52 protein-coding genes, 1 pseudogene and 2 riboswitches are annotated in these 49,768 nt (G+C 66.6%); of the genes and pseudogenes, 42 read left to right on the top strand and 11 right to left on the bottom strand.

Translation table 11 applies throughout. The features are described from left to right. Both KHY18_RS27120 and KHY18_RS15905 read left to right on the top strand, forming a co-directional pair. Positions 1 to 138: pseudogene (locus KHY18_RS27120) on the top strand (enoyl-CoA hydratase/isomerase family protein); the annotation flags it as partial. Between the two features lie 27 nt (positions 139 to 165). Then, positions 166 to 1,725, top strand: a complete 1,560-nt coding sequence (locus tag KHY18_RS15905; RefSeq protein ID WP_213301804.1) for a malonate--CoA ligase — start codon at positions 166 to 168, stop codon at positions 1,723 to 1,725. A 28-nt stretch (positions 1,726 to 1,753) separates the two neighbouring features. On the opposite strand, the gene KHY18_RS15900 is transcribed toward KHY18_RS15905, so the two are convergent. After that, positions 1,754 to 2,197, bottom strand: coding sequence for a universal stress protein (locus KHY18_RS15900; RefSeq protein WP_213301802.1), 444 nt, complete (start codon positions 2,195 to 2,197; stop codon positions 1,754 to 1,756). 108 nt (positions 2,198 to 2,305) lie between these two features. Here KHY18_RS15900 and KHY18_RS15895 point away from each other — a divergent pair, with 108 nt between their 5' ends. The 8 genes from KHY18_RS15895 (at position 2,306) to KHY18_RS15860 (ending at position 8,884) form a co-directional block, all read left to right on the top strand. Then, positions 2,306 to 4,756, top strand: a complete 2,451-nt coding sequence (locus tag KHY18_RS15895; protein WP_213301800.1) for a heavy metal translocating P-type ATPase — start codon at positions 2,306 to 2,308, stop codon at positions 4,754 to 4,756. Beyond that, entirely contained in the window at positions 4,756 to 4,893 is a 138-nt protein-coding gene (gene ccoS / locus KHY18_RS15890; RefSeq protein ID WP_159916696.1) for a cbb3-type cytochrome oxidase assembly protein CcoS, read from the top strand. The genes KHY18_RS15895 and ccoS overlap by 1 nt, the downstream gene beginning before the upstream one ends. A 63-nt stretch (positions 4,894 to 4,956) precedes the next feature. After that, positions 4,957 to 6,396, top strand: a complete 1,440-nt coding sequence (gene ccoN / locus KHY18_RS15885) for a cytochrome-c oxidase, cbb3-type subunit I (protein ID WP_213301798.1) — start codon at positions 4,957 to 4,959, stop codon at positions 6,394 to 6,396. A 16-nt stretch (positions 6,397 to 6,412) separates the two neighbouring features. Then, complete coding sequence (gene ccoO, locus KHY18_RS15880; RefSeq protein WP_213301795.1) at positions 6,413 to 7,042, top strand: cytochrome-c oxidase, cbb3-type subunit II; 630 nt, start codon at positions 6,413 to 6,415, stop codon at positions 7,040 to 7,042. A 12-nt stretch (positions 7,043 to 7,054) separates the two neighbouring features. Beyond that, positions 7,055 to 7,195: a cbb3-type cytochrome oxidase subunit 3 gene (locus KHY18_RS15875; RefSeq protein WP_159916705.1), complete on the top strand. Its 141-nt coding sequence runs from the start codon at positions 7,055 to 7,057 to the stop codon at positions 7,193 to 7,195. Between the two features lie 30 nt (positions 7,196 to 7,225). After that, on the top strand, positions 7,226 to 8,140 hold the full coding sequence (gene ccoP, locus KHY18_RS15870) for a cytochrome-c oxidase, cbb3-type subunit III (RefSeq protein ID WP_213301793.1): 915 nt from the start codon (positions 7,226 to 7,228) through the stop codon (positions 8,138 to 8,140). Positions 8,141 to 8,231: 91 nt separating this feature from the next. Beyond that, positions 8,232 to 8,519 (top strand): FixH family protein, encoded by a 288-nt coding sequence (locus tag KHY18_RS15865; protein WP_213301791.1) that lies wholly within the window; start codon positions 8,232 to 8,234, stop codon positions 8,517 to 8,519. A gap of 80 nt (positions 8,520 to 8,599) precedes the next feature. Then, positions 8,600 to 8,884, top strand: coding sequence for a hypothetical protein (locus KHY18_RS15860; RefSeq protein WP_213301788.1), 285 nt, complete (start codon positions 8,600 to 8,602; stop codon positions 8,882 to 8,884). A gap of 23 nt (positions 8,885 to 8,907) precedes the next feature. Here KHY18_RS15860 and fnr read toward each other — a convergent pair whose 3' ends face one another. After that, positions 8,908 to 9,630: a fumarate/nitrate reduction transcriptional regulator Fnr gene (fnr, locus tag KHY18_RS15855; RefSeq protein WP_213301785.1), complete on the bottom strand. Its 723-nt coding sequence runs from the start codon at positions 9,628 to 9,630 to the stop codon at positions 8,908 to 8,910. A gap of 212 nt (positions 9,631 to 9,842) precedes the next feature. On the opposite strand from fnr, the gene hemN reads away from it, so the two are divergent. From hemN to KHY18_RS15825, 6 genes are all read left to right on the top strand, one after another. Continuing rightward, entirely contained in the window at positions 9,843 to 11,225 is a 1,383-nt protein-coding gene (gene hemN / locus KHY18_RS15850) for an oxygen-independent coproporphyrinogen III oxidase (protein WP_213301782.1), read from the top strand. A 136-nt stretch (positions 11,226 to 11,361) separates the two neighbouring features. After that, entirely contained in the window at positions 11,362 to 12,066 is a 705-nt protein-coding gene (locus KHY18_RS15845; protein ID WP_213301779.1) for a sulfite exporter TauE/SafE family protein, read from the top strand. A 228-nt stretch (positions 12,067 to 12,294) separates the two neighbouring features. Further along, on the top strand, positions 12,295 to 13,572 hold the full coding sequence (locus KHY18_RS15840) for a cyclic di-GMP phosphodiesterase (protein ID WP_213301776.1): 1,278 nt from the start codon (positions 12,295 to 12,297) through the stop codon (positions 13,570 to 13,572). After that, positions 13,569 to 16,058 (top strand): sensor domain-containing protein, encoded by a 2,490-nt coding sequence (locus KHY18_RS15835; protein WP_213301774.1) that lies wholly within the window; start codon positions 13,569 to 13,571, stop codon positions 16,056 to 16,058. The genes KHY18_RS15840 and KHY18_RS15835 overlap by 4 nt, the downstream gene beginning before the upstream one ends. 431 nt (positions 16,059 to 16,489) lie before the next feature. Further along, positions 16,490 to 16,708, top strand: a complete 219-nt coding sequence (locus tag KHY18_RS15830; RefSeq protein ID WP_213301770.1) for a CsbD family protein — start codon at positions 16,490 to 16,492, stop codon at positions 16,706 to 16,708. 100 nt (positions 16,709 to 16,808) lie between these two features. Then, positions 16,809 to 17,384 carry a hypothetical protein gene (locus tag KHY18_RS15825; RefSeq protein WP_213301767.1) on the top strand — a complete coding sequence of 192 codons (576 nt, stop codon included), beginning with the start codon at positions 16,809 to 16,811 and terminating at the stop codon, positions 17,382 to 17,384. A 402-nt stretch (positions 17,385 to 17,786) separates the two neighbouring features. Here the strand turns inward: KHY18_RS15825 and KHY18_RS15820 are convergent, their stop codons facing one another. Together KHY18_RS15820 and KHY18_RS15815 are read right to left on the bottom strand one after the other, a co-directional pair. Beyond that, the gene (locus tag KHY18_RS15820) at positions 17,787 to 18,164 is read right to left on the bottom strand and encodes a cell division protein ZapA (protein ID WP_213301764.1); all 378 of its coding nucleotides are present in this window, start codon (positions 18,162 to 18,164) and stop codon (positions 17,787 to 17,789) included. Continuing rightward, positions 18,161 to 18,376: a DUF904 domain-containing protein gene (locus KHY18_RS15815; RefSeq protein WP_213301761.1), complete on the bottom strand. Its 216-nt coding sequence runs from the start codon at positions 18,374 to 18,376 to the stop codon at positions 18,161 to 18,163. The genes KHY18_RS15820 and KHY18_RS15815 overlap by 4 nt, the downstream gene beginning before the upstream one ends. A 127-nt stretch (positions 18,377 to 18,503) precedes the next feature. Continuing rightward, positions 18,504 to 18,742: riboswitch (cobalamin riboswitch) on the top strand. Between the two features lie 76 nt (positions 18,743 to 18,818). Between KHY18_RS15815 and KHY18_RS15810 the strand changes: the two genes are divergently transcribed. The 14 genes from KHY18_RS15810 to cobT all read left to right on the top strand — a co-directional run bounded on the left by KHY18_RS15810 (position 18,819) and on the right by cobT (position 32,794). Next, the gene (locus KHY18_RS15810; RefSeq protein ID WP_213301758.1) at positions 18,819 to 20,675 is read left to right on the top strand and encodes a TonB-dependent receptor domain-containing protein; all 1,857 of its coding nucleotides are present in this window, start codon (positions 18,819 to 18,821) and stop codon (positions 20,673 to 20,675) included. Continuing rightward, positions 20,657 to 22,063, top strand: coding sequence for a cobyrinic acid a,c-diamide synthase CobB (locus KHY18_RS15805; protein ID WP_213301756.1), 1,407 nt, complete (start codon positions 20,657 to 20,659; stop codon positions 22,061 to 22,063). The genes KHY18_RS15810 and KHY18_RS15805 overlap by 19 nt, the downstream gene beginning before the upstream one ends. After that, positions 22,060 to 22,629, top strand: a complete 570-nt coding sequence (locus KHY18_RS15800; protein ID WP_213301754.1) for a bifunctional adenosylcobinamide kinase/adenosylcobinamide-phosphate guanylyltransferase — start codon at positions 22,060 to 22,062, stop codon at positions 22,627 to 22,629. Before KHY18_RS15805 ends, KHY18_RS15800 begins: the two co-directional genes overlap by 4 nt. Positions 22,630 to 22,655: 26 nt before the next feature. Then, positions 22,656 to 23,546, top strand: a complete 891-nt coding sequence (locus tag KHY18_RS15795; RefSeq protein ID WP_502769023.1) for an ABC transporter substrate-binding protein — start codon at positions 22,656 to 22,658, stop codon at positions 23,544 to 23,546. Beyond that, positions 23,543 to 24,559 carry a FecCD family ABC transporter permease gene (locus KHY18_RS15790; RefSeq protein WP_213301748.1) on the top strand — a complete coding sequence of 339 codons (1,017 nt, stop codon included), beginning with the start codon at positions 23,543 to 23,545 and terminating at the stop codon, positions 24,557 to 24,559. Before KHY18_RS15795 ends, KHY18_RS15790 begins: the two co-directional genes overlap by 4 nt. Then, entirely contained in the window at positions 24,556 to 25,338 is a 783-nt protein-coding gene (locus tag KHY18_RS15785; protein WP_213301745.1) for an ABC transporter ATP-binding protein, read from the top strand. Before KHY18_RS15790 ends, KHY18_RS15785 begins: the two co-directional genes overlap by 4 nt. A 60-nt stretch (positions 25,339 to 25,398) precedes the next feature. After that, positions 25,399 to 25,968 carry a cob(I)yrinic acid a,c-diamide adenosyltransferase gene (gene cobO / locus KHY18_RS15780; protein ID WP_213301742.1) on the top strand — a complete coding sequence of 190 codons (570 nt, stop codon included), beginning with the start codon at positions 25,399 to 25,401 and terminating at the stop codon, positions 25,966 to 25,968. 53 nt (positions 25,969 to 26,021) lie between these two features. Continuing rightward, positions 26,022 to 26,738 carry a 5,6-dimethylbenzimidazole synthase gene (gene bluB, locus KHY18_RS15775; RefSeq protein WP_213301740.1) on the top strand — a complete coding sequence of 239 codons (717 nt, stop codon included), beginning with the start codon at positions 26,022 to 26,024 and terminating at the stop codon, positions 26,736 to 26,738. Further along, entirely contained in the window at positions 26,732 to 27,715 is a 984-nt protein-coding gene (cbiB, locus tag KHY18_RS15770; protein WP_349630306.1) for an adenosylcobinamide-phosphate synthase CbiB, read from the top strand. Before bluB ends, cbiB begins: the two co-directional genes overlap by 7 nt. Then, a complete protein-coding gene (locus tag KHY18_RS15765) occupies positions 27,708 to 28,748 on the top strand; it encodes an aminotransferase class I/II-fold pyridoxal phosphate-dependent enzyme (RefSeq protein ID WP_213301738.1) in 1,041 nt (346 codons plus the stop codon). Before cbiB ends, KHY18_RS15765 begins: the two co-directional genes overlap by 8 nt. Before the next feature lie 62 nt (positions 28,749 to 28,810). Then, positions 28,811 to 30,253 carry a cobyric acid synthase gene (locus tag KHY18_RS15760; RefSeq protein ID WP_213301813.1) on the top strand — a complete coding sequence of 481 codons (1,443 nt, stop codon included), beginning with the start codon at positions 28,811 to 28,813 and terminating at the stop codon, positions 30,251 to 30,253. 155 nt (positions 30,254 to 30,408) lie between these two features. After that, complete coding sequence (locus KHY18_RS15755; protein ID WP_213301736.1) at positions 30,409 to 30,804, top strand: hypothetical protein; 396 nt, start codon at positions 30,409 to 30,411, stop codon at positions 30,802 to 30,804. A 231-nt stretch (positions 30,805 to 31,035) separates the two neighbouring features. Next, positions 31,036 to 31,530: a hypothetical protein gene (locus KHY18_RS15750; RefSeq protein ID WP_213301734.1), complete on the top strand. Its 495-nt coding sequence runs from the start codon at positions 31,036 to 31,038 to the stop codon at positions 31,528 to 31,530. A 190-nt stretch (positions 31,531 to 31,720) separates the two neighbouring features. Beyond that, positions 31,721 to 32,794: a nicotinate-nucleotide--dimethylbenzimidazole phosphoribosyltransferase gene (gene cobT, locus KHY18_RS15745; RefSeq protein WP_213301732.1), complete on the top strand. Its 1,074-nt coding sequence runs from the start codon at positions 31,721 to 31,723 to the stop codon at positions 32,792 to 32,794. 9 nt (positions 32,795 to 32,803) lie between these two features. On the opposite strand, the gene nth is transcribed toward cobT, so the two are convergent. Continuing rightward, complete coding sequence (nth, locus tag KHY18_RS15740) at positions 32,804 to 33,442, bottom strand: endonuclease III (RefSeq protein WP_213301730.1); 639 nt, start codon at positions 33,440 to 33,442, stop codon at positions 32,804 to 32,806. 174 nt (positions 33,443 to 33,616) lie between these two features. On the opposite strand from nth, the gene KHY18_RS15735 reads away from it, so the two are divergent. Continuing rightward, positions 33,617 to 34,813 (top strand): aminotransferase-like domain-containing protein, encoded by a 1,197-nt coding sequence (locus KHY18_RS15735; protein ID WP_213301727.1) that lies wholly within the window; start codon positions 33,617 to 33,619, stop codon positions 34,811 to 34,813. Between the two features lie 3 nt (positions 34,814 to 34,816). After that, entirely contained in the window at positions 34,817 to 35,041 is a 225-nt protein-coding gene (locus tag KHY18_RS15730) for a SlyX family protein (RefSeq protein WP_213301725.1), read from the top strand. Positions 35,042 to 35,072: 31 nt separating this feature from the next. On the opposite strand, the gene KHY18_RS15725 is transcribed toward KHY18_RS15730, so the two are convergent. Beyond that, positions 35,073 to 35,978 carry a LysR family transcriptional regulator gene (locus tag KHY18_RS15725; RefSeq protein ID WP_213301723.1) on the bottom strand — a complete coding sequence of 302 codons (906 nt, stop codon included), beginning with the start codon at positions 35,976 to 35,978 and terminating at the stop codon, positions 35,073 to 35,075. Here KHY18_RS15725 and KHY18_RS15720 point away from each other — a divergent pair. Further along, complete coding sequence (locus KHY18_RS15720; protein WP_349630305.1) at positions 35,962 to 36,588, top strand: GNAT family N-acetyltransferase; 627 nt, start codon at positions 35,962 to 35,964, stop codon at positions 36,586 to 36,588. The genes KHY18_RS15725 and KHY18_RS15720 overlap by 17 nt on opposite strands. Further along, positions 36,585 to 37,829 (top strand): MFS transporter, encoded by a 1,245-nt coding sequence (locus tag KHY18_RS15715; RefSeq protein ID WP_213301721.1) that lies wholly within the window; start codon positions 36,585 to 36,587, stop codon positions 37,827 to 37,829. Before KHY18_RS15720 ends, KHY18_RS15715 begins: the two co-directional genes overlap by 4 nt. Positions 37,830 to 37,847: 18 nt before the next feature. Here the strand turns inward: KHY18_RS15715 and KHY18_RS15710 are convergent, their stop codons facing one another. After that, the gene (locus KHY18_RS15710; protein ID WP_213301719.1) at positions 37,848 to 37,991 is read right to left on the bottom strand and encodes a DUF3149 domain-containing protein; all 144 of its coding nucleotides are present in this window, start codon (positions 37,989 to 37,991) and stop codon (positions 37,848 to 37,850) included. Between the two features lie 300 nt (positions 37,992 to 38,291). Here KHY18_RS15710 and KHY18_RS15705 point away from each other — a divergent pair, with 300 nt between their 5' ends. Beyond that, positions 38,292 to 38,783, top strand: coding sequence for a hypothetical protein (locus tag KHY18_RS15705; RefSeq protein ID WP_213301717.1), 492 nt, complete (start codon positions 38,292 to 38,294; stop codon positions 38,781 to 38,783). An 11-nt stretch (positions 38,784 to 38,794) separates the two neighbouring features. Here KHY18_RS15705 and KHY18_RS15700 read toward each other — a convergent pair whose 3' ends face one another. Then, positions 38,795 to 39,748: an HTH-type transcriptional regulator ArgP gene (locus KHY18_RS15700; protein WP_213301715.1), complete on the bottom strand. Its 954-nt coding sequence runs from the start codon at positions 39,746 to 39,748 to the stop codon at positions 38,795 to 38,797. Between the two features lie 69 nt (positions 39,749 to 39,817). On the opposite strand from KHY18_RS15700, the gene KHY18_RS15695 reads away from it, so the two are divergent. Further along, on the top strand, positions 39,818 to 40,456 hold the full coding sequence (locus KHY18_RS15695; protein ID WP_213301712.1) for a LysE/ArgO family amino acid transporter: 639 nt from the start codon (positions 39,818 to 39,820) through the stop codon (positions 40,454 to 40,456). Positions 40,457 to 40,466: 10 nt separating this feature from the next. Here KHY18_RS15695 and KHY18_RS15690 read toward each other — a convergent pair whose 3' ends face one another. Beyond that, on the bottom strand, positions 40,467 to 40,787 hold the full coding sequence (locus tag KHY18_RS15690; RefSeq protein ID WP_213301709.1) for a hypothetical protein: 321 nt from the start codon (positions 40,785 to 40,787) through the stop codon (positions 40,467 to 40,469). Positions 40,788 to 41,015: 228 nt separating this feature from the next. Next, complete coding sequence (locus KHY18_RS15685; RefSeq protein WP_213301706.1) at positions 41,016 to 41,804, bottom strand: MetQ/NlpA family ABC transporter substrate-binding protein; 789 nt, start codon at positions 41,802 to 41,804, stop codon at positions 41,016 to 41,018. 264 nt (positions 41,805 to 42,068) lie between these two features. Continuing rightward, a riboswitch (cobalamin riboswitch) is annotated at positions 42,069 to 42,309 on the top strand. Positions 42,310 to 42,493: 184 nt separating this feature from the next. Here KHY18_RS15685 and KHY18_RS15680 point away from each other — a divergent pair. The 6 genes from KHY18_RS15680 to KHY18_RS15655 are packed head-to-tail and all read left to right on the top strand — an operon-like array spanning position 42,494 to position 48,607. Continuing rightward, a complete protein-coding gene (locus KHY18_RS15680; protein WP_249729161.1) occupies positions 42,494 to 44,689 on the top strand; it encodes a TonB-dependent receptor in 2,196 nt (731 codons plus the stop codon). Between the two features lie 2 nt (positions 44,690 to 44,691). Continuing rightward, entirely contained in the window at positions 44,692 to 45,600 is a 909-nt protein-coding gene (locus KHY18_RS15675) for an ABC transporter substrate-binding protein (RefSeq protein WP_349630304.1), read from the top strand. Then, the gene (locus KHY18_RS15670) at positions 45,597 to 46,604 is read left to right on the top strand and encodes a FecCD family ABC transporter permease (RefSeq protein WP_213301698.1); all 1,008 of its coding nucleotides are present in this window, start codon (positions 45,597 to 45,599) and stop codon (positions 46,602 to 46,604) included. Before KHY18_RS15675 ends, KHY18_RS15670 begins: the two co-directional genes overlap by 4 nt. Beyond that, positions 46,601 to 47,359, top strand: coding sequence for an ABC transporter ATP-binding protein (locus KHY18_RS15665; RefSeq protein ID WP_213301696.1), 759 nt, complete (start codon positions 46,601 to 46,603; stop codon positions 47,357 to 47,359). The genes KHY18_RS15670 and KHY18_RS15665 overlap by 4 nt, the downstream gene beginning before the upstream one ends. Beyond that, complete coding sequence (locus KHY18_RS15660) at positions 47,356 to 48,378, top strand: LLM class flavin-dependent oxidoreductase (protein ID WP_249729160.1); 1,023 nt, start codon at positions 47,356 to 47,358, stop codon at positions 48,376 to 48,378. The genes KHY18_RS15665 and KHY18_RS15660 overlap by 4 nt, the downstream gene beginning before the upstream one ends. Before the next feature lie 10 nt (positions 48,379 to 48,388). Next, complete coding sequence (locus tag KHY18_RS15655; protein ID WP_213301806.1) at positions 48,389 to 48,607, top strand: DUF3820 family protein; 219 nt, start codon at positions 48,389 to 48,391, stop codon at positions 48,605 to 48,607. On the opposite strand, the gene KHY18_RS15650 is transcribed toward KHY18_RS15655, so the two are convergent. Then, on the bottom strand, positions 48,604 to 49,768 hold a 1,165-nt coding region (locus tag KHY18_RS15650), incomplete at its 5' end, for a PepSY domain-containing protein (protein WP_213301694.1). The two genes, KHY18_RS15655 and KHY18_RS15650, sit on opposite strands and share 4 nt — an antisense overlap.

The raw sequence follows: 49,768 nt of genomic DNA, 5'->3' as shown, positions 1-49,768 counted from the left end.
CCCCTGGCCGCCGCGCAGGCGCTGGCGGGGCAGGGCGTGCAGGGCCAGTCCGGCGATGATGTGTATGCGTATGCCGATGGGGCCGAACACCGCGAAGGCATAGCCGCCTTCCTGGAAAAGCGGACCCCTGCGTTTTGAATATCCACGAACTTTTTCGAGATTTCCATGCTTTCTGACGACAACCTGTTTGGCGCGCTGCGCGCGGCCTTTCCTTCGGACCTCGATGCCACGGCCGTCGAGGCCATAGGCGCCGACGGCCACAGCCTGTTCTACACCTGGCGCGACCTCGACCAGGCGAGCGCGCGCATGGCCAATCTGCTCGAATCGATGCACCTGCCGGCGCGCAGCCGCATTGCCGTGCAGGTCGAGAAATCGGTGGAAGCGCTGATCCTGTACCTCGCGACGCTGCGCGCCGGCCATGTGTTCCTGCCGCTCAACACCGCCTACCAGAGCGCCGAGATCGAATACTTCATCGCCAACGCCGAGCCCGCGGTCGTGGTCTGCTCGCCGGGCAACTTCGGCTGGGTGTCCAAGATCGCGTTCCAGGCCGGCACGCAGTCGGTGTTCACGCTGGGCGACGACCGCAGCGGCAGCCTGCTCGAGCGCGCGGCCCACCACAGCGATCACCATGTGCCGGTGGCCAGCGGCGCTGACGACCTCGCGGCGATTCTGTACACCAGCGGCACCACGGGCCGCAGCAAGGGCGCGATGCTCACGCACGGCAACATGCTGTCGAATGCGCGCGTGCTCAAGGAATACTGGGGCTGGCAGCCCGATGACGTGCTGATCCACGCTCTGCCCATCTTCCACGTGCACGGCCTGTTCGTCGCCATCCATGGCGCGCTGCTCAACGGCAGCAAGATGCTGTGGTTCGCGAAGTTCGACCCGGCGGCCGTGATCGCGCGCATGCGCGACGCGACAGTGTTCATGGGCGTTCCCACGCTCTATGTGCGCATGCTCGCCGACGCGCGCCTCACGCCCGCGGCCACGGCGCACATGCGCCTGTTCGTCTCGGGCTCGGCTCCCATGCTGACCGAAACCCATGCGGCCTGGCAGCAGCGCACGGGCCATACCATTCTCGAGCGCTACGGCATGAGCGAGACCATCATGCTGACCTCCAACCCCTGGAGCGCCGACGCCGCCCAGGGCGGGCAGTCGGAGCGCCGCCCCGGCACCGTGGGCTTTGCGCTGCCGGGCGTGGGCGTGCGCGTGCTGACCGACGCAGGCGAGGCCGCGGCCGTCGACGAGATCGGCAATATCCAGGTGCGCGGGCCCAATGTGTTTCCCGGCTACTGGCGCATGCCCGAGAAGACGGCCGAGGAGTTCACGGCCGACGGCTGGTTCAAGACCGGCGACGTGGGCCGCATCGATGCGCGCGGCTATGTGAGCATCGTCGGGCGCAGCAAGGATCTGATCATTTCGGGCGGCTACAACGTCTACCCCGCCGAAGTCGAAAGCTTCATCAATGATCTGCCGGGCGTGGCCGAAAGCGCGCTGGTGGGCGTGCCGCACCCGGACTTCGGTGAAGTCGGCGTGGCCGTGGTCGTGGCCAAGACGGGCGCCGCGTTGCAGGCCCAGCCGCTGGTCGATGCATTGAAGGGGCAGCTCGCCAACTTCAAGATTCCCAAGCGCTGCTTCGTGGTCGACGAGCTGCCGCGCAACACCATGGGCAAGGTGCAGAAGAATCTGCTGCGTGCCCAATATCAACAGCTGTTCACATCCTGAGCGGCGCCAGGCCGCTCAGGTGGGCGGCTTAGCGCAGTACCAGTACCGGCACGGTGGAGTGCGTCAGCACATGCTGGGTTTCGCTGCCCAGCAGCAGGCGCTTGAGGCCCTTGCGGCCGTGCGAGGCCATGACGATCAGGTCGGCGCCTTGCTCCCTGGCGACGTCGATCAGCGTCTCGGCGACCAAGTCCGACTTGATTACACTGGTTTTCACGGGTACTCCGCGGGCTTCTCCGGTGGCGATTATTCCGTTGAGCAACTGTTGCGCGCTGTGCACCCATTGGTCCTCGATGCGCTTCACGTCGTCGATGCTGGTGTAGTCACCACCTTCGAGATAGCTGCGCGAGTAGAGCGGCACGACTTTGACGACCACGACGCTGGCCTTGCACAGCGCCGCGAGTGAGAGCCCACTTTCAATGGCCTGGTCGGACAGTGGTGAGCCATCGGTGGCGATGAGAATGCGTTGGTACATACGGCCTCCTTGGTTGAAACATGGATGGATCGCAGCCTAAGCTTATCTGGCTTTTCGCAATTGATGAAGATCAATACGCGTATGATTCGCCCCAGTTACGCTTGCGCCATGTCTTACAAGAATCCCGAACCGTCCGCAGCGACGGAGACGGTAGCGCTCGATTTCGGCCCCCTGTCCACCGAGGCAAGCGCTTCGCTGCTGGACGACCCACAGGAGTGGAGTGCATTTGGGAGGCCCGTCGGGCCGACTGCCACCCACGAATCCGAACCCCCACCAGATGCTTCCCTCACATGGGATTCCCATGTGGTTTTGCACGGCATGCATTGTGCCGCCTGCGCGCTGACCATCGAGGATGCGCTGCGCGGCGTCCCGGGTGTGGAACGCGCCGAAGTGAGTGCCGCGACGCAGCGTGCACGCGTGGTCTGGAACCCTTCTCAAGTACTGCCATCCCAGTGGATGGCTGCGGTCGAGCGCGCGGGCTACCAGGCCTTTCCGGCACGCGACGCCTTTGCGCGCGAGATTCGCAAGCGCGAAAGCCGCAGGGAACTGTGGCGCTGGCTCGTGGCCGGTCTGTGCATGATGCAAGTCATGATGTACGCCTGGCCCGCGTATTCTTCCAAACCCGGCGATCTCACGCAAGAGATGGAAACCCTACTACGCTGGGCTTCGTGGGTGCTGTCGCTGCCCGTCGTGCTGTTTGCCTGCGGGCCGTTCTTCTCGAATGCGCTGCGCGACATCCGCGCGCGCCGCGTGAGCATGGACCTGCCCGTGGCCCTGGGCATGCTGATCACTTTTGTCGTGAGTTCCATCGGCACCTTCGATCCTTCGGGCCCGTTCGGCCGCGAAGTGTTCTTCGATTCGCTGACGATGTTCGTCTTCTTCCTGCTGTCGGGGCGGCTGCTGGAGATGCGCCTGCGCGACCGCACGGCCGGCGCGCTCGAAGCCGTGATGAACCGCCTGCCCGACAGCGTGGAACGGCGCACGGCAGGCGGCAGCTGGGAGCGCGTCGCCACGCGCCGTCTGCAGGCCGGCGACACGGTGCGCGTGCTGCCCGGTGAAGCCTTTCCCGCCGACGGTGAAATCGTCGACGGCAGCACCCATGCCGACGAAGCCCTGCTGACGGGCGAATCGACGCCCGTGCTGCGCCATGTGGGCGATGCGGTCGCGGCCGGCAGCTACAACCTCGACGCCGTGGTGCAGGTGCGCGTGCTGGCCGCGGGCGAGGGCACGCAGTTCGCGCAGATCGTCGCGCTGATGGAAAGCGCATCGCTGCAAAAGCCTCGACTGGCGCAGCTTGCCGACCGCATCGCGCGTCCGTTCCTGATCGCCGTGCTCGTGGCCGCAGGCCTGGCCGCGGCCTGGTGGTGGCCCACCGATCCCAGCCACGCGATGATGGTCGCCGTGGCGGTGCTGATCGTGACCTGCCCCTGCGCGCTGTCGCTGGCCACGCCCGTGGCCATGCTCACGGCCGCCGGCACGCTGGCGCGCAGCGGCGTGCTGGTGCGCAATCTGCAAGGCCTCGAAGCGCTGGCCGCGGTCGATACGCTGGTGTTCGACAAGACCGGCACGCTCACGCGCGACGGCATGGCCGTGCGCAGCCTGCAGCCGGGCGCGGGCGTGGCTGCGGATGAAGCCCTGGCGCTGGCCGGCCTGCTCGCGCGCCAGTCTGTTCACCCCGCTTCGCGCGCCGTGGCGCGCGCCGCCGACAACGATGGCGCGGCGCAGGCGCTGGCCGCGCGCTGGCAGATCGTGCAGGTGCAGGAACGCGCGGGCTTCGGCCTGATCGCCGCCGTGCACGACAGCCTGCAGCCCGACCTGCTGCGCCATTTGCGCCTGGGCTCGCTGCGCCACACGGGCGCGGCGGAGCAGGGCGCATCGCCGCTGCAGCAGGTGGTGCTCACCGAAGAAGACAGCCAGGGCCAGGCGCGCGAACTACTGCGTTTCGGCCTGAGCGAAGACCTGCGCGCCGAAGCGCCGGCCGTGGTCGCGCAGCTGCGCGCCGCGGGCATTCGCGTGCTGCTGCTGTCGGGCGACCGCGACGCCGCCGTGCAGCGCATCGCGGCGCAGACGGGCATCGATGTCGCCGTGGGCGACTGCACGCCCCAGGACAAGCTCGCGCGCCTGCAGGCCGAACAGGCCGCCGGCCGTCAGGTGGCCATGGTCGGCGACGGCCTCAACGACGGCCCGGTGCTCGCCGGCGCCCATGTTTCCTTTGCGTTTGGCCGCGCCGTTGCGCTGGCCCGATCGCGCTCCGATTTCGTGGTGCTCGGCGACCGTCTGGAACTGGTCGCCCAGACGCTGCTGCTGGGCCGGCGCACCTTGCGCATCGTGCGCCAGAACCTGTGCTGGGCCGCTGCGTACAACGCCGTTTCGGTGCCGCTGGCCGTCGTCGGCTGGATGCCCGCCTGGCTCGCGGGCCTGGGCATGGCGCTGAGCTCGCTGCTGGTGGTGCTCAATGCCGCGCGCCTGGCGCGCGCGCTGCCGCTGGCCCATGTCGATGGCCTGGCTGCCGGCCCGGTCGCCCAGCCGCCCGCCGCGGCGCTGTCAGGAGCGATTTGATGGAAATTCTTTACTTGCTGATCCCGTTATCAGTAGTCCTGGTTCTGGCCATCGTGGCCGCCCTGTGGTGGGCGGTCTACAGGGGTCAGTTCGAGAGTGTGGAACAAGAGGGGGAGCGGATTCTGAGAAACGATTGACATGTATCAATACACCAGAAGTCCGGTGGATAAACACTTTGCAAGCAATACAAGAGGTGCGCGATGGAAGCTCTAAAAAACAGTGCTGTGCATTACGACGATAAAGTCGTAAGACAGTTTTCAATCATGGCGGTGGTCTGGGGGGTGATCGGCATGGCCGTCGGCGTGCTCGTCGCCGCCCAGCTGGCCTGGCCCGAACTCAACTTTGGCGTGCCATGGTTGAGCTTCGGCCGCCTGCGGCCGCTGCACACCAATGCGGTGATCTTCGCGTTCGGCGGCAGCGCGCTGTTCGCCACCAGCTACTACGTGGTGCAGCGCACCTGCCAGACCGGGCTGTTCATGCCCAAGCTCGCGAGCCTGACCTTCTGGTGCTGGCAGCTGGTCATCGTAGGCGCCGTGATCAGCCTGCCCATGGGCTACACCCAGGGCAAGGAATACGCTGAACTCGAATGGCCCATCGATCTGCTGATCCTGGTCACCTGGGTCAGCTACGCCATCGTGTTCTTCGGCACCATCGGCATCCGCAAGGTCAAGCACATCTATGTGGCGAACTGGTTCTTCGGCGCCTACATCATCGCCATCGCACTGCTGCACATCTTCAACAACATCTCCAGCCCCGCGGGCTGGATGAAGAGCTACTCGGCCTATGCCGGCGTGCAGGACGCGATGATCCAGTGGTGGTACGGCCATAACGCCGTCGGCTTCCTGCTGACCGCGGGCTTCCTGGGCATGATGTATTACTTCATCCCCAAGCAGGCCGGTCGTCCGGTCTACAGCTATCGCCTGTCGATCGTCCACTTCTGGGCGCTGATCTTCACCTATATGTGGGCCGGCCCGCACCACCTGCACTACACGGCGCTGCCCGACTGGACGCAATCCGTGGGCATGGTGTTCTCCATCATCCTGCTGGCGCCGAGCTGGGGCGGCATGATCAACGGCGTGATGACGCTGTCGGGCGCCTGGCACAAGCTGCGTGACGACCCCATCCTGCGCTTCCTGATCGTGGCGCTGTCGTTCTACGGCATGTCGACGTTCGAAGGCCCGATGATGGCCATCAAGACCGTCAACGCGCTGTCGCATTACACCGACTGGACCATTGGTCATGTGCATTCCGGTGCGCTTGGCTGGGTGGGTCTGATCACCATGGGTTCGCTGTACTACCTGATCCCACGTCTGTTCGGTAAGGACAAGATGTACTCGGTGCCCGCGATCGAGCTGCACTTCTGGATGGCGACCATAGGCATCGTGCTGTACATCGCCGCGATGTGGATTGCCGGCGTGATGCAGGGCCTGATGTGGCGTGCGGTCAACCCCGACGGCACGCTGACCTACACCTTCGTCGAAAGCGTCAAGGCGACCTATCCGTTCTACGTGATCCGCGTGGTCGGCGGTCTGCTGTACCTGGGCGGCATGCTGGTCATGGCCTGGAACACCTGGATGACGGCCATCAACGGCCGCTCCGTCAAGGTCGCCATTCCCGCAGTGAACCAGGCCCACGCCTGAGTTCTAGGAGCCTCACATGTCTGATCAAAACAAAAAATCGAGCGGATTCACCCACGAAAAGGTGGAAACCAGCAATTTCTGGCTGATCGTGCTGACGCTGGTGACGATCGCCATCGGCGGCCTGGCCGAAATCGTGCCTCTGTTCTATCAAAAGTCGACCACCGAAGCCGTGCAGGGCGTCAAGCCCTACACCGCGGTGCAACTGGTGGGTCGCGACATCTATCTGCGCGAAGGTTGCTACAACTGCCACTCGCAGATGATCCGCCCCTTCTACGCCGAAACGCTGCGCTATGGCCACTACTCGGTGGCCGGCGAGTTCGTCTACGACCACCCGTTCCAATGGGGTTCCAAGCGCACCGGTCCCGACCTGCACCGCGTGGGCGGCAAGTACAGCGATGAATGGCATCGCATCCACTTGAACAACCCGCGCGACGTGGTGCCCGAGTCGAACATGCCCGCCTATCCATGGCTGTCAAAGACCGCTGCGGACCATGGCTCGGTGGCCGCGCACATGACGGCGCTGCGCCGCGTGGGCGTGCCCTATACGGACGACGAGATCAAGGCGTCTACCGACGAGGTCAAGGGCAAGACGGAAATGGAAGCCGTCATCGCCTACCTGCAGGTTCTTGGCACGGCACTGAAGTAAGAGGAAAGCACCATGGACATCATCACCACCATGCGCATCGTGGTCACGCTGGCGTCTTTTGCCTTCTTTGTGGGCATCTGGTGGTGGGCTTACGCCCGCCGCAACAAGGCCCGCTTCGATGAGGCAGCGCAGTTGCCCTTTGAACAGGACTGAAGTGTCCTGTCTGCATAACGAGAACAACCCATGAGCGATTTCGTAAACAATTTCTGGTCGATCTTCGTGATCGTGCTGACCCTGGGCGGCATTCTTTTCTGCGCGCTGCTGCTGCTTTTCACGGCGCGCAAGAAAGTCGTGTCCTCCGCGGACAACACCACCGGCCATGTCTGGGACGGTGACCTGCGCGAGTTGAACAACCCCTTGCCACGCTGGTGGGTGTGGCTGTTCGTCATCACCGTGATCTTCGGCATCGTCTATCTCGCGGCCTATCCGGGCCTGGGATCGATGTCGGGCAAGCTGGGCTGGTCGCAGGTCGGCGCCTACGAGGCCGAAATGGCCAAGGCCAAGGCGCAGATCGAGCCGCTGTATGCGCGCTTCGCGACGATGACGCCCGAGCAGCGTGCCGAGGATCCGCAGGCCATGGCCATTGGCGAGCGTTTGTTCATGAACAACTGCGCGCAATGCCACGGCTCGGACGCAGGCGGCGGCAAGAGCTTCCCCAACCTGACCGACGGCGACTGGCTGTATGGCGGCGATCCCGAAACGATCAAGACCACCATCACCGAAGGCCGTTTCGGCATCATGCCGCCGATGGCCGCCGCCGTGGGCTCGCCCGAAGACGTGCGCAATCTGGCGCACTATGTGCTGAGCCTGTCGGGCAGCCCCAGCGATTCGCTGCGCGCTTCGCTGGGCAAATCGCATTTCACCGCCTGCGCGGCCTGCCACGGCATGGACGGCAAGGGCAATCAGGCCATGGGCGCGCCCAACCTGACCGACGACGTGTGGTTGCACGGCTGGGGTGAAGCCGCGATCATCGACATCATCAACAACGGCAAGCAGAACCAGATGCCGGCGCAGAAGGACAAGCTGACCGAAGGACAGATCGGCGTGCTGACTTCCTACGTCTGGAGCCTCTCGCACAAGCCTGCCACCGCGCGCTGATAGCGCCGACCAGGGCGGCGCTGCCGCCCTTTTTTTCGTCCGGGCGCCCGCGCAGCGCCGGCGCCCGGACCGCAACCTTGAAAGCCGCACCATGTCGAAAAATCCTGCCAATGCTCCCGCACACGATCCCCGGCCCTGGTGGAAATTCGGTTTTGTCTGGATGGTGATCGGCGGCCCGGCCGTGGTCGTGGTCGCGGGCCTGGTCACGTTCTGGATTGCCGCCACCAATCCAGACCCGGTGATCGACCCCGACTACTACCGCCACGGCATAGAGATCAACCAGACGCTGTCCGAGAAGCCCGACCTGCGCCTGGCGCCCGCGCTGACCGGCCGCAACCACGCGGCCACGCCGGCCGAACACGCGCCCACCGACCGCTGACCGCGGCCCGCGGGTTTTCCGCAGCGCCCGCGCGCGCCTTTGCCTGCAGAATGAATTCCTTGCTGCGAAAGGAGTTCCTGATGTGGGCAAAACGCTTGATGTGGATTCTCTGGCCCGCCTTCCTCGCCGCCTGTGCGATGGAAATGCTGGTCTTCGCGTTCGTCGATCCGAGTGAAATCCAGTGGAACGGCGCGGCGCCGGCCTGGAGCCGCCAGGCGTTCTATACGCTGTCGTTCTTTGTGTTCTGGCTGGTCATCAGCGGCGCGAGCGCCTTGACCTGTCTGCTGGGCATGGGGCCGGCCGAGATCAACGGCTGGGAGAAGGACGCGACTGCGCTGCGCGACCCGGCGCCCGCACTGGACTGAACGCCGCGCGCCTCACTGCGCGCTTACTCGCAGCCGTGCTGGTTGTTGACGATGCGCTTGAGCGCGTCGGTGTCGAGAATGCGGATATGGCGCTGCTTGACTTCGACGATGCCTTCTTCGACAAACTTCGAGAACGTGCGGCTTACCGTCTCCAGCTTCAGACCCAGGTAGCTGCCGATTTCCTCGCGCGTCATGCGCAGCACCAGCTCCGACGCCGAGAAACCGCGCGTGTGCAGCCGCTGCACCAGGTTCAGCACAAAGGCCGCGAGGCGCTCTTCGGCGCGCATGCTGCCCAGCAGCAGCATCACGCCATGCTCGCGCACGATTTCACGGCTCATCACCTTGTGCACATGGTTTTGCAGCACCGTGACTTCGCGCGACAGCTCCTCGAGCTTGTCGAAAGGCATCACGCACACTTCGGCGTCTTCGAGCGCGACCGCATCGCAGGTGTGGTGGTCGTTGACGATGCCGTCGAGGCCTATGATTTCGCCGGCCATCTGGAAGCCCGTCACCTGATCGCGCCCGTCTTCGGTCGCCACGCTGGTCTTGAAGAATCCGGTACGGATCGCGTAGAGCGACGAGAACGCCTCACCGTTGTGGAACAGCAAGGCGCCGCGCTTGACCTTGCGGCGCACGGCGACGATGGTGTCTATGCGTTCCATCTGCTCTTCGTTCAAGCCGATGGGCAGGCACAGTTCCCGCAGATTGCAGGTGGAACAGGAGGCTTTGATCGCTTGTAGATTCATGGAAATGGGACCTCGGGGTGGGCGATGCAAGACAGAAGACCGGGGCGGCCCTCTTTATCGCATGGAACGCCGCAGCCTGCAGCGCATGAAAGTCACGGCTGCTGGCTGACATGCATCAAATTGTCGCAGGCCCTGGCTGCGCAAGACTTGATCGACATCAAGGTCTGGGACATTGCAATGCGGCAAAGTACGTCAAAGCAAGGAAAGATCCCATGACCGCAATCACCCCCGAGCTGTTGCAGCGTTTTGACGTGCCGGGCCCGCGCTACACCTCGTTCCCGACAGCCGATCGTTTTGTCGAAGCTTTCGGCCAGGACGACTACACCCTGGCGCTCGCGCAGCGCCGGCAGGGCGCTCCCGGTCAGGCGCGGCCGCTGTCGCTGTACGTGCACATTCCGTTCTGCGCGGCGCTGTGCTACTACTGCGCCTGCAACAAGATCATCACGCGCCACCCCGAGCGCGCCCAGACCTATCTGGAGTACCTGGCGCGCGAAGTCGCGCTGCACACCGCGCACTGCGGCACGGGCCAGCCCGTGAGCCAACTGCACCTGGGCGGGGGCACGCCGACTTTTCTCAGCGACGAAGGCTTGACCGAGCTGATGGACCTGCTGCGTCGCCACTTCGCGTTCCAGCCCGGCGGCGAGTATTCGATCGAAGTCGACCCGCGCACCGTGACGCCCGAACGGCTGGCGTTCCTCGCGCAACTGGGCTTCAATCGCCTGAGTTTCGGCGTGCAGGATTTCGATCCGCAGGTGCAAAAGGCCGTGCACCGGGAGCAGCCCGCGAGCCAAGTGTTCGCGCTGGTGCAGGCGGCGCGCGAACTGGGCTTCGAATCGATCAACGTCGACCTGATCTACGGCCTGCCTTGCCAGACGCCCGAATCGTTCGAGCGCACGCTGGCCCAGGTGGGCGAGCTGCGGCCCGACCGTATCGCACTCTACGCCTACGCCCATCTGCCCGAGCGCTTCAAGCCGCAGCGGCGCATCGACAGCGCGGCGCTGCCCGGCGCGGGCGCGAAGCTCGCGATGCTCGCGCGCTCGCTCGAAAGCTTTCAGCAGGCCGGCTATGTCTATGTGGGCATGGACCATTTCGCGCTGCCCACCGACGCGCTCGCCGTGGCCAAGCGCCAGGGCCGGCTGCACCGCAATTTCCAGGGCTACAGCACCCAGCCCGACTGCGACCTGATCGCGCTGGGCGTCTCGGCCATAGGCCGGGTCGGCGCCACCTACAGCCAGAATGCCAAGACGCTCGACGAGTATTACGACCTGCTCAACCAGGGCCGGCTGCCCGTGGTGCGCGGCCTGGCGCTGGGCCGGGATGATTTGATACGGCGCGCGGTGATCATGGCGCTGATGTGCCAGGGCGAAGTCCTGTTTGAATCGTTGGACCAGGCCTGGCTCATCGATTCGCGCCGCTACTTCGCGGCGGAACTCGACATGCTGGCCGAGCTGCAGGATCAGGGGATGGTGGAGATCGACGCCGAAAGCCTGCGCGTGACGTCCATGGGCTGGTACTTCGTGCGCGCAGTAGCCATGACGTTCGACCGTTATTTGCAGGCCGACAGGAACCGCGCGCGGTTTTCACGGATCATCTAGGGTTGTCTGCGGCAAGGCTTGCGCGGTTGACGCTGGGCCTTGCTCCCGTGCGCGCTGGGCCTGTCCCCCGTTCGCGCTGAGCCTGTCGAAGCGCACCCTCCCTCCTTTTTTGCCTGCACGACCAGGCGCCGGGCTTATGTTGTTTTCGTTGGTTTGGACGGCTGCCGTGATGGGCCTGATGGGCGGCCCGCATTGCCTGGCGATGTGCGCCGCGCCGTGCGCGGTGGTGACCTCCACGCCGGCGGGCAGCGTGGTCCAGGTCCATGGCCGGCGCAGCCGGCTGTGGCAGCGCAGCGCGCTGTTCCATGCGGGCCGTATCGCGGGCTATGCGAGCCTGGGCGCGCTGGCCGCCATCGCGGTCGAAGGCCTGGCCTGGCTCAACATGCGCACCACGGCCATGGGCCCGGTCTGGACTTTCATGCACCTGGCCATCATGGTATGGGGCGTTCTGATGATGGTCCAGGCGCGCCAGCCGGCCTGGATAGAAGCCGCGGGCCGCGGACTGTGGCGGCGCGTGCAGCCCGTGGTGGCCGCGCCCGGCGGCAGCCTGGCGACGGGCTATGTCTGGGCGCTGATGCCTTGCGGCCTGCTGTATTCGGCGCTGCTGGTCGCGGGCCTGAGCGGCGGGGCGCTGTCGGGCGCGTTGTCGATGGCGGCGTTTGCGATCGGCAGCGGGCTGTGGCTGCTGGCCGCGCCCTGGCTCTGGGGCCGGCTGCGCGGGCGGCTGAACGCGCTGCGCGCCGACTGGGGCAGTCGCGCTGCCGGGCTGATGCTGTTTGGCGTCGCGGCCTGGGCGCTGTGGATGGACCTGGTCTACAAGCCTTCGCTCTGGTGCCGATGAAATCAGGCGCTGCTTGAGTCGGTCCGCGCCTGCTGTTCAAGCTGCATTGCAAGGCGCTCGCGGCGGCAGCCACGTACACCATCCTCAACTGATACCCTGTTAACGGTATCAACCCTGGCAAAAAATCCAGCCCGAGCTGCAGTTGACATGCATGCCCTCAAGAACTGGCGATAATGGCCGAAACAATTGGACAGTTGTGCAACCTTTTGTACTGTACCGCTTTCAACAGTGAATTCCTCTGTCCTGATCAATCCGAACGCCTTGCGTGTAGGCATGTATATCCAGCTCGAAGTCGGCTGGATGCGCCATCCCTTTCCCGTCAACAGCTTTCGCATTGTTTCCGATAGCCAGCTCCAGACCGTAAAGGCGCTGGGGCTGGACGCTATCCGCTATTTTCCCGCGCGCAGCGAAATCGCTTCCTTCGAGACAGAGAGCGTGGACGATACGGATGCGGTCCACGGTACCGCTCGCGCGCCGGCGCGTGAGCAGGTCGCCGCGGACGAGTCGCAGCAGGCGCTCGAGCCCCAGCCCGAACTGCCCTTGCATGGGCTGCCTCCGGTGTGGCAGCGCTGCGACGAGCGCTTTCGCGCCGCGGCGCGCGAATATATGCAGGTTTTCAACTGCGCGGCCACCCAGCCCGAGCAGGCACTCGCGAAGAGCCATGGCATGGTCCAGGGCTACCTTCAGGATGTTCTGCCCACGGGCGATCTGGTGATACGACTGCTGTCCGAAAGTGCGGGCCACCGCCAGGCCGAACACCCCGTCAACGTGACGGTGCTGTGCCTGTTGCTGGGCCGCGCGCTGGGCATGAATGCCGCTGATCTGTACGAGCTGGGCCTGGCGGCCTTGCTGCATGACATAGGCAAGGACTCCAAGCCTGGCGCCACGCCGCTGCCGCGCGCGCAATACGAGAGCCATGTCGGGGATTCGGTGGCGTTGGCGATCAGCATGGGCGTGTCCAGCGATGTGCTCACGGCCATGGCCCAGCACCATGAGTTCGCCGACGGCAGCGGCTTTCCGCTGCACCTGATCGGCGAAGACCTGAGTGTCGCGGGCAAGGTGCTGTGCCTGGTCAACTCCTACGACCGCCTTTGCAACCCGGAATTCGCGCAGGAAGGGCAGACGCCCCATGAAGCGCTATCCGTGCTCTATGCGCAGTACCGCGAGCGCTTCGATCCGATCATTCTGAAGGCCTTCATCCGCATGATGGGCGTCTACCCGCCGGGCTCGGTGGTGCAGCTCGCGGACGGACGTTTCGCGATGGTGGTCTCGGTCAACAGTTCGCGTCCGCTCAAGCCCCAGGTGCTGGTCTACGACGCGCAGGTGCCTTTGGTCCAGGCGCTGCCGCTGGACCTCGAGATGTTCGAGGAAATCGGCATCCGGCGCAGCCTGCGCCCGGACCAGCTGCCGCGCGAGGCGCTGAGCTATCTGTCGCCAAGGCAGCGTATCTGCTACTTCTTCGAGCGCGCCGCGGAACCCAGCGCGCCCAAGGCTGCGATGCCATGACCCAGTCGTTTGAAGCGCTCTGGCACCAGACGCTCGATGCGCTGCTGGAGGCTGTCTGGCTGATCGACGAAGAAACGCTTTGCATCCGCTTTGCCAATCGTGCGGCCGAGAAGCTCACGGCCTACGACCGCGCGACCATGCAGGGCATGCCCGTGCAGGCGCTTGCGGCCACGCCCCAGGATCTGTGCCTGTGGGAAGACGCGAACCAGTGGCGCAGCGGCTCGCAGACGCTGACCCAGGTGCTGTGCCGCGATGGCGTGTTGCGCCCGGTCGAGCAGCGCGTGGAACGCATTGCCTTTCCTTCGGGCGGCTCGGCCGGCTGGCTGATGCTCAGCATGCTCGACCGCAGCGAGCAGGCGCGCAACGAGAATGAACTCGAAGCCTTGCTGTCCGATCTGCGGGCGACGCTCGACTCCACGGCCGACGGCATGCTGGTCTGCAGCCAGGATGGCGGCATACGCGCGTTCAACCACCGATTGGCCGCGATCTGGGGATTGCCCGCGGACATGCTGGTGGAGCGCAATGACGCGAGCATTCTCGATTTCATGGCCGGCAAGGTGCTGGACCGCGAAGGCTATGCGCAGCGCCTGGAGGCACTGCATCGCCAGCCCTTGCTTGAAAGCACCGACGTGCTGGCGCTGGCCGGCGGGCAGATCATCGAGCGGCGCTCCGTGCCCCAGCTCAAGCGCGGCGCGCCCATAGGTCGCATTCATACCTTTCGCGACATCACGCGCGAAGTCGAAGTCCAGGCCGGCCTGCAACTCGCGGCCCGGGTGTTCGACTGCAGCCTCGACGCGATTTTCATTGCCGATGCCGAGCATCGCCTGGTGCGCGCCAATCCCGCGTGCCGACGGTTGATGGGCGAGCGCAACTGCGCGGGGCGCAACGTGCGCGATCTGTTCGGCAACAGCGTGCCGGCGGGCTGGTATGCGGCGGCGGCGCAGGAATGGAGCACGGGCGGTTTCTGGCAGGGCAATCTGTGGCTTGAGCAGGGGTCGGGACAGCGCTGCCCCGTGCGCCTGTCCTGGGTGGCGCTGCGCGATGCGCACAACATCGTCTTCCAGACCATAGGCTTCATGCGCGACCTGACGCAGCAGCAGCAGGCCCAGCAGCGCATCGAGGAGCTGGCCTTCAGCGACGCGCTCACCGGCCTGCCCAATCGCCTGAGTCTGGCCGCGCATGTGGGCGAGGCGATAGAGCGGGCCGCGGACACGCATGAAGTGTTCGCCATCCTCTTCATCGATCTCGACCATTTCAAGATCATCAATGATTCGCTGGGCCATCAGTTCGGCGACCGCGTGCTCAAGCTGGTGGCGGAGCGCCTGCAGGCCTGCCTGCGGTCTGCCGACATGCTCAGCCGCCTGGGCGGTGACGAATTCGTTCTCTATCTTCAAGGCTGCGACGAGGCCCTGGCCGCCAGTGTTTCGCAGCGCATCCTGCGCGAGATGCTGCATCCGTTCCTGCTCGACGGCCTGGGCTTCTCGGTGCAGTGCAGCATCGGCGTGGCGCAGTATCCGAGCCACGGCCATACGCTGGACGAACTCATCATGCAGGCGGACACGGCGATGTACCGCGTCAAGGAGCGCGGCCGCGGCCATTACAGCTTCTATCAGCCGCAGATGAATTCGGGTCTGCTGTCGCGCATGAAGCTCGAGCATGCGATGCGCCAGGCGCTGGAGCATGGCCGCATGGCGGTCTATTTCCAGCCGCAGGTGCATATAGGCAGCAACCGCATCATGGGCGCCGAAGCGCTGCTGCGCTGGACCGATCCCGAGTTCGGCGTGGTGTCGCCCGCGGTCTTCATTCCCATGGCCGAAGAGTCGGGCTATATCGTGACGCTGGGTGCCTGGGTGCTGGAGCAGTCGATACGCGAAGCCGTGCATTGGAGCACGCAGGGCCTGCCGCTGAAAGTCTCGGTCAATGTGTCGGCGCTGGAGTTCCGCCAGACCGATTTCGTCGAGCGGCTGCAGCAACTGCTGCTGCGCCACGGACTGCCGTCGCATCTGCTGGAGCTCGAACTCACGGAAAGCATTCTGCTGCAGGATGCGCAGGAGATGGCCGCGCGCGTGCGCTCTATCGCGGAGCTGGGCGTGGGCCTGGTCATCGATGACTTCGGCACCGGTTATTCGAGCCTGGGCTATCTGAAGAAGCTGCCGATCGCCAAGATCAAGATCGACCAGTCGTTCGTGCGCGGTTTGCCGCACGATCAGGGCGACCGTGCCATCGTGAGCGCGATCATCAGCCTGGGCAAGGCGCTGGGCACGGAAGTGGTCGCCGAAGGCGTGGAAACCAGCGAGCAGCGCGACTGCCTGCGCGACCTGCATTGCCACTTCTTCCAGGGCTTCCTGTGCTCGCCCGGCTTGCCGGCCGAAGCGTTCGGCGCGCGCATGCGCGAGCAGGGCGTGCTGGTCGAGGATGACTGGCCCAACGCCACGGTGCCTGGCCTCGGCCTGGGCATTCAGAGTGGTAGCTCGGGTCGGCAGTAGCACCCGACAGCCTCAATCGGCCGTTTGACGCCGTTTCGGCGCCGCCTGCGCGCCGATCTCTCTTTTTCTCCCCTTTTGTCACCGCAGGCTCGGCAAGCGCGCCTTGGCGGTCTAGGCGCGCGTGCAGCATAAGTTTCCAAATGAAAATGCACCGTCATTAATGAAATATATAGATACACTTTCTTGCGACTATATTAATCGCTGGTGTATATAAAACATTCAATTAATAGAGACTATCAGTATTTAACACTGGTTGATTTTGCAATTGCAGCGAATTTCTGTAGGCCTAAGCCGACTGGCACAAAACTTCCTATCCCACAACGCAGTTCAGGAAGGCGATATACATTAAATACACATTTCGCTTTCAGGTGAATGTGTTCGAAAATCAGCTGGCACTTACCAAGCCCGCTTGGATAAAAAAAGGATTCTTTATGAACGAAGATCGAATTGCAGGAAATTGGAAACAATTCAAGGGCAAGATCCGTGAGCAGTGGGGCAAGCTCACTGACGACGATCTTGACGTCATTGCCGGCAAGCGAGACCAGTTCATCGGCAAGATCCAGGAGCGCCAAGGCATTCTCAAGGACGAAGCCGAGACGCAACTGAAAGATTGGGAAAAGCGCAATCCCGATTTCCGTTTCGACAAATAACGGTCGGTCGCCAAAGACTTTTTCAAATGCAGTCAGGGCGGTGCATTCAACAAGAAGTGCTGCTGCTCTGTCTGTTGGTTATAAATAAAGGGAGATAATCATGAACTTCAAACAAAAACTTACTGCTGTGTGCGCTGTCGCTTGCATGTCTTCGGTATTTGCAGCCACGCCTGCAGAGCACAAGGCCGCCAAGGATCAAATCAGCGCCGATTACAAAGCGGCAAAGACACAATGTAATTCCCTGATGGGAAATGCAAAGGACGTTTGTGAGAAGGAAGCCAAGGGCCGCGAAAAAATCGCCCTGGCCGAACTTGATTACCGCGCCGATGCCAGCGAGCGCCATCGCCACAATCTGGCCAAGACCAAGGCCGACGCTGCGTATGACGTCTCCAAGGAGAAGTGCGACGACCTGAAGGGCAACCCCAAGGACGTCTGCGTCAAGGACGCCAAGGCCGCCCATGTGAAGGCACTGGAAGCCGCCAAGGTGGCCGATGCGCGCGCCGAAACCAATGTCGCGCCCGACAAGAAGGCCGCCGACGTGTCCGAAGCCCGCAAGGACGCCAACCAGAATGTGCGCGAAGCCGAATACAAGGCCGCGCGTGAACGTTGCGACGCTTTGAGCGGTGACGTCAAGGACAAGTGCGTTGCCGATGCCAAGCGCATCCATGGCCAATAAACGCCTCTGACAAGCGCCGCGGGCTGATGGCCCAAGCAGCAAAGCCGCAGTTCCCTTGAGGGGCGCTGCGGCTTTTTTGTTTGCTCGCCGCAAGAGACGAATACGACAGGCAAAAAAAAGTCCGCCGAAGCGGACGATATGAAGACATGGAGTGCAAGCCTGAAGGTTGGCACTGGAATAGGTGTCTGCGAAACACCGGACCGGCATCCTGAACCGGGGTTCAGGGGGGCAAGGGCAGCTTGACGTTGGGTTCATCTAACGCGAGACGATCACGCTCATCAAGCGATGTACCAAGCCCGGGCTCAATGAGCATTGGTTCAAGGAAATATAAAGCCCGGCAGATTCGCAGACGGTTTCATTGTAGTGCGGATGCGCGCATCCTGGCGCAAGCCGCAGAATTTTTTACAGCAATTGTGCGTCGGTCTCGAGCGCCTGGTCGAGGCGCTCGAGCAGGGCGACGATGCGCTGGGCGTCGGCCTGTTGCTGGATCATGGCCTGGGCCCAGGCATCTGCTGCTTCGGGGTCCTCTTCTGCCTCGTCCGGCTGCTCGACAGGCTCTGCGACCGGCGCGGGAGCGCGCTCGGCGGTCACGATGTCGAAAGCCATGTTGAGCGCGGCGAGCACGGCCACGCGTTCACGCGAGCGCACCTTGCCCGCATCGCGGATGCGGGCCATGGTGTCGTTGACGCGGGACACGGCTTCGAGCAAACGCTCTTCGTGGCCTTCGGGGCAGGTCAGCAGATAGCTTTGGTGCAGGATCTGGACGTCGAGCTGCTTCATATGCCGGCCCCTTCATTGCTGGGCAGGCGCTCGATCAGCGCGTCGACACGCGCCCGTGCGGCGCTCAGGCGCGAGCGCAGCGAATCGCGCTCCTGGGTCAGCGCGGCGACCTGCTCTGCGAGCAGGGCGTTGGTGCGCTGAAGCTCCTCGTGGCGCAACAGAAGTCGCTCCACGCGGTCGGAAATAAGGTCGAGGGGTGACTGGGCAGACATAGGCTTGCCGATTGTAGAACTTGTGGGCTCGGGTGTGCGTAAGAAACAGTAGCCAAGCTGCGGCCCAAGGCCTCAAATTCTCCTTAGTCCTACAAAATGGCTGCGTCGGCATGCGGATACCGGCACGGATACAATGGCCGCCGTTGGTGCTCGCACGTTTGGCTCTCAGGCGCGCAGTTCAACGGGAAGCAGGGAGGAATCATCGCGATGTGCGTGTTCCGTGCCTGCGCTGCCCCCGCAACGGTCAGCGGATGAGTGTTTTTTCGATGCTCGGCTCTTCTTTACTTGCCACTGGCGCTGCGCTGGGAAGGCTTGCAAGAGTGTGCTCCGCCCAGCCCGGATACCGGCCAACGAGGTGTGATCTGCCGTCGTCCGCGACAGGGATTGCTTTGACCCATAGCCGACGGGAAGGTCGGCGCCGGGTGCCTTCACGTTGATGTTCATGTTTCACCCTTCTTCTGGCGCGGCAGCGCCCATCGCGGCGCGCCCCTGTGTTCGGGCCCTGGCCCTGGCTCTTTGCGCTGCTGGCGCCCAGGCCCAGCCGTTGGCGGAAAACCAGGCGCCGACGACCGTGGTCACGGCCGCGCGTGCGCCGCAGTCCGCGCAGCAGCTGCTCGCCGACCTGTCGGTCATCGACCGTGCGGCCATAGAGGCCAGCGGTGCGAGCGGCCTGGCCGACGTGCTGGCGCGCGTTCCCGGCATCCAGATGGTGCGCAACGGCGGCATGGGCAACACCACCAATCTGATGCTGCGCGGCGCCGACACCGCCTATACCGCGGTCTATATCGACGGCATACGCTTTTCGTCGCAAAGCGGCAGCGGCGGCGCTACCTGGGAAAGCATTCCGCTGGCGCTGATCGATCGCATCGAAGTGCTGCGCGGCCCGGCCGCGGCCATCTACGGCTCCGACGCGATCGGCGGCGTGGTGCAGATCTTCACGCGCCGCGCGCAGCAGGCGTTCGCGCCCTCGGTGTCCCTGGGCCTGGGCTCGAACAGCACACGCCGGCTGCAGGCCGGCGTCAGCGGCATGGGCGGCGCGGACCAGGCCTGGGACTATGCGCTCGACATCGCCAGCGAGCGCAGCGACGGCTTCGATGTGCGCCCCAGCCGCAACGCCGACCGCGATGGCTACAAGAGCCTGTCGGGCGCGGCCCGGCTGGGCTGGCGCATCAACGACAGCCACCAGCTGCGCGCTTCGCTGCTGGCCAGCGATATCGACGCGGGCTACGACAACAGCACCAAGCCGGGCGTCGATGACCGCAGCAAGCACCGCATGCATGCCGCGGGCCTCGAGTGGAATGCGCAGTGGAGCGAACGCTGGAGCAGCGTGCTGGCGCTCAATGCGTCCGAAGACCGCTACGAAACCACGCCCACGGCCTATCTGAGCACCACGCAGTTGCGCGGGCTGTCGTGGCAGAACCAGTGGCGCCTGGGCGCGCAGACTTTCTCGGCGACGCTGGAGCGGCGTGAAGACGCGCTGCAGAACGCGCCCGTGGACCGCGAACGCGCGCAGAACGCGCTCGCGCTGGGCTACCAGTGGCATGCGGGCAAGCAGCATCTGCAGGCCCAGCTGCGCCACGACAGCGACAGCGAGTTCGGCGGCAAGCAGACCGGCAGCCTGGCCTATGGCTACGACCTCACGCCGCAATGGCGCGCGACGGCTTCGGCCGCCACGGCGTTTCGCGCGCCCACGCTCTACCAGCGCTTCAGCAACTACGGCACGGCCGGCCTGACGCCCGAAAACGGCCGCAACGTCGAACTCGCAGCGCGCTATCGCGCGCAGCACAACGAATTCTCGGCCACTGCCTACCGCAACCGCATCAGCGACCAGGTGTCGTACCAGGTCGGCGCGCGCGGCTGCGCGAGTTCGCTGGGCTGCTATGTGAGCGTTGCCCAGGCTGAATACCAGGGCCTCACGCTGGCCGCGGCGACCCAGGCGCTGGGCGTGCGCTGGCATGGATCGCTCGATTTCAATTCGGCCAAGGACGCATCGACGGGGCTGTACCTCACGCGCCGCGCGCGGCAGTTCGGCACGCTGGGCGCGAGCCGCCAGATTGCGGGCTGGCAATGGGGCGCCGATGTGCAGTGGAGTGCACGCCGTTTCGACGACGCCGCGAACACCAAGGTGCTGGGCGGCTATGCGCTGTGGAATCTTTCGGCGAGCAAATCGCTGGCGCGCGACTGGAAACTGCGCGCGCGCCTGGACAATGCGTTCGACAAACGCTATGAAACCGCCGCCACCTACGCCACCGAAGGCCGGCGCTTCTTTGTGAGCCTGCAATGGACACCCACGCCTTGAAACCCATTCGCTGCCCCGCGCTGCTGATCACCGCGCCCGCCTCGGGCCAGGGCAAGACCACGCTCACGGCCGGGCTCGCGCGCCTGCACACGCGCCAGGGCCGGCGCGTGCAGGTCTTCAAGTGCGGCCCCGACTATCTCGATCCGCACTGGCACCAGCTGGCCAGCGGCGCGCCCGTGCATTCGCTGGACCTGTGGATGACGGGCGAGGCCGATGCGCGCGCGCGCCTGCATGCCGCGGCCCAGACCGCCGATCTGATCCTGATCGAAGGCGTGATGGGCCTGTTCGACGGCAGCCCCAGCGCCGCCGATCTCGCGCGGCTGCTGGACATTCCGGTGCTCGCCGTGATCGACGCTTCGGGCATGTCGGCGACGCTGGGCGCGCTGGCGTTCGGCCTGCAGCATTTCCAGCCCGGCCTGCGCTGGGCCGGCGTGCTCGCCAACCGCGTGGCCAGCGCGCGCCATGCGCAGCTGCTGCAGGCGGGAGTGCACGCAGACAGCCTGTGGCAGGGCGCGGTGCAGCGCATCGCGGCCGATGCCGGCACCCAGATGGCGCTGCTGCCCCAGCGCCATCTGGGCCTGGTCGCGGCGCACGAACTCAAGGACGGCATGCAGCGCCTGGACGCAGCCGCCGATGCCCTCGCAGCGACGCCGCTGGGCCAGCGCAGCTGGCAAGACTGGCAGCAATGGGCAGTGGAATTCGCGCCGCCCGCAGCCGCGGCGGCGGCTGATCAGCCCCAGGCCCTGGGCCCGTGGCTCGCGGGGCGCGTGATTGCCGTGGCACACGATGCCGCGTTCAGCTTTGTCTACCCGGCCAACCTCGACTGCCTGCGCGCGATGGGCGCCGAACTGCGCGTGTTCTCGCCGCTGGCCGGCGAACGCCTGCCCGCGTGCGACGCGCTGTGGCTGCCCGGCGGCTATCCCGAACTGCATGCGGCCCAGCTCGCGGCGCACACCGGTCTGCAAGCCGACATACTGGCCCATTGGCAGGCGGGCAAGGCGATCTGGGCCGAGTGCGGCGGAATGCTCGCGCTGTGCGAAGGCATCACCACCGGCGACGGCAGCTGGGCGCCGCTGTGGGGGCTGATGCCGGGCAGGGCGCAAATGCAAAAGCGCCTGGCCGGCCTGGGAATGCAGCAACTGACCACGCCCTGGGGCACGCTGCGCGGCCATACTTTTCACTACGCGCGGCTCGACAGCGCGGCGACGCCGCTGGGCCGCAGCCACCGGCCCGATGAGGCGCCGGGCGCAGACAATGGCGAGTGGCTGTACCGCCATGGCAGCCTGCACGCGAGTTTTTTCCATGCCTGGTTCGCCTCGCACCCGCGCGCCATCGCCGCGCTGCTGGGCGCGCAAAACGACCAGCAAGACCGGGAGTTGAACGCATGACCACAGCGCGCAGCGAGTTGATTCTGGGCGGGCAGAAAAGCGGCAAGTCGCGCCGCGCCGAAAACCTGGCCCAGGAATGGCTCTCGCAGGCGCCCGCGCACCGCGCCCGGCTGCTGGCCACGGGCCAGGCCTATGACGCCGAAATGGCGGCCCGCATCGCGCGCCATCAGCATGACCGCGCCGCGCGCGTTCCCGGCCTGGCCACCATCGAAGTGCCGCTGGACCTGGCGTCGGCGCTGCGCGAACACAGCGCGCCCGACTGCCTGCTGGTCATCGACTGCCTCACCATGTGGCTCACCAACTGGATGATGCCCATGAACGAACATGCGCCCGGAACGCAGACCTGGACCGAGCAGGCCGACGCCTTCCTCGCCGCGCTGGCCCAGGCCAAGGGCCCGGTGGTGATCGTCGGCAATGAAATCGGCCTGGGCGTGATTCCGCTGGGCCGCGAAGTGCGCGCATTTGTCGACGCGCTGGGCGTTCTCAACCAGCGCGTGGCCGCGACCTGCAGCCATGCGACGCTGATGTGCGCGGGCCTGCCGCTGGCGCTCAAGGGCGGGATATGACGGCTGGAATCAGCTTACATGTCTTGATGAAGACGGCTTTGCTGATGGTGGCGCTACTGGCTGCACCGCTGTTGGCCAGGGCGACCGGCTCGCTGGCAGGGCCCGCAGCCGCCATCACGCTGACCGACGCGCGCGGCAAGACCGTGCAGTTGGCCGGGCCGCCGCAGCGCATCGTGAGCCTGCTGCCGTCGCTGGCCGAGTCGGTCTGCGCGCTGGGCGCCTGTGATCGCATCGTGGGCGTGGACCGCTACACCACCTGGCCGCCCGCGCTGGCCCAGCTGCCGCGCCTGGGCGGCAATCTGGAGCCGAATATCGAGGCCGTGGTGGCCTTGCGGCCCGATGTGGTGCTGATTTCCGTGGCTTCGCGCGCCGTGCAGCGCCTGGAGGCGCTGGGCCTCAAGGTGATCGCGCTCGAGCCGCGCACCCATGCCGAAGTGCACGGCGTGCTGCGCACGCTGGCCGCCATGCTCGCGCGGCCCGAAGGCGCAGAGCCGATCTGGGCGCGCATAGAACGCGGGCTGGAGCAGGCCGCGCGCGCCATGCCGGCCCAGGCACGCGGCCAGCGCGTGTACTTCGAAGCCAGCCGCGGCCCGTTTGCCGCGGGCGAAAATTCCTTCATCGGCGAGACGCTGGCGCGGCTGGGCCTGGTCAATATCGTGCCCGCGGCGCTGGGGCCGTTTCCGCGGCTCAATCCCGAATACGTGGTGCGCGCCGATCCCGATCTGCTGATGGGCGGCGTACGCAGTCTCGGTGAAAGCCGCGAACCCTATCCCGGCTGGTCGCCGCTGCGCGCCATGCAGGCCGGGCGCATCTGCCGCTTCGCGGGCGCCGAAGCCGATCTGGTGATACGCCCCGGCCCGCGCATGGCCGAGGCCGCGATGGCAATGGCGGACTGCGTGCAAAAGGTCTATCCATGAATGCCAACCCGCTGCGCCCGTCCTGGCTCGCGCTGGCGCTGCTGCTGGCCAGCCTGCTGCTGATGCTGCTGGGCGCGGGCATAGGCAGCACGGGTTGGGAAAGCGTCTGGAATCTGCTGGATCCGCAGACCGCCGACCCGCTGGCCTGGCAGATCGTGCGCGACATCCGCCTGCCGCGCACCATGGGCGCCTGGCTCGCGGGCGCGTTGCTGGGGCTCGCGGGCGCCGTCGCCCAGGGCGTGTTCCGCAATCCGCTGGCCGACCCCTATCTGCTGGGCAGTGCTTCGGGCGCCTCGCTGGGCGTGGCGCTGGCCATGGCCGCGCTGGGCGCATCGCCGTTCGCGCTGCAAGGCCTGCTGCGCCTGGGAATCACGGGCGCGGCGTTTGCCGGCGCCGTGGGCGCGGTGCTGCTGACGCTGCTGCTCGCCAAGGGCGCGCACAACACCTTGCGCCTGCTGCTCGCGGGCGTGGTGGTGGGCGTGGTGCTGGGCGCGGCGTCGTCCATGGTGTTGATGCTGTCGCCCGAAATCATGCAGGCCATGCAATCGTTCATGCTGGGCAGCACCTCGTTTGTCGGCTGGGGTGCATGCGCGCTGATGGCCGCGGTGCTGGCGCTGGTGGTGCTCGTCGCCTGGTCGCTGAGCCGCGTGCTCGACGGCCTGGCGCTGGGCGAGGCCACGGCGCTGAGCCTGGGCATGCCGCTGGCGCCGCTGCGCATGCTGCTGATCGTCGTGATGGCGCTGGCGACGGGCACGGCCGTGGCCCAGACCGGGCTGATCGCTTTCGTCGGTCTGGCCGCACCGCATCTGGTGCGCTCGCTGGTGCGCGCAATGCACGGCTGGCTGCTGCTTTTGAGCGCTGGCATGGGCGCGGTGCTGTTGCTGGGCGCCGACCTGCTCGCGCGCTGGCTGATCGCTCCCCAGGAACTGCCCGTGGGCGTGCTCACGGCCGTGCTCGGCGGCACCTATCTGCTGTGGCTGATGCACCGGCGCAATGTGCAGGAGCTTTCATGACGCAAGCCTGGGCGCTTGAAGCCGAAAACCTGTGCGTGTCGCTGGGTGGCCAGCAGGTATTGCATGACCTGTCGCTGCGTTTGCCCGCGGGGCGCTGGACCAGCGTGGTCGGGCCGAACGGCGCGGGCAAATCGACGCTGCTGCGCGCGCTCGCGGGCATGGGCCACGAACAGGGCAGGGTGCTGCTGCAAGGCCGTGAACTGCACGGTTGGCCCGGCCGCGCGCGTGCACGCACGCTGGCCTGGCTGGGCCAGAATCAGGCGACCGCCAACGACATGTCGGTCTACGACGTCGCGATGCTGGGCCGGCTGCCGCACCAGCCCTGGCTGGGCGCGCCGTCGGCGCTGGACCACGCGGCCGTGGAGCAGGCGCTGCGCCGCACGCAGAGCTGGGACTGGCGCACGCGCAGCCTGGGTCAGCTTTCGGGCGGCGAGCGCCAGCGCGTGCTGCTGGCGCGCGCGCTCGCCGTGCAGGCCCAGGTGCTGCTGATGGACGAACCCCTGGCCAATCTCGACCCGCCGCACCAGACCGACTGGCTGCAGTGCGTGCAGGAACTCGTGGCCCAGGGCACGACCGTGGTCAGCGTGCTGCATGAAATCTCGATGGCGCTGCAGTCGCAGGAGCTGGTGGTGATCGCCGAGGGCCGCGTGCTGCACCAGGGCGACTGCGCCCATGCCGCGACGCATCGCGCGCTCGAACAGGTGTTCGACGAGCGCATCCAGGTGCGCGCCATCGACGGGCAATGGGTGGCCTTGCCGCGCCTGCCCGCGCGGCGCTGACAAAATTTTTTCCCCGGGGCCCAGGCCCCGGCCATTCCAATTTGCTGAAAGTCCCCCTTCATGGAAATCGAACAAGCCCCCACCGAGAAGCCCTATACCAAGCCAGAAGGCGAGCGCCGCGGCCTGGTGCTGGTGAACACCGGCAACGGCAAGGGCAAGAGCACGGCCGCGTTCGGCCTGGCGCTGCGTGCCCATGGCCGCGGCAAGTCGGTCAAGATCTTCCAGTTCATGAAAGTGCCCACCGCGCGCTTTGGCGAACACCGCATGTTCGAACAGCTGGGCATGCCCATCGAAGGCCTGGGCGATGGCTTCAGCTGGAAGAGCCAGGACCAGGAGCATTCGGCCCAGCTCGCCCGCGAAGGCTGGGAGCGCGCGCGCACGGCGATTCTCTCGGGCGCGCATTTCATGGTGGTGCTCGACGAGATCACCTATCCGCTGATCTACGGCTGGCTGCCGCTGGAGCCCGTGCTGCAGACGCTGCGCGAGCGCCCGCGCGAAGTGCACGTGGTGCTCACGGGCCGGCGCTGCCCGCCCGAAATCATTGAAATCGCCGACACGGTGACTGAAATGACGCTGATCAAGCATGCGTTCAAGGCGGGTATTCCCGCGCAACGCGGCATTGAAGACTGATGGCGCTGCGCGGACAATGGTCTGACCGATCGGCGTGAAGAAACGGCTGCACCATGACCACCATTCAAAGCCCAGCCAACGCGGCTGATCTGCCCGGCGCAACGCTGGCCGCGCTGCCTTTCGACGCCGCGGACCGCGCCGCGGTCTACCGCGCCATCCACGAACGCCGCGACATGCGCCATTTCAGCGGCGGCACGGTGGACGAGGACCTTCTGCTGCGCCTGCTGCGCGCCGCCCACCATGCGCCCAGCGTCGGTTTCATGCAGCCCTGGCGCTTCATTCGCGTGCGCGACCGCGCGATGCGCGAGCGCATCCATGCGCTGGTCGAAGCCGAGCGGGATTGCACGGCTCAGGCACTGGGCGAGCGCGAAAGCGAGTTCATGCGGCTCAAGGTGCAGGGCGTGCTCGACGCCGCCGAAGTGCTGGTGCTGGCCATGCCGCCGGGCCGCGAGCAGCATGTGTTCGGACGGCGCACGCTGCCCGAAATGGACGTCGCCTCCGCGGCCTGCGCCATTCAGAACCTGTGGCTCGCGGCGCGCGCCGAAGGCCTGGGAATGGGCTGGGTCTCGCTGTTCGACCCGGTCGCGCTGGCCGCGCTGCTGGGCATGCCCGAAGGCAGCCGGCCGCTGGCCGTGCTGTGCCTGGGCCCCGTGCCCGCGTTCTATGCCGAGCCCATGCTGCAACAGGAAAAATGGGCGCAGCGCGCGGCGCTGGGCGACATGCTGTTCGATGAGACCTGGGGCCGGTCGGCCCCGGCCGATCCGTGCTGATCGCCGCGGGGTTCTGGTGGCTTTGCGCCACGGCCGCGGCACTGCTGGCGCTGGTCATAGACCGCTGCTGGGGCGAGCCGCCCGCGCACCTGCATCCCGTGGTGGCCATAGGCAATTTCCTTGGCTGGAGCGGCCGCTGGGTAGGCGCCGACAAGGCCGTCGAGGCCGGCGACTGGCGCCAAGGGCGTGGCGCTTTTGCGCGCGGCGCGCTGGCCTGGGCGCTGGGCGCGGCGCTGGTGACCGCGCTGTATGCGGGCCTGCAAGCGCTGCTGCTGGCGCTGTCTCCGTGGCTGGCAATTCCCCTGCTTGCGCTGCTGCTCAAGCCGCTGTTCGCCTGGCGCATGCTGCAGACCGAAGTGCAGGCCGTAGAAGCGGCGCTGCAGCAGTCGCTGGCCGCGGGGCGAGAGCGGCTGTCGTGGCTTGTGAGCCGCGACGTCACGCAGCTGAGCGCAGCCGAAGTGCGCGAAAGCGCGCTCGAGACGCTGGCCGAGAACCTCAATGATTCGGTGATCGCGCCGCTGTTCTGGTTCGCGCTGCTGGGCCTGCCTGGTGCGGCGCTGTACCGCTTCGCCAACACCGCCGATGCGATGTGGGGCTACCCAGGCTGGCGCAATGAGCGCCACTGGCAATGGGGCGGCAAGTGGGCCGCGCGCGCCGACGATCTGCTGTCCTGGATTCCGGCGCGCATCACCGCGGCGCTGATCGCGCTGGCCGCGGGCGGGCTGTCGCCCGCGCGGCTGCGGCGTGAAAGCCGGCGCACGCCTTCGCCCAACGGCGGCTGGCCCATGGCCGCGCTGGCGCTGGCGCTCGATGTGCGCCTGGGCAAGCCCGGTTCCTATGTGCTGCATGCCGCGGCCCCGGCGCCCGAGGCCAGGCATACGCTGCAGGCGCTGCGGCTCACGCGCCGCGCGGTGTATCTGCTCGCGGGCCTGGCGTTGCTGGTGCTGCTGCAAAAACTCAAGGCCATCGATGTTTGAGAACACCCACGGCGGCACCGACGCGCTGGGCGTGCCCGCGCATGATTTTTCGACCAACCGCAATGCCTGCGGGCCATGTCCCGAGGCAATCGATGCCTTGCAGGCCGCGCATGCGCGGCAATACCCCGACCCCGCCTATGGAGCGCTGCGCCAGCGGCTGGCCGACTTCCATGGCGTGGCGGCCGCGCGCGTGGTGCTGGCCGGCAGTGCCAGCGAATTCATCCATCGCATCAGCGCCCATGCGGCGCGGCTGGGCCTGCGTCAGGCGCTGCTGCCCGCGCACAGCTACGGCGACTATGCGCAGGCGGCGCGCGTCTGGGGGCTGGAGTGCGCGCGCACCGCGCCAGCGCCAAACCCTGGCCTGTTGACGGGAGCACCCTTGCTGCACTGGGCCTGCGAACCTTCGAGCCCGCTGGGCCGTACCGACCCGGCGCTGGCGCAGTGGCAGGAGTCGGGCGGCGCGGGCGCCGATCTGCGCGTGCTCGATTGCGCCTATCAGCCGCTGCGCCTGGACGATAGACAAAGCGAAGTCGCTGCCGATGTCTGGCAGATCTGGACACCCAACAAGGTGCTGGGAATGACGGGCGTGCGCGCCGCCTACGCGCTCGCGCCCGAAGGCGCGCAGGCGCATATTGCCGCGCTGCAGGCGCTCGCGCCGTCGTGGGTCGTGGGCGCGCATGGCGTGGCCCTGCTCGAGGCCTGGACCACGCCCGCCGTGCAGCAGTGGATTGCATGCAGCCGCATCGAGCTTGCGCAATGGAAGACCGCGCAGATCGATCTGTGCACGGCGCTGGGCTGGCATGTGGAGCCCGGCAGCCTGGCGAATTATTTTGTCGCGCGCTGGCCCCGGGCCGAGCACGCCGGCATGGCCGAGCGCCTGGCCTGGCTGCGCAGCGCGCACGGCATCAAGCTGCGCGATGCGGCGAGCTTCGGCCTGCCGGGCGCGGTACGGCTGGGGGTGTTGCCTGCGGCATCGCAGCAGGCGCTGGCCCGGGCCTGGCGCGCTGCGCAGAACCTCAAGAACACACCATGAATTCCAAGACAAGCACTTCACTTCCCCTGCCCACGCCCGGCCAGCGCCCCGCGCTGTGCGTGATGGTGCTGGGCACCAGCAGCGGCGCGGGCAAGAGCTGGGTCACCACGGCGCTGTGCCGCTGGTACCGCAATCAGGGCTTCAAGGTCGCGCCGTTCAAGGCGCAGAACATGAGCAACCATGCGCGCGTGGTGCCGGCCGCAAATGACGCCTGGGGCGAGATGGGCACGGCCCAATATCTGCAGGCGCTGGCCGCGGGCTGCGCGCCCGACGTGCGCATGAACCCTCTGCTGCTCAAGCCCGAAGCCGACATGCGCAGCCAGGTGGTGATGCTGGGCCAGGTCGACAACGCGCTCACGCAGCTGCCCTGGCGCGAGCGCAGCGCCCATGTCTGGCCGCGCATCGCGCAGGCGCTCGACGCGCTGCGCAGCGAGAACGATGTAGTGATCATCGAAGGCGCGGGCTCGCCCGCCGAAATCAATCTGCACAGCAGCGATGTGGTGAACATGCGCGTCGCGCGCCATGCGCAGGCGCATTGCCTGCTGGTCAGCGACATCGATCGCGGCGGCGCGTTCGCGCATCTGTACGGCACCTGGGCGCTGCTGCCCGCCGAAGACCGCGCGCTGATACGCGGCTTCGTGCTCAACAAGTTCCGCGGTGACGCGCGCCTGCTCGCGCCCGGCCCGCAGATGCTCGAAGACCTGACCGGCGTGCCCGTGGTGGCGACCATTCCCCGGCTCGCGCGCCATGGTCTGCCGGAGGAGGACGGCGTGTATGACGCGGGCGCCGATGACCTCGACACCAGCGCCGTGGTGCACACCACCGTGGCCGTGATCGCCTACCCGCGCGCGAGCAATCTCGACGAGTTCCAGCCGCTGCTCAACGTTCCCGGCGTGCGCCTGGTCTGGGCGCGCAGCCCGGCCCAGCTGCAGGGCGTCGACTGGGTGATTCTTCCGGGCTCCAAGGCCACGGCCAGCGATCTGCGCTGGCTGCGCCGCCAGGGCCTGGACGCGGCGCTCACGGCCCATGTCGTGCAGGGCGGGCGGCTGTGGGGCATTTGCGGCGGCCTGCAGATGCTGGGCGAGGCCTTGATCGATCTGCATGGCGTCGACGGCAACGAAGCCGGGCTGGGCCTGCTGCCGCTGGTCACGGTGTTCGAGGCCGACAAGCGGCTGCTGCGCGCCGAGGTGCGCATGCCGCAGCTGGATGCGCCCTGGCAGGCGCTGTCGGGCGTCGCCATGCAGGTCTACGAAATCCACCACGGCCAGACGCGCGTGCGCGACGACATGGTGGCCGCGGGCCTGGGCGTGCACGAACGCCTGCCCGGCCTGGTGTGGCAAAGCGCCGACGGGCGCATCTTGGCGAGCTATTGGCATGGAATGTTCGAAAACGCTGCCGTGCTTCAGGCTTTGCTCGGCGTGAACGCGCCTACGCTGGACAGCGTCTTCGAGCGGCTTGCGCACGGGGTGGATGCGTGGTTTGGGCCGTTGCCGCCAGCGGGTTGATGCTTGCAGGGTGTAGGTTGAGGACTGCAGTTGCAAGCGGGATGGACTGATAAGCCGCTGCAGCGCAAGGCCCCAAGCTTAGGCACGCATCCAAGAGGTTGCCATCCCTTCGGGATGCCTCTTGATCGTGTGCTTTCATATTGGAGAAAAACACCATGAATTCAACCACCTGGTCCCGCTCCCTGCAAATGTCTTTGTGTGCCGCTGCACTGTGCTCTTTCGGCGCAGCCAACGCACAGACGCCCCCTCCCGCTGGTACCACCGGACTGTCCCAATCGCAAGCGGAAGTGGCCAAGCCTGCTCAGGCGCCCGCCGTGCAAGCCGGTTCGCGTGATGGCATGCAGCACTCGTCGCCTTCGCACTCGAAGTCCGGCAAGATGTCCCAATCGGAATCCGAAGTGAAGAAGCCCGCCCAGGCGCCCACACCGGCCACCGGCGGTTCGCGCGATGGCAAGCAAGGCACATCTGCTTCCCAGTCCAAGGGAATGTCCCAGTCTGAAATGGAAGTGAAGAAGCCAGCACAGGCGCCTGCAGGCGCTGGCGGCAAGTAATTGCCTGCTGCAAGGAAGATGCGCAAGCGCTATCTTTCCTTGCAGCAACCAGCCAAGGCCCCCACGGGGGCCTTTTTCGTGCGCCCTCATTGCGCTGTAGGTTCCGGCCTGCAGGCGCAGGCGGGCTGGGCTTATAAGCCGCAGGACCAAACTGCCGCAAGCTGTGACATGTAGCGAGGAGGCAGTGATTGCTTCCTGCTCTTCGATCGATCTACTTTGGAGAAAACCACCATGAAGTCCACCTGGTCCCGCTCCTTGAAAATGACGCTGTGTGCCGCCGCCGTATGCGCGCTCGGCGTGGTCAACGCCCAAACGCCGCCCCCGCCGCCGCCTGGTGGCGCGATGCCGCCCGCAGGCGCCCAGGCACCCGTGCCGCCGCCACCGCCACAGGGCGCGGCGCAGCACGACGGCAAGAAGCCGCACCACATGAAGCGCGATCACCGCGGCCCCAAGGGCGAACGCCATCAAGGTCAACGCGGCAAATATGCCAACCCGCATGAACACGAAGCCGCCGCGGTGCGCGCCGAGGAGCGCGCCGGGCGCATGCCGCGCGGTCAGGACATGGACCAGTACCAGCGCAATGCCATTGCACGTTGCGACGCCTTCCGTGACGCCGAAGACCGTCGCTCGTGCGCCGAACGCGTGCGCTCCGCTGAAGTCAGCGGCAGCGTCAAGGACGGCGGCGTGCTGCGCGAGTACACCGAGCAGGTGCCCGTGCGTCCCTGAGCGCCGCCGGCGATGTGAAGAAGGCCCTGCGGGGCCTTTTTTGTTGTCTGGCCACACCACTTTGAAGGGCAAGGGCCTGGCGCAGCGTGCAAGACCATGACAGGGGAAAGAGGATGGCGCGGGCCGGGCCCAGGGAGGGCGCGGGCCGGCGATACTGGCGGTCTTTGGACTTTCCGCTGGCCGGTACGCGATGACTCGTTTTTTGCCTGAAATCCCTTCCATTCACAACCCTGTATGGAATGCGCGCGTGCAAACGCTGATCGACCAGAAGACCAAGCCCCTGGGCTCGCTGGGCCTGCTGGAGCGCACCGCCCATAGGCTGGCCGGCATTCTGCATTCCGAAACGCCGCGGCTGGAGTCGCCGCAGATGGTGGTGTTCGCCGCCGATCACGGCCTGGCGGCGCGCGGCGTGTCGGCCTATCCCGTCGATGTGACTTGGCAGATGGTCGAGAATTTTCTCGCCGGTGGCGCCGCGGTGAGCGTGCTCGCGCAGCAAAACGGCCTGGCCCTGCATGTGATGGATTGCGGCGTGGCGCGCGATTTCGCCGAACGCCCGGTGGTCGCCGGCAAGCCCCGGCTGTGGCATTGCAAGGTGGCGCACGGCACGCAGGACTGCTCGGCCACGGACGCCATGACTGCCGCGCAATGCGACACCGCGATGCGCCATGGCGCGGCGCTGGTGCAGGCGCTGCCGGGCAATGCCTTGCTGCTCGGCGAAATGGGCATAGGCAACACATCGTGCGCGTCGCTGCTGCTCGCGCGGCTGTGCGCGGTCGATGTCGCCAAGGTCACGGGTGCGGGCACGGGGCTCAACGCCGCGGGCGTGGCGCGCAAGGTGCAAGTGCTGCGCGAAGTGCTGGCCTGGCATGACGGGGTGGAAGAGCCGCTCGATGTGCTCGCGGCCATGGGCGGCTTCGAGATCGCGGCCATGGTCGGCGCGGTGCTGCAGGCCGCGCATGAGCGCCGTGTGATCGTGGTCGACGGCTTCATCACCACGGCCGCGGTGCTGGTCGCCAGCCGACTGCGCCCCGCGGTGCTCGAGCGCTGCGTTTTCGCCCACCGCTCGGGCGAGCCGGGCCACACCATCGTGCTGCAGGCGCTGGGCGCCGAGCCGCTGCTCGACTGGGGACTGCGCCTGGGCGAAGGCTCGGGCGCGGCGCTGGCCTGGCCGCTGCTCGAATCGGCCTGCGCGATGCTGCGCGACATGGCGAGCTTTGCCTCGGCCGGGGTTGCGGGCCAGCAGACCGAAGCCGTCAGCGCCTGAGCCGCGTATTCAGGGTGCAGCCGTCTTCGGCTGGAAGTCGCAATAAGTCGAAACGATGCACTCCCAGCAGCGCGGCTTGCGTGCCTGGCACACATAGCGGCCCAGCAGTATCAGCCAGTGGTGCGAGTCGACGGCGTACGCGGGCGGAACGCGCTTGAGCAACTGTTTCTCGACGGCCAGCACATTGGCGCCGGGCGCCAGGCCCGTGCGGTTGCTGACGCGAAAGATATGCGTGTCGACGGCCATCGTCGGCTCGCCGAACGCGACGTTGAGCACCACGTTGGCGGTCTTGCGGCCCACGCCCGGCAGGTCTTCGAGTTCCTCGCGCGTGCGCGGCACCTGGCCGCCATGGCGCTCGATCAGCCGGCGGCAGGTTTCAAGAAGGTGCTTGGCCTTGCTGTGGTACAGCCCTATGGTCTTGATGTACGACTCCAGGCCGTCGAGGCCCAGGTCGAGAATCGCCTGCGGCGTGTTGGCCACGGGAAACAGCTTGCGCGTGGCCTTGTTGACGCCTACATCGGTGGCCTGCGCCGACAGCAACACGGCCGTGAGCAACTCGAACACCGTGGTGTATTCGAGCTCGGTGTTGGGCATGGGATTGGCCGCCTTGAGCGTGGCGAAAAAAGGAACGATCTGCGCGGTCTTCATGGGCGGAACCCGGGGCAAAAAGCGATTGTCGGGCAAAACCATGGGGGCGCGCTGGAGCAAATCCAAAGGTGGAGTGGCGCATTGCGCGCGCGGCGTGCAAATTTGATGAAAAATGCAGGGTTGGCGGCCGCGCGCGACCGCCCCCGAATTTTGTTGCTGAAACGGACCCTATCTATGCAATTCGCCGAGCGTCTGAACAATGTGGAGACTTCCGCAATCCGTGAACTTTTCAAGCTGCTGGGCAAGCCCGGCATCATCAGTTTTGCCGGCGGTTTTCCCGACAGCGCGCTGTTCGACGTCGCCGGCATACGCGCGGCCTCCGAGGCTGCGCTGACCCAGGAGCCGGGCGCGGCGCTGCAGTACGGCGCGACCGAAGGCTACCAGCCGCTGCGCGAGCAGATCGCGGCCTTCATGGCGGGCAAGGGCGTGGCCGATGTCGCGCCCACCGACTTCGTGGTCACCACGGGCAGCCAGCAGGCGCTCGATCTGCTGGGCAAGACCATGATCAGCCCTGGTGACAAGGTGATCGTCGAAGGCCCGACTTTCCTGGCGACCATCCAGTGCTTCCGTCTCTATGGCGCCGAAGTGATCAGCGCGCCCATCGACGACCAGGGCGTGGACACCGAAGCGCTCGAGAAGCTGATCGCCGAGCACCAGCCGAAGATGGTCTATCTGATCCCCACGTTCGGCAACCCCAGCGGCGCGACGCTGAGCCTGGAGCGCCGCAAGAAGGTGCTGGAACTCGCCGTGAAGTACCAGACGCTGGTGGTCGAAGACGACCCGTACGGCGACCTGTACTTCGACGCGGCGCCGCCGGCCAGCCTGCTGGCGCTGTCGTCCGAAGTGCCCGGCAGCCGCGACTGGCTCGCCCACTGCGGCAGCCTCAGCAAGGTGCTGAGCCCGGGTCTGCGCATAGGCTGGCTGGTCGCGCCCGAAGCGCTGCGCGAGCGCGCGGTGATGTGCAAGCAGTTCAGCGATGCCAACACCAGCACCTTTGCCCAGGCGACGGCCGCGCAATACCTCAAGGCCGGCCACATGCCCGCGACGCTGGCCAAGGTGCGCGCGGTCTATGCCGAACGCGCCCAGGCGATGGGCGATGCGCTGCGCAAGGAGCTGGGCGACGCGGTGAGCTTTGTCGCGCCCCAGGGCGGATTGTTCCTGTGGGTCAAGCTCACGGGTGCACGCGGCCAGTTGCAGGATGCTGGCGTGCTGGCCAAGCGCGCGATCGACAAGGGCGTGGCCTTTGTTCCGGGCGTGCCTTTCTTCGCGCAGAACCCCGATGCAACAAGCTTTCGCCTGTCGTTCGCGACCGCCGATGTGGCCAAGATCCAGGACGGCATCGCGCGTCTGGGTCAGGCGCTGCGGGGCTGAGGCGTGGCCGACGACCAGGCGCAGCGCGCGCAGGAACGCATCACCGAACTCGAAATCAAGGCCAGCTATGTCGAAGACACGCTGGACCAGCTGAACATGACCATCTACCGTCAGCAGCAGCAGATCGACGCGCTGATCGCCGAAGTCCGCAACCTGCGTCAGCAGGTTCCGGCCGATGGCGGCGGGGGCGGGCGCAATCTGCGCGATGAATTGCCGCCGCATTACTGAGCGCGCATTCACCCGGGGGCGCGCGCCCGCGTCACTTGAGAGGCATATCCTTGGAGCGTGCTCCGAGGATGGCCTTCACCAGCACTTGCATCCCGCGTGTGAGCGGCTTGTCTTGACGCATCACGATGCCCAGTCCGCGTGAGAGCGCGGGCCGCAGCGCACGCACCTGAAGCGTCTTGCGATCCGCTGCCCGCAATGCCATCTCCGGCACGACACTGGTGCCCAAACCGGCAGCCACCATTTCCTTGATGGCTTCGATGCTGCCCAATTCCATCGTGGGCCGGCTTCGAACGCCGCCGGCCAGCAGCCAGGCGTCGACCAGCTCACGCGTATTCGTTCCCGGCTCGAACATGACCAGGGGCAAGTCCGCGAGGTCTTTCGCACTCACGGTCTTTGGCAGGGGCGCAGCGCTGTTGGCGCACACGGCGACGAAGCTGTCCCGCAAGACGCTGGACACCGTCAATGCGCGGCTGGAGATCGGCAGCGTGACCAGGCCCAGGTCCAGCGCATTCAGTTCCACACGGCGCACGATGTCGTCGGTGTTGCCGGTTTTGACGATGACATGCAGGCCCGGGTAAGCCGACCGTATGCCCTGCAGTACGGGAGGCAACAGATGCAGGCACGCCGTCGCGCCCGTGCCGATTCGCACGGTGCCTTGTACGCCTTCGGTGTGGTGTGCCACGGCCTCGGCAGCCTGCAGGCCTGTCTCCAGCAGCATGCGCGCATGGCCTGACAGCGTGACGCCGGCAGCGGTAGGCGCGATCGTGCGGCCTACCCGTTCGATCAGGCGCACGCCAACCTTGCGCTCCAGCTCGCGCACCTGGGCGCTGATCGCCGGCTGGCTCACGCCCAGTTGCTCCGCCGCCGCGGAAAAGCTCCCGGTGTCAAGCACCAGAGTGAAGACTTCAAGCTGATCGAAAGTGAAAGGCAGGCTCATACTTTTTCTTATGCATGGCAGAAGTTATAACACCTTCACTTATCAATGCCTGGCCTGCACCATTGAGGCCATGGACTTTTCTCATCACCCCAATGCCCGGCCCGGGCCGCTCATTGTCGACGCCGGCTCCGAGCATGTCGCAGCCATTCAGCAGATCTATGCGCACTATGTGCAGAACTCGATCTGCACCATGGAAGAGGTTGCGCCCACTGTCGCGGAGATGCACAGACGCCACGATGCGCTGCGCCGTGAAGGCCTGCCCTGGCTGGTGGCGCTGGATGGCACCGATGTGCTGGGTTACGCCTATGCCGGGCGGTACCGCTCCCGTGTCGGCTACGCCGGCACGCTGGAAACATCGATCTACCTTGGCAACAAGCATCAAGGGCGTGGGCTGGGACAGGCGTTGCTGCGGGCGTTGATCGAGGCCTGCGCGCAGTTCGGCGCGCGGCAAATGGTGGCGGTCATCGTCGACGATGAGGGCACCGTGGGTTCGGTTCGGCTGCATCAGCGCTTCGGCTTCCAGCACGCAGGCCTCTTTTGCGCCGTGGGCAGCAAGTTCGGCCGGGATGTAGACACCATTCTGATGCAACGCAGCCTGGTGGCGCCATGAGCGGCGTCGACGCTCCCCAGTCCGGCTGGCTGGCGCTGCTTTGCATCACGCGGCTTTTTCAGGCCACGATCGCCATTGCCTGGGCAGGCGTCATGCCGCGCGTCATGGCCGACTGGGACCTCGCCGCATCCCAGGCGGGCCTGGTGCAAAGCGCCTGGCATGTGGGTTATCTGATCTCGCTCTTTGGCGTAGGCTTCATCGCCGACAGGGTCGGCCCGCGCCGCGTCTTCCTGGTGAGCAGCATTCTCACGGCTTGCGCGGCGCTGGTGTTTGCGCTGGGCGCCCAGGGCCCGGCTTCCGCGGCGCTTCTTTACGGCATCACGGGCTTGTGCGCGGGAGGCTGCTATTCCCCCGGACTGCAGTTGCTGGCATTGAATGCGCCTGCGCAGCGCCGTGGCAAGGCCATGGGCGCGTTCATCGGTTCCGCGTCGTTCGGTTATGGCGTCGCGCTGGTGGCGGTGGCGGCATTGGCCGACAGCCTGTCCTGGCGCAGCATCCTGTTGGTCATTGCCGTCATGGTGGCCGTCGGCGCGGTGCTGACGGTGGCCGCCTTGTCCCGTCTGCGGCCCGACCCGCAACGCGGCGCCGCGCCCAGGTCGTCATCGATTCGCCTGGCGCTGGTGGAAACCGTTGGCGACAAACCTGCGATGGCGGGAAGCTGGGCCTACTCGGCGCATTGCTGGGAGCTGATGGCTCTTTGGGCCTGGCTGCCGGCGTTCCTCGCGTTTTCCGCCCAAGGCGGTGGGCTGTCTGCTGCCGAAGGAATCGGCCTTGCCGCCATGGCGCACCTGGTGAGCGTGGCCGGCAGCGTGTTCGGGGGCTCGGCGTCCGACCGCTACGGGCGGGTGCGTGTGATGCTGGTGGCGTCGTGCCTGAGTCTGCTGTGCTCGTTCACGTTTGGCTGGATGTGGGCCGCGCCCCTGTGGATGCTCGCCGCCTTTGGCGCGGTCTACAACCTGTGGGCCATCGCGGATTCGTCGGTCTATTCGACCGCACTCGCCGATGTCGTGCCGCCCGGCCGGCTGGGCGCGGCCTATTCGGTGCGGTCGGTGATGGGCTTCGGCGCCGGCGCCGTCAGTCCCTGGGTGTTTGGCCTGGCACTGGATTGGGGGCGCGCGCATTTCGCATTGGAAGGCAATGCCTGGGTTCTGGCCTGGACCACCGTGGGCCTGGGCGCATTGCTGGGGCCCTGGATGATCCTGCGCTTTCAGCGCCTGACGGCTGCAGGAGGGCGACCTTGAGTTGCTGCCCTGCCGGGTTTACTCCGGCACCTTGTTGGCGATGGTCTTCATCTTGCCCAGGAACAGGCGCAGGAAGAACAGGCCCATGCCAATGATCAGCAAGATGGATATCAGGCTCATCAGGCCGTAGTCGGTAGAAAACAGGTCGATCCACAATTTCATGCATAGCTCCAGTCGGGCCCGGAGTGCTGTTCCGGCGCCATGCAGCGACTATGGCCGCGCGCCTGGCTTTGCGGCTTGCGTCAGATCAAGCGCGGCGGCAAAAATCGCGCCGTGTCATTGGTGAATTGCGCCTAGGCCCGCACGTGGGTCGTCGTTTGGACTACAAGCGCCGGCGTTTCTCGCAGGCAAGCTAAAGGGGTTGCGGGCGGACAGCGAAAAGCGTCCGTGCCGCCGCAGCAGGCGCACCGGCCGCACGCGCAGCCGGTCGCCCATGGCCCTTTGTTTTCAGCAGGAGCACATATGACCACACCCGAACAACGCAAGAACCTGAATCTCGACCCGATCACGGACGAGCCTGGAGCCCACCCCGTGGGCACGGGCCTGGGCGCTGGCGGCGGTGCGCTGGCCGGAGCCGCCGCGGGCGCCATGGGCGGCCCGGTGGGCGCGGCCGTGGGTGCCGTGGTCGGTGCCGTCGCCGGTGGCCTTGCGGGCCACAGCGTGGCCGAAGCCTTCAACCCGACGGCCGAAGACGCGTACTGGCGCAGCACCTACGACAAGGAAGACTACTACCGCTCGGATTACACCTACGACGACTACGCGCCGGCCTACCGCGCGGGCTGGGAAGGCCGCGCCGCGGGCCGCGATCGCTGGGATCAGGTGCGTGATGACTGGTCGCGCCGCTGGCAAGGCGAGCCCCACGGCTCGCGTCTGCGCTGGGACGAAGCCGAGCCCGCGGCCAAGGCGGCCTGGGACCGGGCCAACGAACACTATGTGTTCAACAAGCAGGAATGAGCGTCCAGGCCTCAGCCGGTTGATTTTTTCGGCGCCGCAGCCCCTGCCTCTGGGCCATCCGTTGGCAGGGGCTGCAGCCAACCGGCGGCGGCCGTGATCACACAATGCGTCAGTCGCTCCAGTCCGGCCTGGGCGTTGCGCGCATGGGCCCAGTACAGCGGCACATCCACGCCCGTGTCGGGCAGCACTTCGACTAGCGCACCTGTATCGAGGTGGCGCTGGATCAACAGCGTGGGCTGCATTCCCCAGCCCACGCCCGCCTCGCAGGCGCGCACGAACGCATAGGCCGACGGCAGCCAATGTTTCGGCGGTCCATGGCGCGAGGCCAGTCCCTGGGCGTGCAGCCACTTGTCCTGCAGTGCATCCTTGCGGTCATAGCTGAGCATGGGCGCGCGCGCTATTGTTGCGGGCGTCACGCCCTCGGCGAAATGCTCGCGCATGAAGTCCGGGCTGGCCGCCGCAACGTAACGCATGGAGCCCAAGGGCCAGGTATTGCAGCCCGTGATGCTGGTCGATGTCGCGGTCACCGCGGCCATGACCGCGCCTTCCTTGATGCGCTTGGCCGTGTGATCCTGGTCGTCGATGCTGATGTCGAGCAGCTCGTTGCCTTCGCGCGTGAACGCCGCCATCGCATCCATGAACCATGACGACAGCGAGTCGGCATTGACCGCAAGCTTGAGCGTGGGCGGCATGAACTGGCCTTCGGACACCAGCGCGGGGTTGGTGCGGCGCAGTTCGTTCTCCAGCAGCGCGACCTGTTCGACATGCAGGCACAGCCGCCGTCCGGCCTCGGTGCCCGTGCAGGGCTGGGCGCGCAGCACCAGCACCTGCCCCACGCGCTCTTCCAGCAGCTTGATGCGCTGCGAGACGGCAGACGGGGTGATATGCAGCTTGCGCGCGGCGCGCTCGAAGCTGCCTTCGCGCACCACCGCGGCCAAGGCTTCCAATCCGGCGTAGTCGAGCATCAGTTTTTCTTAAGAGGTTCCAGAGAGTTTAATTTTACTTAATATCTGGATGGATCGACAATTTCCCTTATGTGGACAACGTTGATATCTTCCTCCTGGGTCGCGGGCTTTACCGTCTGCCTGTCATTGATCATCTCGATAGGCGCGCAAAACCTCTATGTGCTGCGCCAGGCCGTGCAGGGCCGGCATGTGCGCGCCTGCGTGGCCTGGTGTGTGTTCAGCGATGTGCTGCTGATCGGCATTGGCGTGGCCGGCATGTCGCAGTTGCTCGGGCGCGAGCCCGACTGGGCCTATTACCTGTCGCTGGGCGGTGCGCTGTTCCTGCTGGCCTATGGGCTCTACGCGCTGTGGCGCGTGTTCTATGCGGCCGACGTGGCGCTGCAGGGCGCGAACGTGGCGCAGCGCGGCTTGCTGAGCGTGGTCGGCACGCTGGCCGTGATCACGCTGCTCAATCCCCATGTCTATCTGGACACGGTGCTGCTGGTCGGCAGCATAGGAGCGCGCCAGGACGGCGCGCTCAAGGTGGTGTTTGTCGCTGGCGCGGCCTGCGCCAGTTTGCTGTGGTTCATGCTGCTGGCCTGCGCGGGCCGGCGGCTGCAGCACTGGTTCGCCCACCCCATGCCCTGGCGCATGCTCGACGCGCTCACCGGCGTGATGATGCTGGCGCTGTCGTGGTGGGTCTGGAGCGGTATCGACGCCGTGGCGTGATGGCGCGCGCTCAGGCCAGTTTTGCGAGCACTTCGAGCAAACCCCACTGATTGCACTGGATCTGGTAGTGGCCGCTCGTGCCTTGCTTCTGGCTCTGGGCCTCGATCACGATCACATTGCCATGGGCCTGGGCCGCGGACAGGGGGCGGATCTTGTCGTATTGGTGGGCTTCGGCGATGTCGCCGCGAAACAGCAGCAGCGGCGAGGCGGCATCGGGCTGGCCGTATTTGCGCGCATACAGCTCCAGGGTCTTGGCGCGCGTGACTTCGTTCAGGCCGACAAGCTCTGCCTTTTCCAGAGAAAGGGTAGGGGACAGCGTATCTTCGGACATAGCGAAATTTGGTGGGCGGAGAGTGGGAGCCTGCCGTGCGAGCGCAGCGGCAGGCGGCGTGGGCAGGATTTCACCATAGCCTGCAGCAATTGTGTTGCAGTTTTTACATCTATATGACGTATTACTGACCCTTGTCTGCAAAACGCACCTTCCATGCCCTCAGCCGTGCGTTGTTCTTGCGGGGCCAGGGGTCGTGCGGTCCCTTGGCCGGTCAGGCGTCAGCCGTGTTCAGAAAGCCGGAACGACCGCGCCCTGGTACTTGTCCTTGAGGAACTTCTTCACGTCTTCGCTGCGCAGGGCCTGGATCAGCTTGGTGATCTCGGGGCTGTTGGCGCGGTCCTTGCGCGCGGCGACGATGTTGGCGTAAGGCGAGTCCTTGCCTTCGATGAACAGCGCATCCTTGGTCGGGTTGAGCTTGGCTTCGATCGCGTAGTTGGTGTTGATCAGCGCCAGATCGACGTCATCGAGTGCGCGCGGCAGCAGGGGCGCTTCGAGTTCGCGGAACTTGAGCTTCTTGGGGTTGTTGACCACGTCCAGCGGCGTGGGCGTCAGGCTCTTGGGGTCCTTGAGCGTGACCAGACCCTGTTTGGCCAGCAGCAGCAGCGCGCGGCCGCCGTTCGAAGGGTCGTTCGGGATGGCCACGGTGGCGCCGTCCTTGAGGTCCTTGATGTTCTTGACCTTCTTCGAATAGGCGCCGAAGGGCTCGACATGGATGGTGCCGTTGGGCACGGCGACCAGCGAGCTCTTGCGGTCCTTGTTGTAGCTGTCCAGGTAAGGCTGGTGCTGGAAGAAGTTGGCGTCGAGCTGCTTGTCTTCGACCGCGGCATTGGGCTGCACGTAGTCGCTGAATTCACGCACCTGCAGATCGATGCCCTGCTTTTTCAGCGCGGGCTTGATGTGGTTGAGGATTTCGGCGTGGGGCACGGCGGTGGCCGCGACCTTGAGCACCGCGTCGGCGGCATGGGCGGTCAATGCCAGGGTGGCGAGGGCGATGGCGGACAGGGTTTTCTTCAGCATGACTAAGGCTTTCCTGGATGAATTGATCGAATGGGCGCCAGCACCGAAACCGGTGAAACTGGGGCGTAGCAGGCACTAGTTTAGTGCGCGGCGCGTGAAATGCGCAGCAAAAAACCAATTTTGGTTATAACGATGTGGTTTTTTATGCAATTCAAGCGCTTTGTGGCGCCGGATGGTCAGGTGCGCGCGCCTTGCCGACAATTCCCCTCGTCGAATAGGCGTATGCGCTGATAATGGCGCCCAGGTAGGGATAGGCATGAGCCGGCCCCGCCCAGATTCGAAGGTGCCCTATTCAAGGGTTCAACGATAAGCAGGTGCGCCAGGGCGTCAACGCCCGGCAATTCCTGCGCTGCCCCCGCAACGGTAGGCGAAATCTCAGGTCCTCAGGCTGGTCTATCGATGACCGGCAGTCACTGCGTTCACACGTGGGAAGGCGAGGGCTGAGCCGGCGAGAACACGCCGGCGTTTCGCAAGCCCGGATACCGGCCTTTGCTATCGCTTCGGACGCCGCGGGAGTGCGCATGCCGGGGCAGGTGGGGAGGCTGAGCGCGCGTTCGGCCCCTCGCTTGCCGGTGCGCGTTGCGCGGTGAAGTATTGATCTATGGGCTTCGCGGGTGAGCCAAGCCCAGATTTGAAACCATCGTATGCACTCCTTTGGTAGTTCGCGGCCCGCGCCTGGCCGCGCCGCTTTGTCTTCTTCTTGCGTCTTTCCCGCTTTTCGCCTGCAACGCACGGCTGCGCTGTGCGTGCTCGCCTGGTCGGCTGCCGTGGGCGGGCTGGCCCATGCGGCCCAGGAGGCTGCGCCCGAACTCGGCGACGTTTTTGTCACCGCCACGGCGCGGCCCGAAGACCGCTCGCGCATCGCCGCGACCACGCAGACCATTGACCGCGCCGACATCGAGCGCTCGTCGGCGCGTTCGGTCACCGACCTACTGGCGGAACACGCGGTCGGCTTCCTCAGCGAATGGACCGCGGCGCAGACGTCGATGAACCTGCGCGGCGCGGCCACCGACGGCCAGGGGCGCGACTACCGCGGCCAGGTCGCGGTGCTGCTCAACGGCCGGCGCGCGGGCACGGCCAATCTGTCGAAGCTGAGCCTGTCGGATGTGGAGCGCATCGAGATCGTGCGTGGCCCGGCGTCCGTGGTCTACGGCAGCCAGAACATGGGCGGCGTGATCAACATCATCCTGCGCACGGGCGCGACGGGCGGCGGCAATCGCGCGTCCGTGGTCGGCGGCAGCGCCGGCCTGTGGCGTGCCGATACGCAGATCAGCGGCGCGAGCGAGCAGTGGGACTGGTACATAGGCGCGAACGCCGGCGGGCGCGACGACTACAGCGCGGGCAGCGGCGGCGGCGAGCAGCGCAACACCAGCTACAAGCGCCGCGGCGCGAGCGGCGCGCTCGGCTGGCAGCTCGCCGACCTGCACCGCGTCGAAGTGCAAATGCGCACCGACGGCATCTACAACGCGGGCTTTCGCGGATCGGGCGCGAACATCTACAGCCGCGACAACCGCTACAACCAGTCGGCCGATCTGCGCTACGAAGGCGCCTTGCCCGGCGGCCGCGTGAGCTGGCTGGCCCACCTCTACACCTTCGAGGACGTGGACGAATTCAACTGGGCCTCGCCGGTCATCAAGTCGGGCGTCAATGCCGTTCCCGGAACGGCGCGCGACTACAACATCCGCAAGCTCGACGCCAGCGGCCTGCGCCTGCAGCCGCGGCTGCGCCTGTCGGATTCGAACGACCTGCTGCTGGGCTTCGACTACGAGAAGAACCGCCTGCGCTCGGAGCGCGAGCGCAATGCCATGCCCGGCGGCCCCGCGGGCCAGGTCGCGCCCTATGACAACAACCAGACCGAGCATACGCATGCGCTGTACCTCGAAGATGCGCAGAACTTCTTCGGCGACCGCGTGACGGTGCGCGCCGGCGTGCGCAAGACCTGGGGCGAGACGCGCTTCGATCAGACGCCCAATGTGGCGGCGGCGCTGACCACGGCGCGCGACTACGACAAGACCACCTGGTCGACCGGAGCGACCTGGAAGGTCGACGACGCCTGGTCGCTGCGTGCGGGCGCGTCCACGGGCTTTCGCGCGCCCACGGCCAGCGAGCTGTCGGCCGACTTCACCGCCGTCGGCGGTGGGCGCAGCTTCGGCAATCCCAATCTGAAGTCCGAATCCAGCCGCCAGATCGAAGTCGGCACCACCTTGCGCCAGAGCGCCTGGAAAATCGATGCCGCGCTGTTCCAGAACACGATTTCGGACCGCATCATCACGGTCTCGCGCGGCCCGACGACGAATACGTCGGACTACGCGAACAACGCCGCCGACATCGTCGCGCGCGGGCTGGAACTGAGCGCCAATGCCGATGTGGGCAAGCTGCTGGGCGTGTCGTTCGGCGGCCCGGTGCTCAACGTGTTCGGCAATGGCTACTATCACTTCGAGATGAAGGACAAGGGCGCGGCCGCCTCGGCCAACACCGACCGCGTGCAGCGCATGTACCAGTACGAAGCCGCGGGCGGCCTGCGGCTGTCGCGCGGCATGGACCGCAATCCCGGCGACTGGAGCGCACAGCTGACGGCACTGCTGCGCGGTCCGATGTGGTACGACACCGAAGAGAACCTGTTGATACCCCAGGGCGAGCCCAGCAGCACCTTCATTCACCGCAAGGGCGCGTTCACGGTCTGGAACCTGCGCGGCGAATACCGCGTGAGCCGCGGCATGAAGCTGTTCGCGGGCATCAACAATATCTTCGATCTGAACCGCCATCCGATCTTCATCGCGCGCGATCAACGGCCCTGCCTTGCCAACCCTATCTTCCAGAACGGCGGCTGCGGCACCTCGATGCCGGGCCGCGAATGGATGGTCGGCCTGCAGGCGGACTTCTGAGCGTGACGCTGCGCCGGCGCGCGCTCGGTGGGCTGGGGCTGGCCGCGCTGCTGCCCGGCGCAGCGGCGCGCGCTGCCGCGCCCATCCATCTGCGCGATGCGCTGGGCCGCGACGTGGTGCTGCCCGGCCCGGCGCAGCGCATCGTGACGATCTTCTCGTCGAACACCGAACTCGTCGCGGCCCTGGGCCTGATGGAGCGCATCGTGGGCGTGGAGGAGTACACGCGCTTTCCGCCCGAAGTGGCAGGCCTGCCCAAGGTCGGCGGGCGCCTGGGTTTCTCGGTCGATGCCGTGGTCGCGCAGCGGCCCGATCTGGTGATCGTCACACCCGCGCGCCAGGCCGCGAACCAGTTGGTCGATCCCATGGAGCGCATAGGCGTGCCGGTGATGGTGCTGCTCAGCCGCAGCCTCGATGAAGTGATGGGCAATGTGCGCCAGGTCGCCCAGGCCGCGGGCGTGGCCGCGCGCGGCGAGGCGCTGGTGCTGTCTCTGGCGCAGCGCCTGGCCGCGGTCGATGCTCAGGTGGCAGGCCAGCGCGCGCCGCGCGCGCTGATGATCACCGGCCGCATGGGCAATGGCATGCTGCTGGTCGCGCGGCCCGGCACCTACACCAATGAAGCCATGCTGCGCGCGGGCGCGCGCCATGCGATTCCGGGCATAGGCACGCTGGCCCAGGTATCGCCCGAAGCCGCGCTCGCGGCCGACCCCGATGTGCTGCTGTTCGCGGGCGCCCAGCCGCTGCTGGCCGAACTCACGCGCCGCCCCGGCTGGCGCGACATGCGCGCGGTGCGCGCGCAGCGCGCGATCACGGTGTCGCGCGCCGAATTCCTCATTCCCGGACCGCGCACTTTCGACGGCATTGAAACGCTGGCGCGCTGGATCATGCAGACACAGCAGAAAGGGTGGGGATGAATCCCTCCAGAACAATGTGGTGCTGGGCCTTCGCGGCGCTGGCGCTGGCCGTCGCGCTGGGCATCTGCGCGGGCCACCAATGGGCCGCGCCCGCCGAAATCTGGCAGGCGATCGCCGAGCGCGACACGCTGCGCGCCCGCCTGCTGTGGGAGTGGCGCATGCCGCGCGTGCTCGCCGCGGCCTGCGTGGGCGCGCTGCTGGGGCTTTCGGGCGCGGTGTTCCAGGGCGTGTTCCGCAACCCGCTGGCCGAACCCTATCTGCTGGGCGCGTCGGGCGGTGCGGCGCTGGGCGCGACCATTGCCTTGCTGGTGCCGCTGGGCCTGCCGCAATCGTGGCTGCTGCCGGTGCTGGCCTTTGCCGGCGCCTGGGGCTCGACGATTCTGGTGCTGGGCGTGGCGCGCGTGGCCGGAGCCCTCGATGCCTCGGGCATGCTGCTCGCGGGCGTGGCCATGGCGGCGATGCTGGGCGCGATACGTTCGTTCCTGATGCTTGCGTTGTCCGACGAAACCGTGAGCCTGCAGGTCGTGATGAGCTGGGTGCTGGGCGGCATTCAGACACCGACCTGGAGCGGTCTGGGCTGGCTCGCGCTGATCACGCTGGCCTGCCTTCTGGCTACGCAGACGCTGGCGCGCGGCCTCGATCTGCTGGGTCTGGGCGATGCCACGGCGCAGTCGTTCGGCCTTGATGTCGCGCGCTTCGTGCCGCGCGCCGTGCTGCTGGGCTCGCTGGTGGTCGCCGCGGCCGTGGCCTATGGCGGCCTGGTCGCGTTCGTGGGCCTGGCCGCGCCGCATATCGCGCGCTGGTGGGTGGGCCCGCGCCACCGCTGGGTGCTGCCCGCGAGCGCGCTGGCCGGCGCGGTGGTCGTGACCGTGGCCGATGCGATCGCGCGCAGCGTGCTGCCGCCGGCCGAAGTGCCGCTGGGCCTGATCACGGCCGTGGCCGGCGGGCCGTTCTTCATCGTGCTGCTCGCGCGCCGGCTGCGCGCCTATGGAGGCCGCGCATGAGCGATGGCGCAATGCTGGGCGCCGCCCAACTTTATTTACAGCGCCAGGGCCGGGTGCTGCTCGACGATATTTCTCTTGATCTGCCGCAGCGCGGCGCGGTGGCGCTGGTGGGCCCGAATGGCGCGGGCAAGTCCACGCTGATGCAGGTGCTGGCCGGCCAGCTCGCACCCGACCGCGGCGCCGTCACGCTGCAAGGCCAGCCTTTGCACGATCTCAATGTGCGCGCCCGCGCCCAGCGCATAGGCTATATGCCGCAGCGCTTCGAGCCGCACTGGGATGTGACGCTGCTGGACCTGGTGCAGATGCGTGTGGCCGACCCGGCGCAGGCCGCGCAGGTGCTCGCCGAGGCCGGTCTGCAGGCTCTGGCCGCGCGCCGCTGGAGCACGCTGTCGGGCGGCGAACGCGCGCGCGGCATGCTCGCCGCGGTGCTGGCCACCGACCCGCCCGTGCTGCTGGCCGACGAGCCCGGCGCGGCGCTCGATGTGCAGCACCGGCTGGCGCTGGTGCAGGCGCTGGCGCGGCGCGGGCAAGAGCGGCTGGTGGTGGTGGTGATGCATGACCTCGATCTGGCTTTCGAATGTTTCGATCGCGTGGTCGTGCTGCATGCGGGCCGCGTGGCCATGGATGGCGCGCCCGCTGATTTGCTGCACGCTGCCCAGCTCGACGAGGTGTTCGGCGTGCGCTTCGAGCGCATTGCCGTGGCACCGCACACCTTGCTGCGCGCGCGCAGCCTTTCGCAGGAACCCACGACATGATGCGCATCGATATTGCAGGCTGGACGCGCGAGGCCATGGCCGGCGACCACCAGGCGTTTCGCGCGATCTTCGAAAGCGCCGACCGCTGGGGCTTCGACGGCGCCTGGTTCAGCGAATTCCGCCTGCCGCAAAGCGACTGGCAATACCCGTCGCCGCTGCTGCTGGCCTCGGCCCTGCTCGCGCGCACCGAACGCCTGCGCGTGGGCACGGCGGTGCTGGTGCTGCCGTTGCACCACCCGCTGATGCTCGCCGAGGAAATCGCCCAGCTCGATTTCCAGAGCGGCGGCCGCATCGACGTGGGCATAGGCCGCGGCACCGAGCCGGCGTCGCTGGCAAGCCTGGAGATTGCTGCCGACAGCACGCGCGAGCGCTTCGAAACCGGCGCGCGCATTCTGCGCAATGCCTTGCGCGGCGACACCGTGGCCGCGAGCGATGGGCCCTGGAAATTCGCGCCGCGCAAGTTGGCGCCGCTGCCGCTGCAGCGTCCGCATCCGCCGATCTATGTTGCCGGCTCGACCGAGGAAACGCTGGGCTTTGCGCTGGCCGAAGACCTGCCGTTGCTGCTGAGCCTGGAGCCGCCCGAAACCGCGCAACTCGAGCGCCTGGCGCATGCCGCGCCGCAGCAGGTGCGCAATCTCAGGCCGCTGCTCGCGCGCTCGTCGCTGGCGCGCTATGTCTGCATCGGCGCGAACGCGGCGCAGGTGCGCCAGCAGCTCGATGGCCTCTGGGAAAAGCTCTATGCGCGCCGCGTCTACTTCGCCGCCAAGCGCGGCCTGGCCGCGGCCGATGTGCCGCCCATCGATCAGCCCAAGGTGCTGCGCGAGCAGTTCATCCATGGCACGCCCGAGCAATGCCATGCGCAGATACTCGCGCTGCGCGAACGCTTGGGGCTGCGCAGCCTGCGCTGCATCTTCAATGCGAACGGGCTATGGAGCAACGACGCGGCGCTGGCCGCGATGGAGCTGTTTGCGCAGGAAGTGTTGCCCGCATTGCACCAGCCGGAGCCCGTGAATGCCTGACAATCCCGGCATGGACTCCGAACAACTCCAGCGGCTTTTGACCGTGCAGATGCCCTATGGCAAGTACCAGGGCCGCTGCATCGCCGATCTGCCCGGCAACTACCTGATGTGGATGGCGCGCGAAGGCTTTCCGCGCGGCGATCTGGGGCGCTTGTTGGCGCTGATGTACGAACTCGATCACAACGGGCTGTCGCATCTGCTCGATCCCTTGCGCAAGCCGCCGCGCTAAGCCCTGCGTCTGCGCAAGCGCCTCCACCCAATCACCATCCCGCTGCCGCTGAGCAGCAGTCCGCCCAGGCTCAGCACCAGCAGCGTGATGTCCCAGAGCGGGCGGCGTTCTAGCAGCGGCAGCCAGTCCCAGCTGTGCAGCATGGCGAACAGCCAGCGGCTGGTGCGTTTGTGGCTGTCCAGGCGGCCCAGCACGCTGCCCGTGTGCGGGTCCAGGTGCACCCAGCTGGCATGCGGGTCGTCGAAGACGATACGCCAGATGGGCAAGGGGCGTTCGCTGCCGCCCATCATGCTGTGCGGCGCGCGCGCGTAGTAGTAGAGGTCGTAGTCGGTCAGCGTATCGATGCGCGCCACGGGCGCCGCAACGAGCTGCGCGGCCGCGGTCTTGAGCGCCGCGGGATCGAGGATCAGCGGCTGTGCGGTTCTTGCATCGAGCAGCTGCGGCGCGCCGCTGCCCGTCTGCGCGAACACCGTGGTCCGGCCCAACACGGTCTGCCAGCGCAGTTCGCGCACCGCGCCGCCGGCGGCGGCTATCAGCGTCTGCGGCGCCGCTTGCTGCGCGTCGAACACCAGCGGGGCGCCTTGCAGCGCCTTGGTCTGCAGCGCCGGCGCGCCGCTGTCGAAGATGCGCCAGGGATTCATCGACATCAGGCCGCTGAAGATCCAGGTGATGGTGATCAGCGCGAACAGCAGGCCCGTGACATGGTGCCAGCGCATCATGGCGCCGGGGTAGGGTGAGCGCGCGCCGCTGCGGTAGGGGCGCGTGAAGCGCCAGCGCATGAGGCCGACCACGGTGCCCGCGAGCGCGACCGCAATGCCGGCGATCGACAGCCAGTTGACGATGTCGGTCCAGTAGGCATTGAACACATTGCCGCGAAACGGGTACAGCCAGTGGATCCAGGCGCCCGCGTAGTTCCAGAGGCGTTCGGTGCGCGTCGCGTCGCGCACCACTTCGCCGGTCTGGCCCGACACGTAGAGCCAGGTATGGTCGGCATCCGCAAGCTGCACGCGGTGCAGCGGACGGTGCGCGTCCAGGCCGCGCGAATGCGTGAACGCGTCTTCGTTTACGCTGCCCAGATACGTGAGGCCCTGGCTGCTGCCCGCATGGGCAGCGGCGCTGGCCAGCGCCCAGGCCGCGTCGACGGGCGGCAGATGTTCGCCT

Source organism: Acidovorax sp. CCYZU-2555 (assembly GCF_018413525.1).
In the GTDB taxonomy this organism is placed as follows: domain Bacteria; phylum Pseudomonadota; class Gammaproteobacteria; order Burkholderiales; family Burkholderiaceae_C; genus Comamonas.
This window is presented reverse-complemented; position numbering and strand designations above follow the sequence as displayed.

Excerpts from the sequence above, each read along its gene's own strand:
- KHY18_RS15905 (WP_213301804.1), top strand. The coding sequence starts at position 166 with ATGCTTTCTGACGACAACCTGTTTGGCGCGCTGCGCGCGGCCTTTCCT.
- KHY18_RS15900 (WP_213301802.1), bottom strand. The coding sequence starts at position 2,197 with ATGTACCAACGCATTCTCATCGCCACCGATGGCTCACCACTGTCCGAC.
- KHY18_RS15895 (WP_213301800.1), top strand. The coding sequence starts at position 2,306 with ATGTCTTACAAGAATCCCGAACCGTCCGCAGCGACGGAGACGGTAGCG.
- ccoS (WP_159916696.1), top strand. The coding sequence starts at position 4,756 with ATGGAAATTCTTTACTTGCTGATCCCGTTATCAGTAGTCCTGGTTCTG.
- ccoN (WP_213301798.1), top strand. The coding sequence starts at position 4,957 with ATGGAAGCTCTAAAAAACAGTGCTGTGCATTACGACGATAAAGTCGTA.
- ccoO (WP_213301795.1), top strand. The coding sequence starts at position 6,413 with ATGTCTGATCAAAACAAAAAATCGAGCGGATTCACCCACGAAAAGGTG.
- KHY18_RS15875 (WP_159916705.1), top strand. The coding sequence starts at position 7,055 with ATGGACATCATCACCACCATGCGCATCGTGGTCACGCTGGCGTCTTTT.
- ccoP (WP_213301793.1), top strand. The coding sequence starts at position 7,226 with ATGAGCGATTTCGTAAACAATTTCTGGTCGATCTTCGTGATCGTGCTG.
- KHY18_RS15865 (WP_213301791.1), top strand. The coding sequence starts at position 8,232 with ATGTCGAAAAATCCTGCCAATGCTCCCGCACACGATCCCCGGCCCTGG.
- KHY18_RS15860 (WP_213301788.1), top strand. The coding sequence starts at position 8,600 with ATGTGGGCAAAACGCTTGATGTGGATTCTCTGGCCCGCCTTCCTCGCC.
- fnr (WP_213301785.1), bottom strand. The coding sequence starts at position 9,630 with ATGAATCTACAAGCGATCAAAGCCTCCTGTTCCACCTGCAATCTGCGG.
- hemN (WP_213301782.1), top strand. The coding sequence starts at position 9,843 with ATGACCGCAATCACCCCCGAGCTGTTGCAGCGTTTTGACGTGCCGGGC.
- KHY18_RS15845 (WP_213301779.1), top strand. The coding sequence starts at position 11,362 with ATGTTGTTTTCGTTGGTTTGGACGGCTGCCGTGATGGGCCTGATGGGC.
- KHY18_RS15835 (WP_213301774.1), top strand. The coding sequence starts at position 13,569 with ATGACCCAGTCGTTTGAAGCGCTCTGGCACCAGACGCTCGATGCGCTG.
- KHY18_RS15830 (WP_213301770.1), top strand. The coding sequence starts at position 16,490 with ATGAACGAAGATCGAATTGCAGGAAATTGGAAACAATTCAAGGGCAAG.
- KHY18_RS15825 (WP_213301767.1), top strand. The coding sequence starts at position 16,809 with ATGAACTTCAAACAAAAACTTACTGCTGTGTGCGCTGTCGCTTGCATG.
- KHY18_RS15820 (WP_213301764.1), bottom strand. The coding sequence starts at position 18,164 with ATGAAGCAGCTCGACGTCCAGATCCTGCACCAAAGCTATCTGCTGACC.
- KHY18_RS15815 (WP_213301761.1), bottom strand. The coding sequence starts at position 18,376 with ATGTCTGCCCAGTCACCCCTCGACCTTATTTCCGACCGCGTGGAGCGA.
- KHY18_RS15810 (WP_213301758.1), top strand. The coding sequence starts at position 18,819 with ATGTTTCACCCTTCTTCTGGCGCGGCAGCGCCCATCGCGGCGCGCCCC.
- KHY18_RS15805 (WP_213301756.1), top strand. The coding sequence starts at position 20,657 with ATGGACACCCACGCCTTGAAACCCATTCGCTGCCCCGCGCTGCTGATC.
- KHY18_RS15800 (WP_213301754.1), top strand. The coding sequence starts at position 22,060 with ATGACCACAGCGCGCAGCGAGTTGATTCTGGGCGGGCAGAAAAGCGGC.
- KHY18_RS15795 (WP_502769023.1), top strand. The coding sequence starts at position 22,656 with ATGAAGACGGCTTTGCTGATGGTGGCGCTACTGGCTGCACCGCTGTTG.
- KHY18_RS15790 (WP_213301748.1), top strand. The coding sequence starts at position 23,543 with ATGAATGCCAACCCGCTGCGCCCGTCCTGGCTCGCGCTGGCGCTGCTG.
- KHY18_RS15785 (WP_213301745.1), top strand. The coding sequence starts at position 24,556 with ATGACGCAAGCCTGGGCGCTTGAAGCCGAAAACCTGTGCGTGTCGCTG.
- cobO (WP_213301742.1), top strand. The coding sequence starts at position 25,399 with ATGGAAATCGAACAAGCCCCCACCGAGAAGCCCTATACCAAGCCAGAA.
- bluB (WP_213301740.1), top strand. The coding sequence starts at position 26,022 with ATGACCACCATTCAAAGCCCAGCCAACGCGGCTGATCTGCCCGGCGCA.
- KHY18_RS15765 (WP_213301738.1), top strand. The coding sequence starts at position 27,708 with ATGTTTGAGAACACCCACGGCGGCACCGACGCGCTGGGCGTGCCCGCG.
- KHY18_RS15760 (WP_213301813.1), top strand. The coding sequence starts at position 28,811 with ATGGTGCTGGGCACCAGCAGCGGCGCGGGCAAGAGCTGGGTCACCACG.
- KHY18_RS15755 (WP_213301736.1), top strand. The coding sequence starts at position 30,409 with ATGAATTCAACCACCTGGTCCCGCTCCCTGCAAATGTCTTTGTGTGCC.
- KHY18_RS15750 (WP_213301734.1), top strand. The coding sequence starts at position 31,036 with ATGAAGTCCACCTGGTCCCGCTCCTTGAAAATGACGCTGTGTGCCGCC.
- cobT (WP_213301732.1), top strand. The coding sequence starts at position 31,721 with ATGACTCGTTTTTTGCCTGAAATCCCTTCCATTCACAACCCTGTATGG.
- nth (WP_213301730.1), bottom strand. The coding sequence starts at position 33,442 with ATGAAGACCGCGCAGATCGTTCCTTTTTTCGCCACGCTCAAGGCGGCC.
- KHY18_RS15735 (WP_213301727.1), top strand. The coding sequence starts at position 33,617 with ATGCAATTCGCCGAGCGTCTGAACAATGTGGAGACTTCCGCAATCCGT.
- KHY18_RS15725 (WP_213301723.1), bottom strand. The coding sequence starts at position 35,978 with ATGAGCCTGCCTTTCACTTTCGATCAGCTTGAAGTCTTCACTCTGGTG.
- KHY18_RS15715 (WP_213301721.1), top strand. The coding sequence starts at position 36,585 with ATGAGCGGCGTCGACGCTCCCCAGTCCGGCTGGCTGGCGCTGCTTTGC.
- KHY18_RS15710 (WP_213301719.1), bottom strand. The coding sequence starts at position 37,991 with ATGAAATTGTGGATCGACCTGTTTTCTACCGACTACGGCCTGATGAGC.
- KHY18_RS15705 (WP_213301717.1), top strand. The coding sequence starts at position 38,292 with ATGACCACACCCGAACAACGCAAGAACCTGAATCTCGACCCGATCACG.
- KHY18_RS15700 (WP_213301715.1), bottom strand. The coding sequence starts at position 39,748 with ATGCTCGACTACGCCGGATTGGAAGCCTTGGCCGCGGTGGTGCGCGAA.
- KHY18_RS15695 (WP_213301712.1), top strand. The coding sequence starts at position 39,818 with ATGTGGACAACGTTGATATCTTCCTCCTGGGTCGCGGGCTTTACCGTC.
- KHY18_RS15690 (WP_213301709.1), bottom strand. The coding sequence starts at position 40,787 with ATGTCCGAAGATACGCTGTCCCCTACCCTTTCTCTGGAAAAGGCAGAG.
- KHY18_RS15685 (WP_213301706.1), bottom strand. The coding sequence starts at position 41,804 with ATGCTGAAGAAAACCCTGTCCGCCATCGCCCTCGCCACCCTGGCATTG.
- KHY18_RS15670 (WP_213301698.1), top strand. The coding sequence starts at position 45,597 with ATGAATCCCTCCAGAACAATGTGGTGCTGGGCCTTCGCGGCGCTGGCG.
- KHY18_RS15665 (WP_213301696.1), top strand. The coding sequence starts at position 46,601 with ATGAGCGATGGCGCAATGCTGGGCGCCGCCCAACTTTATTTACAGCGC.
- KHY18_RS15660 (WP_249729160.1), top strand. The coding sequence starts at position 47,356 with ATGATGCGCATCGATATTGCAGGCTGGACGCGCGAGGCCATGGCCGGC.
- KHY18_RS15655 (WP_213301806.1), top strand. The coding sequence starts at position 48,389 with ATGGACTCCGAACAACTCCAGCGGCTTTTGACCGTGCAGATGCCCTAT.